Genomic DNA, 57,671 nt, shown 5'->3' on the forward strand with positions numbered 1-57,671 from the left:
ACAATGTACAATGGAACAAGATCAATTGCAGAGAGTATAGTTAAAGGGATAAATTCAGAAGATCAGGTGGTTGATATTAAGTTATACAATATTGCAACAAATGACCTCAATGATATTATTACAGAGATATTTAAATCAAAAGCTGTGTTTATTGGATCACCAACTGTCAATAATGGGATTATGTCTCATACTGCTGGGTTGATGGAAATGGTTAAAGGTCTTAAATTCAAAGGTAAAAAAGGGGCGGCTTTTGGTTGTTTCGGATGGAGCGATGCTTCAACAAAAATTATTATGAATCTTTTGAAAGAATCTGGATTTGAAATTGTTGGAGAATCAATTAGTTGTAACTGGGGTCCGGACGAGGATGCAATGCAGAGAGCTTTTGATTTCGGGAGGTCCGTAGTATCAAAAAGTGAATAAAGGATGCAAAAGGCGACGAAGCTATCCAGACTTGAAAAAATCAAGCCCCAAATCCTGGAGGGAAAGGGGCTTAATGATAAATATAAAAAGTGAGATCTTTTGATTAACTCTTCAGGTCAAACCGGTCCAGATTCATCACCTTGTTCCAGGCTTTGACAAAGTCTTTAACGAATTTCTCTTTGCCGTCATTGCTTCCATAAACTTCAGAAATGGCTCTTAACTCTGAATGGGAGCCAAAGATAAGGTCAACACGGGTAGCTGTCCATTTAAGTTTTCCTGTTTTACGATCACTCCCTTCAAAGAGCTCTCTATCCTCTGTGAGAGATTTCCAGGAAGTGGACATATCCAGCAGGTTTACAAAGAAGTCGTTTGTGAGAACTTCCGGTCTGTTTGTGAATACTCCATGGTTTGATTTATCTGCATTTGTTTTGAGAACTCTCATTCCTCCAATAAGGGCTGTCATCTCAGGGGCTGTAAGGGTTAGAAGCTGAGCCTTGTCAACAAGAAGCTCTTCCGGAGAGACTCTGAATTTTGCTTTTATAAAGTTCCTGAATCCATCAGCAAGCGGCTCAAGAAATGCGAATGACTCAACATCTGTCTGCTCCTGAGATGCATCCGCTCTTCCCGGTGTGAATGGTACCGTAATATCAAAACCGGCATCTTTTGCCGCCTTCTCTACAGCTGCACATCCTCCCAGAACTATAAGGTCTGCAAGTGAAATCTTCTTGCCATCTTTCTGAGTCTTATCAAATTCCTCTTTAATTGTCTCAAGCTTTGCAAGTACTGATGCCAGTTCCTTTGGATTGTTGACGGCCCAGTCTTTCTGTGGAGCCAGTCTTATTCTGGCGCCGTTTGCGCCTCCGCGTTTATCGGAACCCCTGAATGTAGAGGCCGATGCCCAGGCTGTAGAGACAAGCTCGGAGATAGTCAGCCCGGAGCTGAGAATTTTGCTTTTTAAACTTTTGATATCCTTCTCGTCAACAAGTGGATGATTTACCTCAGGAATAGGATCCTGCCATACAAACACCTCTTTAGGGACCTCGGGTCCCAGATAGCGGTTGCGCGGCCCCATGTCCCTGTGAGTGAGTTTGAACCAGGCTTTTGCAAAGGCCTCTGCAAACTCAAGTGGGTACTCATAAAATCTTCTTGATATCTTTTCGTATGCAGGATCCACTTTAAGGGAGAGGTCTGTTGTAAGCATAGTAGGGTAGTGCCTTTTGCTCTTATCGTGCGCATCAGGCATTATCTTTCCGGCCCCCTTTGCCTCCCACTGATATGCTCCCGCAGGGCTCTTTGTGAGCTCCCACTCAAAGTTGAAAAGATTGTCAAAAAAGTAGTAACTCCATTTGGTAGGAGTCTGGGTCCATATAACCTCCAGTCCGCTGGTTATTGTGTCTCCACCCTTTCCTGTGCCGAATGAGTTTTTCCACCCAAGCCCCATCTGCTCCAGTCCGGCTGCCTCAGGCTCGGCCCCTACATGGTCTGCGCTTGCAGCTCCGTGGGTTTTGCCGAATGTGTGGCCCCCTGCTATAAGAGCAACGGTCTCCTCATCATTCATAGCCATCCTTGCAAATGTGTTGCGGATATCTTTTGCTGCCGCAAGAGGGTCGGGAACTCCATCAGGCCCCTCCGGATTGACATAAATAAGACCCATCTGAATTGCTGCCAGAGGGTTTGTAACCTCCTCCTTATCAAGTTTCCTCTCATCGTTTTCAAGCCACTTGCTCTCTGAACCCCAGTAAACATCCTCGTCTGCCTGCCAGACATCCTCTCTTCCTCCTGCAAAGCCGATGGTTTTAAATCCCATAGATTCAAGTGCCACGTTACCGGCAAGAATCATAAGATCTGCCCAGGAGATGCTCTTTCCATATTTCTGTTTTACCGGCCAGAGAAGTCTTCGTGCCTTGTCCAGGCTAACATTATCCGGCCAGCTGTTAAGCGGGGCGAACCTCTGCTGTCCACGGCCTCCGCCCCCTCTTCCGTCAATTGTTCTGTATGTTCCGGCGCTGTGCCAGGCCATTCGGATAAACAGAGGCCCATAGTGACCGTAATCTGCGGGCCACCAATCCTGTGACTCTGTCATAATTTTATACAAATCGGCCTTAAGGGCCTTAAGATCAAGCTTTTTAAACTCCTCTGCGTAGTTGAACTCAGCCCCCATAGGGTCTGTAAGTTCCGAGTGCTGACGAAGTATATTAAGACTCAGTTTGTTTGGCCACCAATCTTTATTCTGTGTGCCCACAGCCCCAATACTATGTTTGCCGGTAGCTCCGGTTACGGGGCATTTGCTCTCTTTTTTAGGGTTGTTTTCCATATCTAGAATTGTTAATGTTAGTTTTCTATAATTCTCAGAAAATCTCTCACTGCTTTTATGTACTCCTTCTGCTTTTCCAAGTGGTGGGAGTGTGAGGCATTTTCGAATACTATAACCTTTGAACCCTCAATTTTGTTTGAAAAATATGTCAAGGACTCAGGCGTGGCCTCGTCAAACTCTCCGGCTGTAAATAATACTGGAACTTTTATGGCACTTATTCTCTCTGATGCATCGTAATCTTTACAGGTTCCGTTTACTGTGAATTCGCTAGGGCCCCACATATAGGCATACATCTCAGTATTCATTTTTTCAAATGTTTTTTGCATTGGTTCAGGCAGAGGTTGTATCCTGCACAGGTGTCTGTTATAGAACTCTGCCAATGCTTTCTGATATTCCGGGTTATTAAAATCCCCCCCGGCTTCACACCTGAGAATTGTACTTTTCATCATGTCAGGCATCTGATCTATGTACTCTCTTTGATCTTCAGCCCAACGGCTGGAGCTTATCAAAGGGGCAGACAGAATAAGACTTTTTATTCTGTCAGATAACCCGGAAAGAGCATATTCAACTGCCAGGGTTCCGCCCCAGGATTGTCCAAGGATATGGTAATTTTTAAAATTAAGGCTCTTACATAATAAATCCAACTCCTCTACATATCGTTCTATTGTCCAAAGAGATACATCCGCGGGATTGTCTGATTTTCCGCAACCAAGTTGATCGTAGAATATTACAGGTCGTTTGTCTGCCAGCTCTTCAAGAGGCAGAAGATAGTCGTGCGTGGCACCAGGGCCGCCATGTATGAGAATTAACGGGGTTCCCCCTTTTTCTGTCCCTGCTATTTTATACCAGATCTTTCCTCCGGTTACTGAAAGGTAATTTTCTTTAACCATAAGACTACTCTATTTTTACACTTAATTCTTTGAATATAATAAAAATAATTAGTACTACCTTTAATAAGTTTAAAAATAGCGAAATGAAAAGGTTTGCACTAATGATTGCTATTATTTCAGGATTTTACTCTGCTCTTACAGCTCAAAACATTGACCTCAATTTTTTTGACAGGCTTACTACCGATACGGCTTTCTGCAGAAAGTCAGCAGAGCAGGGACTCCCAATTGCTCAGATTATAATGGGTGACAGGTATGAGAGTGTAAATGATTATGAAAAGGCAATGGAGTGGTATTCACAGGCTGCGATGCAGGGTGATGGGATGGCTTACTACAATATAGCAATGTTGTACTTTCACGGGAAAGGTGTGGAGAGGAGCTATGAAACCGCAGGCGGGCTAATGCTGGAGGCTATTAACAAAGGCTATGAAAACAGCACGCTTCACAGATATTTGGCATATAGTTACTTAAATGAGGGTAAGGAGCAACACAGAGTTCAGGCTGTTAAATGGTTCCGTATTGCAGCCGGAGAGGGAGACGGCGAGTCAATGTATATGCTCGGTATGATGCTTAGAATGGGGTTGGGAACAGATGTCAATAAGCAAGAGGCCTTCTCCTGGTTTATGAGAGCTTCTGACAAATTTGCTTATGCAGATCTTGCCATTGCATCCTGTTATGGTAATGGAGAGGGGGTAGCCCAAAACTATCCGGAAGCAATCAGATGGTTTGAGAAATGTCTCAAATCTGATGCTCCGGAAGTAGTTCTTGAGGCCTCATATTCTCTGGGTATTTGCTACCTGAAAGGTAACGGAGTCACTAAGGATGAGGAAAGAGCAGAGGAGTATCTGAGGTACGCCGCTGAAAGAGGACACAAAGGGGCTCAGCAATTCTTTGAGTAATAAGAGCTATCTTTGTGTAAATTCATCAAAAAATTAAACCTCATGAAATTTTTCATTGACACTGCAAATCTTGATCAGATAAAAGAGGCCAATGACCTTGGAGTCCTTGACGGCGTAACAACAAATCCATCGCTTATGGCGAAAGAGGGCATAAAGGGTGACTCAAACATCAAACAGCATTATATAGATATATGCAACATCGTTAAGGGTGATGTAAGTGCAGAGGTTATTGCGACAGACTTTGAAGGGATGATAAAAGAGGGGGAGGAGCTTGCTGCTCTTCATGAACAGATTGTTGTTAAAGTACCTTGTACAAAAGAGGGTATTAAGGCAATAAAATTCTTTAGCGAAAATGGCATCAGGACCAATTGTACGCTTGTCTTTACTGCAGGCCAGGCACTGCTTGCCGCAAAGGCCGGAGCAACATATGTCTCTCCATTTGTAGGGAGGCTGGATGATGTCTCCACCGATGGAGTTGCCCTGATAAAGCAGATAGTGGAAATTTACAACTACTACGGCTACCAGACCGAAGTGCTTGCCGCCTCCATCCGCCACACAATGCACATTATCCAGTGCCTTGAGGCGGGCGCCGATGTAGCCACCTGCCCGCTCGACGCTATACTCGGCCTATTGAAGCATCCGCTGACTGATATCGGCCTTGAAAAGTTCTTGTCTGATTATAAAAAGGTGAATGGCTGAATTAATTCCCATAAATGACCCTTCTGCCAAGATACTGGTTGATCTTCGCAAGGATTTTCTGGAGTTATATACAAAGCATAAATATATGGTTGAGAATGATTTGCTTATTCTCAACTCAATTTATCTTGAAAAAATAGGGCATCTGCAGTTGAAGCTTCTTCAGAAACAGGCTGAGGCAGCCAGGTGTAAATTTAAGATGATGCTACTACAGACAGCTGTAAACAGGAGCGAAAGGCCGGATTTAGGACAGATTGAACAGCAGGTGGAGGCAAAGATGCAGAGCCATTACGCAAGAATTAGTGAACAGGCAATGGCTATGGAGGCAGCAAAGCATGTGCTTTCAAATCTGATGAGTGAGGAGGATAGCGGGAAACTAAAGGAGCTTTTCAGACTATTGTGTAAAAGATTGCATCCGGATTTGAACCCTGACCTTACCGAGGAGGAGCGGGACCTGTTTGTTAAGGTCAAGGCGGCATATGAACTAAAAGATATTACAGAGTTGCAGGGTATTTTGCTCTATCTGGATGGAACAGGAGGCGATAATCCTTTAAATCTCACACCTCAGGAGAGGGCAGAGCGAATTAAAAATCTTGAGAAAAGTATTAATGGGCTTATTGTCAAGGTAGAGGAACTCAGAATGAGTTTTCCTTTTAACATTGAGAAGCAGATTATGGACGACAACTACATTGCCGGCAGACAGGAGGAGTTAAATGCTCAATGTTTCGCTGCCGATAATGACATTGCACAGTACAAAGAGATAATCAGCCTGATACTTGATGAATAATTCAATTATACCTGTCACGCCGGGATTAATGGCTTTGCTGAACGCAAGCCAAACCGGAGTATCGCCTTTCAGAAACGAGATATTTCTCCTGGAGGTTGTTGTTGCCGGCACCTCTTTCTGCCATGACATTAAAAGTGTTGAGGAGCAGATTGCTCCGGAAAAGGTTCTTACGCTTAAGAGGGAGCCATCCAACGAGCACGATGAACAGGCAATTGCAATCTACTGCGAAAATGTGAAGGTGGGTTATGTTCCTGCTGAGATGAATCTGGTATGTGCCAGGCTAATGGATGCCGGTAAGATGTTTTTCTGCCGTGTTGTTTCAAAAGAGTGGCGAAAAGACTGGCTAAAGATTAAGGTTAATATTTATATGCTGGATTAGCGTTAGATGGCCTTTTTTTATTGATATATTTGTAAACGAATATTTTTAAAACTCTCCAAAATGTCAGAATTGAATGAATTAATTTCTAAAATCGTAAAATTTCGCGATGACAGAGATTGGGCGCAATTTCATAATCCTAAAGACTTAGCGATTGCTTTAAATATTGAGGCTTCTGAACTACTCGAGTTGTTTTTATGGAAGAATGAAGATGGAGCAAACATCGGCAGAGTTAAAGAGGAGTTAGCTGATATATTAATCTACTCTCTTCTTTTAGCTAACAAATATAACCTGGATGTTCAGACTATTATTGAAAGTAAACTGAAACAAAATTCAGAAAAGTATCCAGTAGACAAGGCAAGAGGTTCTGCCAAGAAATATAACGAGTTATGATTGTTTATCAATCATTAAAGGATGGCTTTCTTAACGATGTTGTTAACAATGAAATTGAGATAAAGATTGAGAGAGCTTACAGATCTTTTTTAGGAAGGAGACCATCACCTAATGAGGTTTTCTCCTGGGCTAATTCGATGCAAAGAATGAAGAATGTTTTGGAGGATCCGGAAATTGCTTCTGATGCAGGTATTTCAATTGAATTTCAAATCCCACTGACTTCAAAAAGGATTGATTTCATAATTACTGGTTTGGATGTGGAGAAGAGAGAGAAGGTGGTAATTGTAGAACTAAAACAATGGAGCTCTGCAGAACTGACTGATTTGCCTGATCTTGTAAGGACAAGATTTCAGCACGGATTCACAAATACTGTCCATCCTTCATATCAGGCATGGTCTTATGCTTCAACCCTAACGGATTATAATCAAACAATTCAGGATGATAAAATTGATATTATTCCTTGTGCATATCTTCATAATTATAATCCAGATGGTGTTATAACAAATGATCTCTATAAGTACTATATAGATAAAGCGCCTGTTTTTTTAAGGAATGATGCACTTAAACTAAGAGAGTTCATTAAAAGATTTGTGAAATTCGGGGACAGCAGAGAGATAATGTACCGAATAGAGAATGGGAAATTAAGACCATCTAAACAACTTGCTGACGCCGTCGGCTCAATGCTAAAGGGGGTTAGTGAGTTTATAATGATAGACGATCAGAAGCTGGTTTATGAAACGGCTATAAAAATGGCAAGGATATCAAAGCATGGTAAAAAGCAGGTTTTGATAGTAGAGGGTGGTCCTGGTACAGGTAAAAGTGTAATTGCAATTAATCTTCTGGCTAATTTGACAAAAGAGGGAATGGTTGCAAAATATATTTCAAAGAATGCAGCCCCAAGAGCAGTCTACGCAACTAAATTGAAAGGAAGAATTCGTAATAGTAACATTAACAATCTTTTTGGAGGTTCTGGTAGTTTTATTGAATGTGAGAACAATATTTTTGATGCTCTTATTGTTGACGAAGCTCACAGACTGAACCTTAAGAGTGGTCTGTTCCAGAATTTGGGAGACAATCAGATTACTGAAATTATTCAGGCGTCAAAATTTTCAGTTTTCTTTATTGATAATGACCAGAGAGTTCATATTAAGGATATAGGTACAAGTAAGGAGATCTCTGATATTGCTCTTGGACAGGGTGCGCATGTAGCAAAACTTAAGCTTGAATCACAATTTAGATGTAATGGTTCTGATGGGTATTTATCTTGGCTTGATAATACTTTACAAATAACGAACACTGCAAATATCAAGCTCTCAAACAAAACATTTGACTTTAGAATATTTGACGATCCAAACGAACTCAGAAGAGTAATTGAAGAGAAGAATCTCATAAATAACAAATCAAGGATAGTTGCTGGATATTGCTGGGATTGGAAAAGCCAAAGGAATCCAGAAGATATGGATGTTGTTATTCCGGAGTTTAATTTTGCAATGAAGTGGAACTTAAGGAATGATGGAAGCAACTGGATAATTGCACCTAATTCTGTAAATGAAGCCGGTTGTATACATACTTGTCAGGGTCTGGAGCTGGATTATGTGGGAGTAATTGTGGGAGGTGATATGAGATTTGAAAACGATGAGGTTGTGACTGATTTCAACGGGCGTTCTGCGATGGATCAATCTCTGAAGGGAATAAAAACTAAGTTCAAAGAGAATCCGGAAGAGGCTCTTCAGATTGCTGACAGAATAATCAAGAACACATACAGAACATTAATGACTCGCGGGATGAAGGGCTGCTATGTTTATTTCTGTGATAAGAATCTTGCAGATCATTTTAGAATGCAAATGGAAGTTCTTGATAATGTGATAGTCCATGAATTCCAAGATGCTATCCCTGTTGTTGAACGACTTAGGATTGAGCCAGATGTGATGGAGAGTGCAAAGTTTGTTGACTTTCTACCTTTTTATACAATAAAAGCAGCATGTGGTAAATTTGCAGATGGTGAAGATATCGATAAATCTGGTTGGGTAAGGGCAGAGGGAGTCGGCAAATTAAACGCAAATATGTTTGTTGTTAAAGCTTCCGGAAAATCAATGGAACCCCGGATTCCTGACGGGTCACTTTGTGTATTTAACAGGAATGTAGCAGGATCCAGAAATAATAAAATAGTTCTTGTTCAGCATCACTCCTTTTACGATCCGGATCATAGCGGCAATTTTACAATCAAGATTTACACAAGTGAGAAGAGCTATGATTCCAAAACCGGAGAGTGGCGTCATGAAAGGATTATTCTTAAGCCGGTAAATAAAGATTTTGAACCAATCATCTTATCAGAAGATGATAACTATAATGTAGTGGGTGAACTTGTTGCTGTTTTGTGAACAATACCTCCCCACCCTCACACCTCAGAGGAAAAGTGTCAAACATCAGTATATCTGTACGTTAGTAAATTATTAAATATTCACTAATCATAACATTATCAAGCGTTTGACACTTTTCCTCTGAGGCAAGAGCGCACGCGCAACCCCACGCTAAATTTTGTTTTTCTAGATTTTATTTTTTACCTTTGCATCGTAAACGATATAATCTAGCACGATAAAATGACAAATAAAAGTTTTTATGATTTCGAAGTGGTTACGCTTCAGGAGAAAAGGGTCTCAATGGCAGACTATAAGGGTAAAACGGTGATTGTGGTTAATACTGCAAGCAAGTGTGGGCTTACACCGCAGTTTGAGGGGCTGGAGAGCCTCTATCAGAAGTATAAGGATAGGGGACTGGTGATTCTCGGCTTTCCTTGTAACCAGTTTGCAAACCAGGAGCCGGGCAGTGCAAGTGATATTCAGGAGTTCTGCCAGATTAATTATGGGGTTACCTTCCCTATGTTTGCAAAGGTGGATGTGAACGGCCCCACTGCCGATCCGCTGTTTGTCTATCTGAAATCTAAGCTGGGCAGCATATTTGGAAGCAAAATAAAATGGAATTTTAATAAGTTTGTGGTTGACAAAAACGGCAAGCCGGTTAAGAGGTTCTCTCCATTTACAAAACCTGAGAAGATGGAGTCATTTCTGGAGAAAATTCTCGAAAAACTCTGAAATATAAAGAATTATGAAAGATAAAAGTGAGATGTTATATCTGGAGAATCAGCTATGTTTTCCTTTATATGCAGCCTCAAGATTGACCACTCAAATCTACACTCCGCTCCTTGATGAGCTGGGTCTTACCTATCCGCAATATCTTGTACTGCTGGTTCTCTGGCAGCACGGAGAGATGCCGGTAACTGAGATTTGCAATAAACTTCTGCTTGAATCAAACACTGTTACACCGCTGCTCAAACGCCTCGAGCAAAAGGGTATCGTAAACAGACGCCGCTCTGAATCGGACGAACGGAGCGTTATAGTCTCCCTCACCCGGGAGGGTACTGACTTGAAAGCGAGAGCCATATCCATCCCCGAGAAGATAGTCGCCTCCTTCAGCGGCAGCAACATCACAGAGGCCGAGGTCATCGCCTTCCGCAGTACTTTGCTGAAGCTGCTACCTCAGAGGAAAAGTGTCAAACAGCACAATATCAAATAATTAAGACTATTTATCAGTTTTCATAACGCTCAGATTATTAGGTGTTTGACACTTTTCCTCTGAGGTAGCAGCTGTTACCCTGAGGTAGCTGGCCGTGGCGGCTGGGGTGGTTGTGCTTTGTGTTTTTTACTAACTTCGTTCTTCAAATTATTCTGATATGAAAACACGCGACCACTACCTAAAACTTTTAAAAACACATATATCCAATCCTAAAATGATTGCACATTGTCTTGCATCTGAGGCGGTGATGAGGGCGCTGGCTGTGAGGCTGGGGGAGGATGCGGATAAGTGGGGGCTGGCGGGGCTGATGCATGACCTGGATGTGGAGATTACGAATGGGGACTCATATAAGCATGGAAATATTGCTGCCGATATGTTGAGGGATGAGGGTTTTCCGGAGGATGCGGTTGAGGCGATTATGTTGCACAATGAAAAGGCAACGGGCAGGGTGAGGAGTGAGAGATTCCATCATGCTTTGGCTGCGGGTGAGACTATTACCGGGCTTATATTTGCAGTTGCACTAGTCTATCCGGACAAGAAAATCTCCAGTGTTAAGACAAAATCGGTGGTGAAGAGAATGAAGGAGAAGCTCTTTGCCGCGTCCGTGCATCGGGAAAATATTCTTGAGTGCGAAAAGCTGGGGATTCCGCTTGATGAATTTGCAGAGCTGGCAATTGAGGCACTTGCGCCCATAGAGACTGAGCTGGGCTTCTGATTTAAACGCTTTAATTAATCTCAAAATGAGAATAGAATATGATATAAAACTGGGTTTCAAGGATGTGATGTTCCGTCCTAAAAGATCGACACTTAAGAGTCGCTCTCAGGTTAAATTAGAGAGAACTTTCAGGCTCCTGCACAATAAGACCGAATGGACAGGGGTGCCTGTGATGGCTGCAAATATGGATACTGTGGGCACTTTTGAGATGGCACTTGCCCTATTTAAACATAAAATGTTCACTGCTATCCATAAACACTACTCTCTGCAGGAGTGGCGGGAGTTTATGACTAAAGCTCCGGCAGGAATTGAGAATTTTATCGCTGTAAGTACAGGAACTTCAAGTGTTGACTTTGATAAGCTTGTAAATGTGGTTAATGAAAACCCTCAGTTAAGGTTTATCTGCATTGATGTTGCAAATGGTTACTCAGAGCACTTTGTTGCCTTTTTGAAGAAGGTGAGAAAGCAGTTTGTTGATAAGGTTATTATTGCCGGAAACGTTGTTACCGGTGAGATGGTTGAGGAGCTGCTCCTTTCCGGTGCCGATATTATAAAAGTGGGCATTGGCCCGGGGTCGGTTTGTACAACCAGAGTAAAGACAGGAGTGGGTTATCCCCAGCTCTCTGCCATTATTGAGTGCGCCGATGCTGCTCATGGCCTTGGAGGTCTTATCATCAGCGATGGTGGTTGCTCAACTCCGGGAGATGTTGCGAAGGCATTTGGTGCCGGAGCCGATTTCGTGATGCTTGGCGGAATGTTTGCCGGTCACGATGAGAGTGGCGGAGAGATTATGGAGAAGAACGGGGAGAAGGTGAAGATATTCTATGGAATGAGTTCGGCAACGGCAATGAAAAAGCATTCAGGGGGTGTGGCCGAATATCGGGCCAGCGAAGGGAAGACAGTTACTGTCCCTTACAGAGGAAAAGTTGATGAAACTGTCCTTGATATACTTGGAGGGGTCAGAAGTACATGTACATATGTGGGTGCATCTCAGCTTAAAGAGCTTTCAAAACGCACTACATTCATAAGGGTTGAGGAGCAGGAGAATCAGGTCTACTCAAAGGCCTAGCAATTAATCCTTCTCAAAAGCGTAGCTGATTGCTTTGTTTAGCAGGTCGTGGAACTCTTTAGTGGTCCTGTACTCTTGAACAGATCTTTCAATAAGGTCAGGTGAGGTCATCCAGCTGTCGTCAACGTACCTGGTGAGGAAGTAGTTTTTTAGCTTAAGATAATCTGCATATTTGAATTCTGAGGGGTATCCGCCGGGTACCCTTTTTAGTGCCTCGCCTGTCTCAATCTTAAAGTTATTTGCTTTAAAAATGGTCTCCTGAAATTCGTCTCCGTTCAGGAATATCTCTTCGCGTATGCTTTTAAGCGCAGCCGGTTCCGGTCTGTAAACACCAGTGCTCAGGATGTTGCCTCCTATATAATTAGCACCCTCGGCCTCAACATGGAAATAGTATCCGGAGTACCCGCTCCCTCTTCCGTAGGGTGATATAAATGCACCCATATGGGTCTTATAGGGGTTCTTGTCTTTTGAAAACCGAACATCTCTGTATATCCTGAAAGTACAATCTTTTGCTGAAAGTTTAGCAATTGACGGGTCGAATGAAGAGATACCGGCAATAAGCTTATTTACTGTATCGTTAAAAATCGCCTGTGCCTCTTTGTACACAGGTTTGTTATCTTCAAACCACTCTCTGTAGTTGTTTTGCTGAAGATTATTAAGAAATTCCAATACTTTTTTCATGCAGACAAATATACAATTTTTGCTTATAGGGGGTAACTAGTTACACAGATGAAATAAGCCTCTCCACCTCTCCAAGGTAGCCGGTCCCAAACAAATTAAGATGGTTCATCAGGTGGTACAGCTGATACACCCTCTCTCTCTCTTGCCATCCATCCAAGAGAGGGTACTCACTGTTGTAGGCGTTATAAAAATCTGGGGGAAAGTATCCAAAAAGTCTCGTCATTGCAAGGTCTGCCTCTCTGTGCCCGTAGTAAACAGCAGGGTCAATAAGAACAGCTTCGTCACGGGTATTACAGATATAATTCCCTGACCACAGATCCCCGTGAAGAAGTGATGCCCCTTCACTATCAACTCCGGATAGCAATATTCCTGCTCTTCTCTCCAGATTTGCAAATCCTGTTTTTACTCGCTTAGTTAACAGACCATTCTCCTCCAGTAAAAGATACTGGGGCAACAGCCTTTTATTAAAGAAAAACTGACTCCAGTCAAACCTCTCATTTTCTGAAGGGATATTAAATTGAGGTGTGGCTCCTATGAAGTTGTTCTCATAAAATCCATATTCAGAGTGTTTGAATTTATGAAGCCTGGCCAGCCCTCTTCCAAAATTAATAAAGAAATCAGGGGTTGGTTTTGTGGTTGATATAAATTCAGTTGTAATAAAATTTGGCCCATACGAGATAACCTTGGCAACAGGCAACGCATCCGCCTTAGCAAGCTCTCTGAGTCCGTTTGCTTCGCATTTGAATGAATCTCCTGCAGGTCCTGTCTTTGTATGCGCCATCATATAAATCAAACGCCTGACAGGTTTTTTTGTTCAGCAATTAGTCTCTGATACAGTTTTGCTATTTTTACGATATCGTTATAATAAAATATACTTTGAAGATTTCCTTTATTTACTGAAGCTTGAATCATTGCCCTCGCAAGGATATCTGTATCCATTCCTCTGTATTTTGAGAGAGACCCAATCATAATTGGAGAGATAATTCTCATTATCCAGGCTGAAACACTTTCCGCAATCCTAAAATCTGAAGAGTCCCTTTTTCCCATTAAGAGAGATGGTCTGAAGTGCAAAACACTCCCTCCCATTGCCTCAGATGTTCCATCCTCCATCTCCGCCTTTGTTTTCAGATAGAAGCCTCCTTGATGGGATGCTCCTATACTTGAGATATTTATCATCAGCTTAACACCGTTTGCAGATGCGACTTTTGCGAAGGCAACAGGTATGTCTCTGTCAATCCGTTGCTGCTCCTTTTTACTGCCTGCCTTTTTTAAAGTGGTTCCCATAGCATTAAAGAGTAGATCTCCTTTAATCTCTTTCCTGATTTCAAAAGGATTCATATTATTTAATACGAAGATTTTAAGCTTAGGGTGTCTCATTTCGCTCTCTCTTCTTTGAAAAACGATAACCTCTTCAAATCTATTGTCTTCGAGGAGCTCTCTGACTAATTTCCCGCCGGTAAGTCCGGTTGCTCCTATAACTATTGCTTTCATATATTTCCTTTTACTCTTGTAAAAATAGGTAACTTTATGGTCTAATTATAATTCAATGTTTAAATATCTTACTCTATTTGCAGCCTTTTCGATTTTAATATCTTCAGGGATTTATTCACAGGAGAGGGTTAAAGAGATAGTAAAAGAGGCGGGAATACCATTAATACAAATAGCCTTTTTGGAAGGCAGACAGGTCAGGAACTTTGAAATTTCTACTGTAGACAGTATAGTACCACGGGTGGATAATTCATCTGTTTTTCAGGCAGCCTCTCTTAGTAAGCCGATATTTGCATATATAGTCATTAAAATGGCAAGCAGAGGAGAGATAAATCTTGATGAACCGCTGGTAAATTATACAGATCCCGGAAGGTTTGAGAATATTGAATTAGCATCTAAACTTACAGCCAGGATAGTCCTCAGCCATAAAAGCGGGCTGCCAAACTGGTCATCCTCACCAAGCTCTGCCGAGTGGCCGGCATCAAAGATCTTTTTTAAATTTAAACCGGATTCTGCATTTACATATTCCGGAGAGGCTTATGCATTTCTTCAGAGAGCTGTGGAGAACATCAAAGGAAAGGGGCTGGAGGAGATAGCCCGGGAGGAGGTTTTTAAACCTCTTGGTATGACCTCCTCGTCCTATTTGTGGATGGATAAATTTGATTCGCTTGCAGTACCAGGGTTTACCAGGGAGGGTGTTAACCGGGGTGTAGGGAATTTCCCCAGAGCAAATTCTGCTTATACCTTAAGAACTAATGCAACTGATTATATGAAGTTTCTGATGGCCCTGACTGATGGAAAAGAAATTGGTAAAAGGTGGAGAGATATTATTTTGACACCTGTTGTAAATGCAGTTAGATATCCAGAAAGGCCAAGAGATTGTGATAATAAAATATTCTGGGGACTTGGTGTGGGCATTGAGAGAAATCCTGAACTGGGAGATCTTCTCTTCCATTGGGGGGACAATGGTAACTTCAAGGCACTCTTCTTGATTTCCTCCAAAAATAGAGTGCAGCATAAGAGAATTCTAGTCTATTTTACAAATAGCGCTGCCGGCCATGATATAATAGACAAGATATCAAAGCACTTTTTTGGAAACAGGGAGAGCGTTGCAATACACGACTGGGTACTTAAATAATTCCGGGGTACAAACCATTTTACTATATTTGACGGCTATTTTCAAATTTTTTAAGCCATGATTATAGGCATAGACATAGGAAGTACTACCACTAAAGCGGTAGCTGTTGAGGGTGGAAAAATTCTCACAACAGTAAAAACCAGAGCATTTGATTCGGTAACTTCAGCCACCGGCGCACTTGGAAAAATGATTTTGGAGAACAATTTTAATATCTCGTCAATTGAGAAGATTATAATTACCGGTGCGGGGTCAATTAATATCAACAAAGAGATTTTTGGAATAACAACTCACAAGATTGATGAGATTCATGCTATTGGCCTTGGGGGTATGTTTCTTGCCAAGAGAGACCCTGTTGTTATAGCTAATATCGGAACGGGAACCTCAGTTATAGAAGCTTCAAAAGAGAGAATTCTCCATCTTGGTGGAACCGGAGTTGGAGGGGGTACTATAACCGGTCTCTCAAAGGAGCTGATAAAAACTTCAGACTTTGACAATATTATAAGGCTTGCTGAGAAGGGTAACCTGGATCAGGTTGATTTGCTTATTGGAGACATATCGGAGAAGGAGATCAGTTTTCTGGATAAAACGGCAACAGCTGCTAATTTTGGAAAGATGCTGGACACTGCACAGAAGGAGGATATTGCCATAGGTATAATGAATATGGTTTTTCAGGTTATTGGAGTAATTTCTGTTTTTGCTGCAAGAAGCAGACATGCGAATTGTGTGCTTGTGACCGGAAACGGGAGCAGAAATCAGATTGGTCAGCGAGTTTTAGAGGGTATTTCCAGGATGTACAAAATTAAATTTGAGTTTCCTCCGGATGCTGAGTATGCAACAGCAATAGGAGCAGCTTTAAGTGAGAATTGAAATAGGGGAATAATCGGGTATTCACCAATATTTGCTTAAGTTTTAGAATTAAGGGAGTAATTTTATCATATAAGATGAATCTCCTTTTTATGAAAAGGCAAATTACGGTATTTATTGTGTTATTTCTGTTTTGTCTGCCTCTGAGAGCAAATCCTCCCGGGAGGGGTGATTTAAATGTTAGTGCAGGTGTGGTTTCCTCCGAACTGACAGAGACAAAGCGAAAAAATGCCGGTGGACCGGATTGGACCTATTATGTTTGGATTTCAGCTGCTTTTGTTCTGGTTGCTATTGTCGGCTTAACTGAAAATCTCATCAATGCTGAGAGAGAGAAGGTGAAGAGGATGAAGTCAAACAACTCAAAGCAGATGATTGATGAACATTATGAATAGGTTACAAGGTTTTTCGGCATTAATTTTTTTATCAACATTTTTAGTTTTTTCTTGTTCGGATAGTGTTCTGAACAACGATTTTAAAGCAAAGAGGTTGCTGGTTAAAGACCGGGACCTCTTTTCTGTTGTAGATACAATTGAAAACAGGGAGCTGAGAGAGGCGGTTAAATTTCTCTACGCATATATGCCTCTTGGAGATATTTGTGACTATGACGGCTCTCTTTATATTGAGGCTGCAAAGGTTGCACTCTCTACTAAAACATCTACAGAGTGGGGCCCTTCTACTCCGGATTATCTTTTCCGCCACTTTGTTCTTCCACTCAGAGTTAATAATGAATCTTTGGATAGCTCAAGGAGATTAATTAACAGAGAACTAATGCCCAGACTCAAAGGGCTTACTGCGGAGCAGGCGATACTGGAGGTAAATCACTGGTGTCACGAATATGTAATTTATTCTCCTAGCGACGAGAGGACATCCTCACCTCTTGCCACCATGAGGAATGGGGAGGGCAGATGCGGAGAGGAGTCAGTTTTTACTGTGTCGGCATTAAGGGCAGTTGGAATTCCTGCCAGGCAGGTCTATACTCCAAGGTGGGCCCACACAGACGACAATCATGCGTGGGTTGAGGCTTGGGCAAATGGAAAGTGGCATTATATCGGGGCGTGTGAACCCGAGCCTCTACTTGATATGGCTTGGTTCTCCACATCAGCAACAAGAGCTCTTTTAATGCACTCAAGAGTTTTTGGGAAATACAATGGTCCTGAGGAGATAATTGAACAAACCGAGACCTATGCTGAGATAAATGTTACAGAAAACTATGCTCCTGTCTCAAGAATTTCTTTAACCGTTACTGATAGTCTGGGTAATTCTGCTGATGGGGCAGTTGTGGAATTTTGCATATACAATTATTCAGAATTTTGGCCTGCGCTCAGAACCATCAGTGATTCACAAGGTACTGCCAAAGCCATTATGGGAAGGGGTGATATTCTTGTCCGAGCTTACAAAGGAGATATGTTTGGAATTGTTAAAATATCTCCGAATAATGATTTGCTTTTGGACACAGTTATATTGGACAAGAAATTTGGTGATGAGTTCATTTTTGAGTCGGATATTGTTCCTCCCTCTGAGGGTAGTGTAAAGAGAGAGGTTACGCCTGAGCAAATTCTACATAATAAAATCCGATTAGCTGAAGAGGATTCAATAAGGATTAAGAGATTAAGAAATTATCCGGGGAACAGCCCTGAGATAGAGAGATTCAGAAACGAAATACCGGAAAATAAAAAGCATATTGGGGAGATTATTCTAGCCTCTCTCTCTGTTAAGGATTTCAAGGATACGCCTTTTAATGTTCTTAAAGATCATTTAGTTAACATAGAAGAGGCTACAACGGACAGCTATATAATATCTCCACGGATTGGAAGGGAGCTGCTTACTCCCTGGAGGGGTTATCTCCTCAATATTCCGGGAGCGGATAAATTAAAAATGAATCCAAAGGGAATTGAGAGGCTTGTATCATCAATTAAAGTTGAAAACAGATATAATCCTCAGAGTATACCAATTTCTCCGGACGGGGTTTGGAGGCTTGGCGTTGCTGACTCTTATTCTAGGGATCTCTTTTTTGTTGCTCTGTGCAGAACATTTGGAGTGGCTGCGAGGCTTAATCCTGTAACATCAATACCTGAGTACAAATCTGAAGAGAGATGGATAAAAGCAAGATTCAGTACTTCAGACAACGCAGATATGATTAATTCACACAGAGAGGGAACGTTGTCACTTACTTATGAAGGGGGGGTGGTAGAAGATCCAAAATTTGAGACTCACTTTACTGTCTCAAAGGTTGAACAAAACAGGTTTAAAGTGCTTTCATTCAGAAACAGAGAGGGCTTTGAGGGGACTAGCTCTCTGATAAGTGTTTTTGGAGAGGATGGGAAACTCTCCTTAGATGCCGGATACTATCTTCTTACCAGTGGAACGAGGATGGCTGATGGCAAGATACTGACCAGGATGCAGTTCTTTAACATAAAAACAGGAAAGAGCTCTGAGGTCCCGCTAATCTTAAGGGAGGACAAAGAGGATTTAAGAGTATTGGCAAATATAGGTGTTGACGAATCAATAGTTGAGAGGTGCGGCAGGGGCTATTTTATTCTTGTCTTTTTAAAATTTGGCGATGAACCCGGAAACCATATCTTTTCAGATATTGTAAAGTATAGTAAAGAGTTTAATGATTGGGGCAGAGGTGTTCTCTTTATTTATCCTGATAGCAATTCTCTTAATTCAGCTGTTAGAAAGAGCAGGGACCTTGACATACCTTCAAACTTCATGTTTATTGATGATCCTTCAGGCGAGCTTTTAAACTCAACGGCGGCATCTTTAGGTTTTTCAGAAGAGGTACCATCACCTCTTGTAGTAGTTGCTGATACATTTGGAAGAGTTGTTCACTTTGCCGGGGGGTACTCTATAGGTACAGGTGAAAGACTTATCAAAATTACCAGAAGATTATGAGAAACTCAATATTGTATATCGCCCTTATTGCTCTTTTGACTCTGTTAAGTTGTACAAAAGGAGAGAGGGGTAAGGAGTTTGCCAGGGTTCAGGATGGTAAGATTATTCTCAATGGCAAACCATACTATTTTATGGGAACCAATATGTGGTATGCTGCTATACTAGCTTCTGAAGGCGAGGGTGGAGATACATTACGCCTCTTCAGAGAACTGGATTTTTTAAAAGAGCTGGGGCTGGAAAATATCAGGGTACTTGTTGGAGCTGAGGGTGAGAGGGGGGTGCACTCAAAAATTGAGCCTATACTTCAGCCATCTCCGGGAGTATACAACGATACTCTACTTAAAGGTCTTGACAGGCTTATGGTGGAGTTGGCAAAGAGAGATATGACTGCAGTGCTTTACCTGGGAAACTCATGGGAGTGGTCAGGCGGATATTCTCAATATCTAATGTGGTCAGGCGAGGAGAAGGCACCCATTCCCGCTATTGCCGGATGGATTCCTTTCAGAGATTATGTTGCAAAATTTGTATATTGCGACTCTTGCAAAGATATGTTTGCAAAACATGTCAGATTCATCGTATCCAGAGAGAATAGCATTACAGGAAAACCATATACTGAGGACCCCGCCATATTCTCGTGGCAGGTTGCAAACGAGCCCAGAGCATTTTCCAAAGAGGGGAAAGAGAAATTTTATGATTGGGTTACAAGTGTTGCCTCTCTTATTAAATCCATTGATTCAAACCATATGGTCTCAACCGGAAGCGAAGGCTTGTACGGCTGTGAGGTTGATATGGAGCTCTTTGAAAAGATTCATTCATATCCGGATATTGATTATCTTAATATGCACATCTGGCCATATAACTGGGGATGGGCTTCAAAAGATAGTATTCTGGAGAAACTGCCATACTCTATTGATGAAACTGAGAAATATATTGAGAGTCACATTCAGATTGCTGAAAAGCTCAATAAACCACTGGTTCTTGAGGAGTTTGGCTATCCAAGGGATGGTTTCCTGTTTGACAGGAGAGGCACAGTGGAGGCGAGGGATAGATATTTCGGCTTTATAGCTGAGAGAGTTAAAAAGAGCTCCGCTGTAGGGGGAGCTCTTGCCGGGGCTAACTTCTGGGGATGGGGAGGTTTTGCCGATACTCTTTCAGGCCGGTTTGACTGGCGAAGTGGTGACCCTTACTCCGGTGATCCGGCTCAGGAGCCTCAGGGACTTTACTCTGTCTTTGCCTCAGATACCACTACTCTTGAGGTAATAAAGCGATTCGGCCGTACATCCTTCTGAATGCCTCCCATGGTGTCTGATTTCCCTGAGTATTATCTGTAGTTTTTCCGTAGAAACCATCCAGAAATGTTCCAACATTTGACCAAACTGTGTGCATGACACCCCTGAATCTTGGTTGCATAACTTTGGCTGTATTCTTGCGGAATCTTACCATATCCTCCACCTGGAGTACTGCAGCCTGAGGGTTTCTCCACGGACAAGTCATAACATCTATTCCTTTCATTGCAAATAGGGCTGCTGTTACATCTGCCCTCTCATAATGCCAGTCGCAAACTGTAACATCCTTGGGTATCATATCAATAGCCCTGTGGGTATTGTTGTAGCTTCCCTCCCATCTTCCAAGGCCGATGGTTCTTCCGTCCAGGAGCCTGTCTCCCCACAGCCACATTTTTCGTCCCTTTGAGGCAAGGTGGTTTCTAATTGTCCAAACCTCCTGAGCAAACAATTCGGCTTTGTCTTTGCCTGCACAGCGAGGGCATCTGTCGTTTCCAATGTCAAAAACCTCATCCATTCCGGCGTGGAATGTATCGGAATCAAAAACATCACATATTTCGTCAACAACATCAAATACTACATTGTGAACCTCCGGATGGTTGGGACAGTAGCTTCTCATATTAAATCCATTCATTGGAAGCCTTGATGGGTCATTGCTTAACTCTGAAGGAGTCTCCTCAAATTGAGGATATGTTGAGAGCAGCTTGTTGAGACCACCCCTCCCGGACTGGTGGCCGAGAAGATCAATTAGGGGAATCATCTTTATGTTGTGTTTTTCGCAAACTTTCAGGAGTCTCTTAATTTCCCGCTTTGAGAGAGCGAGAGTGTCAATGAGCTCAGGTCTGCTCTTCCATTTGTATTTGTATTCAACTCTGAGAACTAGGGTGTTTACCGCTCTTGGGGCTAGTTCAGTCTCTATAAAATTTATAAATTCGTCCATTCTGTCGGGTGTAGGCAGAGCAATACAAAAGCCTCTTACCGGTAGCAGAGAGTCAAGCTTAGCTCTTACAGGTGAAGCTTCTGACGATAAATTTGTCGCGAAAATACTCTTTGCGGAGAAAATTAAAGCAATTGTAAAAAGAATTGCTGTCAGATAATTTTTCATGGGAACTCATATTTAGGGATTATGAGTGCAATTTACAAAAAAAAGATGCCGGCCAGAAACATATCTGGCCGGCATCCGGGGGGTTAATTTGATCAACTGCTTATTTTTGTTTTTTAACCTCAATCTTTACTGGGGTTGGATGCTGTAAGTTGTCGCTTACAGGGCATCTGTCTTCAATTTTCTCAGCCCACTTTGCAAGAGTTGCCTCATCAGCATCTGTGTCAGGTTTTAGAGTGACAACAATTTGCTTGTAGCCCGCTCTTTCATCAAAACTCATCCCAAATAGTCTTGCAGGATTTAGGTCTCCGTAAAGATCTATCTCTACACCTCTGAGCTCAAAATTCAACTCTTTAGCTATTACATGGGCCATAACATTGAGACATCCTGCAAATGCTGCAAGTACATACTCCACCGGATTAGCTCCAAGATCTGTCCCTCCCAGCTCTGCCGGTTCATCTACTATTATCTCGAATTGTCTTGCTTTTACTATTGTCTTTGTAGGGCTTTCACTGTGTGCTTTTACCCTGAATCTTGAATCTGCCATAATGTTTATTTATTTGTTCTTTTGCAAATTTACGGAAGTAAAAACTCTCTCTTGCTAAACAGGGAGTGTAGTTTTTAATAAAAAAATATGTAATATTACATGTTTTGATAAATAAAGAGAGGGAAGCATTAATGATAACACAAGAGATCTATTCCTGGGCCGGAAAACTTAATAAGAGTGAAATTGAGCAGCTCCTTAAGACATCTGTCCTTCTGGACTACAATAAAGGTGAAGCTATTATTAAACAGGGGACCCTGGCTTCTCACATTATGTTTCTTGAAGAGGGAATGGCAAAACTTAATCTTGAGGCAGCCGGGAGAGATACCACCTTTAACTTTGCCGTTAAAGGAGATTTTATAGGCCTAATGTGCTCATTTGTCCAGAAGCGGCTGGAGTTTTCTGCTGTCGCAATTACGCCTTCAAAAGTGAGAATTTTTGACAGGGATGTTTTTGAGAAATTAATTAGTGAGAACGGGGAGTTTGCGGTATACATAGTTACTATGATGTCTGAACTGACTAATGGTGTAGTTCATACTCTTATATCTCTGAGCCATAAAAATGCAAACGGAGCACTGGCCATGTTAATTCTTAGTGTAGAGAGAGTCTTTAGAAGTAACAAGATACATCTGCCATTTACCAGAGAGGAGATGGCAGCCACTCTTGGGTATTCCAAGGAGAGTATTATCAATACTATCTCAGATTTTCAGAGGGATGGAATAATATCAATTTCCGGAAGGAACCTGGAGATCCTTAATAAAAGAGCCCTTCAGATAATTGCAGAAAAGGGATGATGCACTATTTATGACAAACGCTCCTTTAGTTGAAAAACAATTTCAACAGGGGGCATTTTGTCGTAATTATAATAGTCAGTAAGATCTTCAATACCCGAATCGAGCAATTCATTAGGAATTAGAAAATCTATCTCAGCATAACCGATTTTGAATGAGCAGCGATTCTCTCCCTGAGTGAAAATAATTTCATTGAAATATCTGACATCAATCTTATTCTCTTCTGTAAGGATAAAGTATTTGTGCAGTTCTGATGGCTTTACATTTGAAACAAAGGCCTTTTGCACACCGGCAGATATATTCTCATATATCTCCGGTTCTACTTTGAATTCAAGTTTTTCCATGATTTCCAAGTCTCCTTAATGTTTCTTAACGCAATTTAAGGAAAACCAGCGACAAAACCTATGATTCTTTGTCAAATATCTCCTGTACAATTTTTGAAACGCTCCTGAAATCGATCTTACCGGTCCCCATCATTGGCAGTTCTCTAATGACAACAAAGTGTTTTGGCAAGGCAATATTAGGAAGCTCTTCTCCCATTTTCTTCAGAATCTCTGATTTGTTTACTTCAATTGTTACTGTTGCAATTATTGATGATCCACGCACCTCATCCTGAACATCAACTACACAACAAGAGACTCCGGCCGGGAGATATTTCTCTAGCGTATTTTCAACTTTAACAAGTGAGACCATCTCTCCACCAATTTTTACAAATCGCTTAAACCGGCCTGAGTGCCACAGATAACCATCACTGTCAAGATATCCCATATCTCCTGTATTGTACCACCCGTCTTTTATAGCCTCTTTAGTCTGCTCGGGATCCTCATAGTATCCATTCATGACAGAAGGCCCTTTAACAAGGATTTTTCCAATCTCTCCCACATTACACTCCTCACCACTTTCTAGGTGTTCAATCCTTAACTGAACACCCGGGATAGGCTTGCCCGTGCTGCCCGGTCTGTTATAATCGTGAGAGTTAACTGAAATTACCGGAGATGTCTCTGTAGCTCCATAACCCTCCAGCAGAGTAACGCCGTGTTTTTGGATATAACCATCTCTCAAAGCATCAGGGCATTTATCAGCTCCCGATACCATAATCCTCACAGACTTAAAATCTCCCGGTTCTGATTTATGAAGATAGCCCCAGAAGAAACTAGGTGTTCCTACCATCATAGTAGGCCTCTCCTCTCTGGCAATTCTGCTGACAGTCTGAAAATCCAGAGGGTTGGCATATGTTACCATAGTAATGCCGTAATATAATGGAGTCCAAAGATTTACAGTAAGACCAAAAATATGGAAAAAGACCAGGTTTGAGAGAATTGTATCTTTTTCTGTAATCCCTACATAACTGCCAAAGCTCTCAATATTTGATGATATATTTTTATTAGTCAGGGGAACTGCTTTTGGGTCTTTTTCACTGCCACTTGTGAAGAGTACAGCTATTGTATCATCTTCTCCCCCTTTATAAGTCATATTTATGATAGCTGAGGCCGGAAGCTTACTTAAAAGAGCCGCTTTGATTTTATCGCCGGTTCCTATTCCTGCCATAATTTCCTCCATAAATACCATTCCTTCGCTCTTTGGGCACCCAACCTTTTCCAGTAAGGCTTTTGATGTTATAATGGTTTTGAATCCGCACTTCTGCTGAGCATATTTTGCATTGGATTCTGCTCCGGTTGAATAATTAATCATGACAGGGATTCTGCCACTCATCAAAACACCTAATGTTGCCAGTGCGCATCCGGCAGATGTAGGAACCATTACTCCAACGAATCCCGGATCGTATTTTCTGAATTTCTTGCTAAGGATTATAGCTCCAATAAGAGCCTTTGAATATGTTACTCTTTTGTCAAGAGTTCTGTCAATTATGGCCATCCTTTCTGGATTTCTCTTGGCCATTCTAATGAACTGCTCGTGTAGTATCATTAATTATCAGTAATTATTGTTGGATGTACATTTTTTCCGGTGCGCAAGATAATCATTTTTTTTAATCAGCAAAAATCAAGTGTAAAAAAGAAGTATGGCTATAAATAAGTAAAATAGTATACTATATAAGATTTTTGGGTACAATGCGACCATAAAGTGTAATTAAAAACTCTGTTCAAATTTAGTTGAATAAAATTCTTTCATAAATTTTCTTGAATTAATATTTGTATATTTAAATCAATTAAATGGAAGAAATTATGATTGACAAGGATAACAGAATGTATGTGGCTCACTCAAAGTCACCAATTTTTATGAATCCAAAGATGGTTAACAGGCATGGATTGATTGCAGGTGCAACAGGAACCGGAAAGACTGTTTCGCTTCAGGTACTGGCCGAAACATTCAGCAATGCCGGGGTTCCCTGTTTTCTTGCTGATATGAAGGGAGACCTTTCAGGGGTAAGTCAGGCAGGAGGAACCAATAAATTTATTGATGCAAGAATCAGTGAGTTTGGAATTGATCCCTCTTCTCTTCTGTTTAGTGGTGCTCCGGTAAGATTTTTTGATGTTTTTGGGGAGCAGGGGCATCCAATGAGAACAACCATTTCTGAGATGGGGCCTCTGCTTTTAGCCAGGTTGATGGGACTTAACGAAACACAGGAGGGGGTGCTGAATATAGTCTTCAGAATAGCTGACGAGAAACAGCTTCTGCTTATTGATATCAAAGATCTGAGAGCAATGCTTGACTGGGCTTCAAGAAATGCTAAAGAGTACACATCTCTCTACGGGAATATCTCAACAACAAGTATTGGTGCTATTCAGAGAGCTCTTCTGGCGCTGGAGAGCCAGGGGGCTGATAAGTTTTTTGGTGAGCCGGCCTTCAATATTTTTGATCTTATGCAGATGGAAGGAGGAAAAGGGGTTCTTAATATTTTGGCTGCAGATAAACTTATGATGTCCCCAAAACTCTACTCTACATTTTTGTTATGGCTTCTTTCAGAGTTATATGACCAGTTGCCTGAAGTTGGAGATCTTCCTGTTCCAAAGTTTGTGTTCTTTTTTGATGAGGCGCATATGCTGTTTGAAGATGCTCCAAAAGCTCTCAGAGAGAAGGTGGAGCTGGTTGTCAGACTGATTAGATCTAAGGGTGTGGGAGTTTATTTTATTACGCAATCTCCGGCAGATATTCCTGTGGAGGTGCTTGGGCAACTAGGCAACAGGATACAGCATGCACTAAGGGCCTTTACTCCTCAGGATCAGAAGGTGGTAAGGGCTGCTGCTCAAACCTTCAGAGCAAATCCGGCGTTTGATACAGAGAGAGCTATTCTGGAACTTGGAACAGGAGAAGCTCTTGTCTCCTTCCTTGATGAAAAGGGAGCACCCTCTGTAGTTGAGAGGGCAAAGATGTTATTTCCTATGAGTCAGATAGGTGCCATTACACCTCAGCAGAGAGATACTCTTATAAGGCAGAGCAGGCTTTTTGGAATGTACGAGAGGCAATTTGACAGAGAGTCTGCATATGAAAGGATTTCGGGCGAGAGGCTGATAGAGCAGAGGCAGGAAGAGGATGCAAAAATGGCTCAGGAGAGGGAAAAAGAGCAGATCCGACTGGAAAAAGAGCAGGTTAGACTGGAAAAGGAGAGGGAACGGGAGTATAGAAGGATTGCATCTTCATCAGGCAGAAGAGGTAGTTCAAAATCCACTCTGGACAAAGCATTGGGCTCTGCAGCGACAAGTATTGGAAGGAGCGTCGGAACTCAGATTGTCAGAGGGATTCTGGGTGCAATTTTTAAAAGGTAGTTAAAAAAGGCTATTATTCAGATACTCTTGCAAGAACAACTCCTGTGCCTTTTGTATTCTTAAGGTAAACTGAGAGAGGTTCTCTGTTGACCAGTACTTTTTTATGAGAAAGTGATGCGTGGATAAATGTTAGCCTGCCTCCTTCGTTGAAAATTATTCCCATGTGGCTTACATCCATCCCTTTTATTTTTGTTGTAAAACCTACAATATCTCCGCTGCGAAAGTGAGTTTTGTTTTTCTCTATTTTCTCCGCAGGCAGATAGTGGTGCTCTCTGGAGCTAATCTCCTTCTCTTTATCCTTAATGAAGGGAATAAGGGTTTCATTGCTTGCAAGCTGCTTGTATTTATCAGGGTTGGAAGACATAACAGAGAGGTCTACTTTAAGGGGCTCCCATTCAGGAGTATGGATAACTCTCTGTAGTAACCCTTTTCTCTCGTTTTCATACATCCAGTCTGTAGTATAGTGAAGTCTGTCATGAAATCCGGTTATCTCTCCCTCTCTGTATCTTATAAATTTCAGGTTGTCGCAGAATTTTTCAAAAGTGGGGTCACTGCTCTTGATGGTTTTGGACAAGGCCAGAACAGTCTCTACAAAAGTTGTACAATCAAGTCCTCTGAGGTTAATAACAAGCCCCTCGGGCTCAATCTCCAGGGTGTGTGCAACATATGGAACAGAGAGGAAAAACTTAGCGCTCTCTACCACCACTTTATCAATGGGAAGCCTCTCCTTGCCCTTCATAAATTTTATGTAGCTCTCAAATATCTCCCTGTCTCGGGGTTCGCTGTAGGTCTTGTAGCTCTGGGCGCTGGCACTTGAGATGATAAAAAGAGTAATTATGAAAAGTATAGATTTTATTGTTTTCATTTTGCAAGAATTTTAAAAAGTAGTTCAGGTTCGTTAGTTGTTATATAATCTACGCCCAGATTCATCATAGATCTCAAATCATCTTCTGAATTAACTGTCCATACGTTAACTGTCAGACCTCTCTCTTTTGCTTTTTTGACAAGCAGAGGGTCTTTTTTGAACAGACTAATGTTGAAATCGACACCCCACATTCCGCTTTCACTTATCTCTTCAATGGTTTTATTACTGCCAAGGTATGCTGTTTTTGCCAAAGGGTCAATTTTTAATACCTGCTCAAGTGATTCGTAACTAAAGCTAATGTAAGAAACCCAGGCCTGTGCTTTAAGGTTGTGAATCAATTTCACAACTTTTTCAGTAAGCTCAAGTGTCCTCTCAAGACTCTTACCTGATGGTTTTATTTCAACAACCAACCCTGTTTTATTTTGATCCATTGCTCTCCTTATGTACTGCTCAACAGTAGGGAGATACTCTCCAGCAGAGAGTTCTATTGATGTAAGTACACTTGCCGGGGTATCCTCCACCATATGACCCTTAATTGATGGGTCATGATTGCAGACAGGCACTCCGTCAGAAGACATCCAAAGGTCAAATTCACTCCACGAGCATCCAAGAGCTATTGCATTTTCAAGAGCTTTAAGTGAGTTTTGCGGGGCAGCTGACTCTTTCCAGGCGCCTCTGTGTGCTACAACAATATTGTTAATAAACTCATCTTTTACCAGTTCAAATTCCATTTTCAGAGAGTTCTCTTTATTGCCTCTTTCATTGGCAGTAATTGTAACGGAGTATCTGAATGGTCCTCCCTCATATAAAATTTCCCCATTTCTGAGGTAAATTTCACCCTCTCTGTTTATCCTAAAAAGTTTAGCAGTGTCACTTGATATTTTATAAACAATATCGTGACCTGATTTTGTAAACTCTTCAGGGAGATATGTTTTGCCAATAAATGCAGACTTTTTGTTTATTGGAATTCTGTAATTATTTAGCGTTGCTAAATTTTGTGACCCTCCTTTGACTGACATAAGAAGTGATAAAATGATAAAAATGGTAGCTGCTAATATGAAAAAAGGGGTCTTCATTCTTGATGGGGTTAGTAATAACAACTCCAAATATAGCGATTAGAGATCAAATTTAAACCTGAATCTGACACCCCATTTTGTAATATTTGGATTAGTTGTATATGTAAGTCTTCTTATAAGATCAACTCTGAGCACTTTAAAAATATTGCCTATTCCAATACTCATCTCCATATAGGGGCCTCTGTCAAGTGTAAATGTGGATGGGTTGCCATCTTTGTCTTTCGGGAGAGGCATAAGCCCCCACTGAGTCATAATAGCCGGAGTGTTTAAATTTGGATTGTTATTATCTCCAAGACCACCGTAGAGGATTTTTAGCGTGACAATCTCTCTTAATCCAAGATGTTTTATAAGTGGAATTTTGTTGAGTATAAAACCATTGAAGTTGTGATCAACGAATAGAGATGCATATTTGTCGCTTACAAATTCCAGAAAGTTCATAAGGTTATACCTTGTTGCCTGGTATATATAGGATTGGTTTGCGTTGTGCATCTCCAGCAGAGGAAAAGGTACCGTCCCCAGTACCAAACCTGTCTCAAGCTGTGCATCGGTGTAACCAATTACCGATGGATAGAATCGTTTACTTGCATTAAAGCGGAGAAGGTGGTAATTATAGTCCCCTCCAAGTAATTTATTTCCTAATGTGTAGTTAAACTGTAGTATTGGGTGTCTGTTTGGAATGGGAACACGGACAGTTTTTTTCTGATAATATTGTTCATTGGGGGCGTATCTGAGATCCACACTGAGCTCTCCAATATCAAGCGATGGAATTGTTCCAAAATCAAGGCCTCCTCCAGGCTTCTGTCTTGTAAAGTTGTAACCCAGTCTGTATGAGAAATGGTTTTCAAATTCGTGAAAATACTCAGCTCTGATTGTTTTGTTATAGAATAGTTTATCATCAATCCCTCTGCTTATTGAGAGATATGCGCTCCCTTCGTGAACAAAATAGAGCTCTACGCCGGGGACTTTTGTCTCTTTCTGAATGCTGAATCTTAGGCTTCTAACGGGAAATTCATAGATGGTTCTGTCAGTAAGGGAGATCGTTGTGCCTAGTTTATATTTGAACTGTTTATCTCCAAATCCATATGAGATATGACCATCAAGATTGACCCTTTTGCTGAATTTGGGTGTGGTCACACCTCCAATTCTTGCCCTGGATCCCTCTGTAGGGTTGTAACTGTAAAATGTACTTACAGGACCCAGTTCAAACTTGCCAAAGTCGTGGTAACTTGCTACAACAATCCTCATTAGGTTCACAAACCTGCGGAATGTCGGCATATTGTTGAGAGAGTCAGATGTTTCGTAAATGCCTCTCTCTGATTTTGAGAGCTCCTGATGTCTGTTTCTCTCCCAGAAGTCGTCCCCTCTGGAGAATACAGAATCTGCTCTGGCATTTTGCTTTACAAAATTTAGCGGGGGTATTGGTTCGTTAAAAATATGATCTCTGTATGAAACGGATCGCTGCCCAAAAAATCCCAGACCTTTTTTGCTATATCCAAGGTCTATTGCTGTCTCGTTTTTTTCAAGAATCCATCCCCCCCGGTCTGATCGGCGAAACTCCTGAACAATTCGGCTCTCTTTTATCCAGTTGAGATTGATGTTTTTGTTAACCTCAATCTCGGCTCTCTTTACTGCATATGTCCCGTCCATTGTGATATAAAGATAGCCCTGAAAGAGAAGATCGGCCTTGTTCCTTGGGGTGAAATATAGTCTTGTACACCTCTCTCCTCCGCTGATAAGCGTATCGGTTATATAGTATCTGTAGAAAGTTGGTGCAACAGATGAAATGGGGCTTATAAACTTATTGGTTAGGAACTGGATATTGTTCTGATATATATCAACCTCTTCATACAGATAGTTTAACCACTCTCCAATCCCCTGATCGTCCATATGCTCCTCAAATGTTACCATCCTCTCACCCCGGATGGTTTCATTTGCATTCCCTGTCTCTCCGTCATATGCATAGTCAGAGAGCCTCTCCCTTATATACATAGGCAGAACGGCTCTCCCGGGACTTCTTGTTGTATCGAGATTGTCAAATACAAATTTGAACTTATTCAGGAGCTTCATTGACTGCAATCTCTCACCCAGATTTGTGAAAGAGAATACAATCTTTTCGTACTTCTGGTATCTTAATGAACTGAAGTTTGTGCTTCTGTTTTTATCCCTGTAGGCTAGTACACTGTCAATAAGTTCTACTGCAGGGTTCCCCCTGTTTCTGTACCTGATTTTTCCTCCTCTGACAACCAGTTCGTCTATCTCAATTGTCCTTATATTCTCCTTTTCCGCTGATGATTTTCTCTGCTGACCATCTGTTCTGAAGGGCAAGAGCATTGATGCAACGGTAAGAATAGCTACAAGGATAGTTATGTTGCCCTTTATTTCCATCAAAACAAAGATAATCAAATCATATCAAAATGGAATCACACTTTTTTTAAATCATTTATATATGCTGATGCTGAGAGTGCAGCCACTGTCCCGTCACCTACTGCTGTTGTTACCTGTCTGAATCTTTTTGTTATGCTGTCTCCTGCTCCAAATACCCCCTCAACACTTGTTGACATATCCGGTTTAACAACAATCTCTCCCCACTGGTTAAGATCAACCTTTCCTTTGAGAGACTCTGTGTTTGGAACATATCCGATAAACACAAAAGTGCCATCTGTTTTAAAATTGTATATCTCTTCTGTTTTCAGGTTCCTGATGTCTACGCTTTCAAGTTTTTCATCACCGTGAAAAGCGGCAATTGTTGACTCCATAATAAAGTGAATCTTAGGGTTCTTTTTTGCTTCGTCAACATAGTGCTGTAGTGCCTGAAAATGGTCAAACTGGTGTACGATAGTTACTTTAGAAGCGTATTTAGTTAGAGAAACTGCCTCTTCAAGTGCTGAGTTTCCTCCTCCTACTACTACAATCTCTTTGTCTGTAAAGAAATCACCATCACAGGTTGCGCAGTAGGATATCCCTCTTCCTTTAAGTTGTTCCTCTCCCGGAACACCTATTGTTCTTGATCTTCCACCGGTTGTAACTATCAATGCATCTGAAGTGTATTTTGTTCCATCAGATAACATTACAGATTTTTCTCTCCCATGTGGATTTATATCTTTTACTATAATGTTTGATTTTATATCACAGCCAAAGCTTTGAGCCTGTTTTTTCATTATCATAGCCAGCTGATATCCGCTTATGCTTTCCACACCTGGATAGTTGGCTATTTCGTGGGTAAGAACCATCTGCCCTCCAACGGTCCCCTCGTTCAAAATCAGAGTTTTTACCCGGGCTCGTGAAAGGTAGATCCCTGCAGTAAGTCCTGCAGGGCCTGCCCCAATTATAATTGCGTCGTAATGATTGCTCATGGTATGGTGCCAATTATTTTTTTGGTGATCCAAACTCTTTGTCAAGAATTGTAGTCACCTGTTCTCTTGTTTGTATACTTGAGGTTGCTTTAACCACCCTGCCGTTTTTGTAATAGATAGTAAATGGAATTCCCATAAATCCTCTTACCTCAGGGAGATTGCGTATTACATGTGACTCAGGGTTGTCAAACTCCATATCAAAGAATTTTACATGGGTATACTCAGACTCAAGCTCCTCTGCTATTCCATAAACAGGTATACACATAGGTCCCATTCTGCCGCAAATTACCATTACATTTTCATTTTCGCTGAGAATCTTCGCATGCTGTGACGCTGATTCAATGTGTTTAAGATTTGTATAAAGCATAATTTTTATCGTTTTTTTGTTGTTTGTAAATCTTTTGCAAAGATACTCCGGTGTGAAATGCGGGGCAAGAATCTTGAATTGGTGTTGAACAAGCTCTGAGTTGATTGTGGACAACTTTTTAACTGAAATGGATTACTTTTGTATTATGAAAACTATAAAAGAGAGTGATAAGGAGTATATCTGTAATATACAGGCTCCTTGTTTTCAATCGCTTGATCACATGGAGCTTGAAATGGTGAAATCAAGCAGAACACAAGTGCTATTCAAGCGGGGAGATACTGTTGCAAAACAGGGTGCCTTTGCCTCTTATATTCTATTTATTGTAAATGGTTTATGCCGACAATACATAGAGGGTCCCGGGGATAAAAGCCATAACCTCAGGATTGTGCAACCCGGAGAGTTCATTGGGCTCTCAGCAATTTTTAATAAAAATATCTATGGTTATTCGGTCGCAGCAATTACTGACTGCCACGCTTTTTTAGTTGAAAAAGAGACAATTGCTTCTGTCATTGAGAAAAACGGGAGATTTGGCATGAGCTTGATTAAGAGATATTGTGAGCAAAACTCAGACCTCTTCTCTTCCATGTCCAGCCTGTTATATAAGCAGATGAACGGCAGAATGGCTGAAACCATCCTTTATCTTGATTCTTTAAGGGGGTCTCATCCGGATATTTTTCAGCTTCTTTCAAGAAGGGATTTAGCCGAGTTTGCCGCAGTCTCTGTTGAGAGTGCTGTTAAGCTGTTAAAGAGTTTTGAGAGAGATGGCATAATAGAACTCAGCGAGAAGGAGATAATAATAAAAGAGAAAAACTCTTTGGCTCAGCTTAGTCTGAAAGGCTAAGGGAATAATCTTGTGATTTTCCAGTTGTCACCATCTTTAGTGTAGCTGAATCTGTCGTGTGTTCTGCTTGTTGCTCCTTGCCAGAATTCATAGTAGAGAGGATTCAGGATATATCCTCCCCAATATGGAGGTCTCTCTGTACTCCCCTCTGCAGCAAGAGTCTGCACTCTTTGATCAAAAGCCTCCTTATCATCAAGAGGTCTGCTCTGTTTTGAAAGGATGGCAGATGCCCGGCTCTCTGCTGGTCTGCTGCTGAAATACTCATCGGACTCAGCAGAGAGTATTCGGCTTACCTGACCCTCAATTCTTATCTGTCTCATACTGCCCGGCCAGTAAAAGAGTAATGCTGCTTTTGGATTTCTCTCCATATCATCTCCCTTTTTGCTTTCATAATTTGTGAAAAATACATAGCCTTCAGGTGAGTATTTTTTCAGAAGTACTACCCGGGAGGATGGAGCCCCATCATCTCCGCAAGTTGATAAAATCATAGCGTTGACTTCGTATTTCTCACTCTCCCTTGCCTCATCAAACCACTTTTCAAATTGACTCAATGGATGAGGAGAGAGTAAACTCTCTTTCAGAGGCGAGGGTGAGTAATCTTTCCTCATATGGTATAATCTCTTTTCTTTCATAGCACTTTTTATTGTCTATATTATTAACAAATAATTGGTACTTTTGATGAATATAAAGTATTAATTATGTCTAATTGTAAAACAATAGTCTGGAGCGAGGAGCTTACTGTGAATGAAGGAAGGATTGATAACCAGCATAAGGAAATTTTTGAAATAATAAATAGCTTTGTATTTGAAAATGAGATAAATTCCGGGGTTGCAAAACTGGCAGAGCTTCTTTCTAAACTTACAGATTATAGTTTAGTGCATTTCAAAGAAGAGGAGCACTATATGAAGGTTAACAAATTTCCTCATATTGCTGAACACCGGGCGTTGCACAAGTATTACATCAAGAAAGTCGCCCTCTTTAATCTTAATTACTCAAACATTATCCCAACAAATTCGGATGAAGTATGCAAATTCTTGATTAAATGGTGGACTAAACACATTCTTGAACAGGACTTTAAGTACAAACTTCATATTGATCAAATACGATGAAAACAGAAAAGCCAATTCATATTGTCTATTTTTCTGACCCGGTTTGCTCATATTGCTGGGGTAGTGAGCCGATTATAAGCCGATTAAAAAGGGAGAGAGGAGATATGTTTGATATTGAATATCGAATGGGTGGCCTGATGCCGGATTGGAGTATGTTTTCCGGACATCCGGATGGTCCTGCTGTTGTTGGTAAGCACTGGCCGGAGGCCTCAGAGAGAATTGGTTTCAGAATTGATGGAAGTGTATGGGAGACTGATCCGCCCGCATCATCATATCCTCCCTCTATTGCCTTTAAAGCGGCATCGCTTCAGGGAGAGGCTAAAGGGCTGGGATTCTACTTTATAATGAGGGAACTTTTGTTCCATAAAAGAGTTAATATTGCAAAAAGAGAGAATCTGCTCAGGGCCGCAGAGGAATCGGGATTAAATATCCAGGTATTTCTAAGGGATCTTGATGGTCAGGGAAGGGAGCTTTTTGAGGCAGATCTTAAGTTTGCAGCTGACCTTAATGTGGATCTTTTTCCAACATACATAATGAGCTCTCTGTCCGGTAAGAGGGCGAGACTTGCCGGATTTATTTCTTACGACAAACTATCCGCTACAATTGATGAAATTCTTTAGATATCTGTTTTTTATTTAATTAAAAACAGGTATATTAGCACACAAATCAGATGTTATGATTAAGTTCCGATTCGAATACGGAATGATTCTGATCTATTTGCTGCTTGGAAGTGGATGGATTCTTTTTTCTGATGAGCTTACCGAGTTACTCGCTCCTAATCCTGAAGTAGCAGCACATTTCCAAACATACAAAGGTCTTTTTTATGTTTTTGTAACAGCGCTGCTCTTTTATGGATTCCTTAGGAAGCACCTGCAAAAACTAAGAAAAGCAGAAGAAAAAGCACTTGAGAGTGATAGATTAAAATCCGGGTTTCTGGCAAATGTAAGCCACGAGATCAGAACTCCTATGAATGGAGTTATGGGATTTGCTGAACTACTTAAAGATGAGTCGCTTACTAATGAGCAAAGATTGGAATACATATCTGTCATTGAGAGGAGTGGAGAGCGGATGCTTGACCTTATAAACGATATTGTCAATATTTCTATGATTGATACAGGGCAGGTTAGACTACATTTAAGCAATGTTGATACTTCTGAACTTGTCACCTCTCTTGCCGCTCTCTTTGAGCCGGCTGCTATTGAAAAGGGGGTAAGTCTCAAATTTTCACCATGCAGTGGAGATGGAATGGTTGGTAATTTGCTGTTAGACAGAGAAAAGGTAATTTGTGTATTATCAATACTTATTAAAAATGCTTTAAAGTATACAAGCAAGGGAAGTATTGAGGTTAGTTGCAGAAGAGAGGCAGATATTGTCAGGTTTACTGTTAAAGATACCGGAATTGGCATTCCGGAAGGTCAGCTGGAGGCAATTTTTAAAAGATTTGTTCAGGTAAACATGTCTTATACCAAAACTTATGATGGGGCAGGTCTGGGACTTGCAATTGCGAAGTCTTTCGTCGAAATTATGGGTGGTAAAATATGGGCAGAATCTTATCAGGGTAGCGGATCAATTTTTAACTTTACGATTCCGTACAAAACCTCTAAAGATTTAATTAAATAATGCTTTCAAATTTTTTACCCATTGTATAATAACCCTTTACTATGAGAACAATTACAAAATTTTTGATTATCCTAATCATTTCACTCTCTATTGCTAATGTTGTCTGCGGAGAGGGAAAAGATTTCATAGACAGTATTACTGTTAGGTCTATGAAGAGTTTTAATGTGCCGGGAATTGCAGTTGCGGTTGTGAAAGATGGAAAAATTGTTCATATGAAGGGATATGGTGTTGCTTCAATTGAGACAAAGGCCCCTGTAAATGAAAACACTCTATTTGCAATTGCATCAAACAGTAAAGCATTCACCTCTGCTGCTCTCTCAATTTTGGTAAAAGAGGGGAAATTAAAATGGGATACTCCTGTGTGTGATATAATTCCTGAATTCAGGCTTAGTGATCCATACACAACCCGGGCATTTACAATTAGTGACCTGCTGTCTCACAGGGGGGGGCTCGGTCTTGGTGCCGGAGATCTTATGATATGGCCGGATGGCTCAGACTTTACTACGTCTGATGTTATTTATAATTTAAGATTTCTGAAACCTGCAGCTCCCTTCAGGACAAGATACCTGTACAATAACTTAATGTATATTGTTGCAGGGGAGGTAATCGCAAGAGTTTCCGGTTCAAGCTGGGAGTCCTTTATTGAGGAGAGGATAATGTCTCCTCTTGGAATGACAAGGAGCGCGGGATCGTATAAAAGATTAAGAGATAAAAGTAATACAGCCACTCCTCACGCACCGGTCAATGGAGTAGTCAAGGTTATTGAGATGGAATTAAACTCAATGGCTAATGCTGCGGGCGGGATATACAGCAGCGTGGCTGATATGGCAAAATGGGTATCGGCACAAATGGGCAAAAGGGAGTATGAAGATACATGGACTCCACATACAATAATTCCGGTAAGGGGAGCCACAACATACAGAACTCACTTTTCTGCATACTCTCTTGGATGGAGAGTAAGTGACGCAGAGGGGTACAAGATAGTTACCCATACAGGCGGGTTATCTGGTTTTCTTACACAGGTGACAATGGTGCCGGAACTGAATCTGGGAATTATTGTATTTACAAATCAGCAATCATCTGAGGCTTTTGTCTCTGTTACAAATACAATACTGGATAAGTATTTCAAGGTTGAAGGTAAAGACAGGATAGCTGAGAACCTTGAAAGATTGAACATCTCCTTGTCTGAGGCAGAGAAGGTGATATCAGATGTTAATAGTGTTGTGGGTAGTGCTAGGGTGAAAATTGACAAAGATTATCTCAAGAGTTTCTGTGGCAGCTACAGAGACAATTGGCTGGGGATTGTTAAAATTGAGCAAGACGGAGATAACTTAAAGTTTGTATCTGCAAGATCTCCAAAGCTGTCAGGTGAAATGAGGTATTATAAGGGCAACACATTTATAGTTAAATGGTATGACCGCTCTTTTGATGCTGATGCTTTTGTTATGTTTACTCTAAATAATCAGGGCTTACCCAATGGCTTTACAATGAAGGCTATATCTCCACTTACAGACTTCAGTTATGACTTCCACGATCTGCTATTTATCAGATAGATTTTTTATTGCTAAATTTGGTTAAATAATAAAAACTTAGATTATGTTTGATTTCCTTGATACATACCCATACTTGCTTCCAATTATTATATTTTTCGGCAGGATTATAGATGTTACACTGGGCACACTAAGAATTATTTTTGTCTCTAAGGGGGAAAAGTACAAAGCTCCTTTGATTGGTTTCTTTGAGGTGCTCATCTGGATTGTTGTGATATCAGAAATTTTTTCAAGAGCTAATGATATGGTTGCCTACATCTCTTATGCTGCGGGTTATGCCTCCGGGAATTTTGTAGGAATTATAATTGAACAGAGAATTGCTTTTGGTATAATTCTTTGCAGGATTTACACAAGAAAAAATGGAGGAGAGCTGGTTTCAATTTTCAATGCCAACAATTTTGGGGCAACTTTACTTGAGGCTACAGGTTCTGTCGAAAAAATTCAAATAATTGAGACTGTTATTGAGAGAAAGGAGATGAAAAAAGTAGAAAAACTGGTGATAGAATTTGATCCGGATGTTTTCTATGTTGTTGAGGATGTAAGGGTGAAGCAAAGAGGAATCTTTCCAAAGACAAGATCACTTATGTCCCGGTGGAGAATAGGAAAATGAATTTTATATTAATCATTATGAAAACAAAATATAGATATTTCTCAGTTTTGTTAACTGCGCTAATTCTTATAACCTCTTGCTCCCAGGTTAATAACAGAGGAGACAGGGACACCTCATACCTGGAGGAGATTGGTATAAGAGAGTTGGCAGATAAATTCAGATCAGGGGAATTGTCAATAAAACAAGTTACAGAAGATTATCTTCTGAGGATAGAGAAATTTGACAAGAGCGGACCAATGCTCAATTCAATAATTTCTGTCAACCCTGATGCAATTAAGATTGCTGAGGAGCTGGAGCGTGAACTTGCCGAAGGGAGAGACAGAGGTCCTTTGCATGGAATTCCTGTAATTCTCAAGGATAACATTGACACCAGAGATTCAATGCCTACTACCGCAGGAGCAATAGTTCTGAAGGACTCTTATGCAAAAAAAGACAGTAAGATTGCAGAATTATTGAGAGAGGCCGGAGCGATAATCCTGGCGAAGTCAAATTTAAGCGAATGGGCAAACTTCAGAGGGAATATCTCGTCAAGTGGATGGAGTGGAGTTGGGGGTCAAACCAGAAATCCATATATAACTGACAGGAATCCTTGTGGATCCAGCTCAGGATCTGGCGTTGCTGTCTCTGCAAATCTCTGCGCTTTTGCAATTGGTACCGAGACAAACGGATCAATAGTTTGTCCATCCAATAATAATGGAATTGTTGGATTTAAACCTACTGTAGGGCTGTTAAGCCGATCTGGTATTATTCCAATCTCTTTTACTCAGGATACCCCCGGCCCAATGACAAGGAGTGTTGAGGATGCAGCAATAGTGTTAGGAGTTCTTGCTGCTTCCGACTCTGCGGACGCTTTGACTCTGGTTAAAGAGGCAAGGTTTATTCAGGATTATACTCAATTCCTTAACAAAGACGGATTAAAAGGGAAGAGAATAGGATTGCTGACAAATATTGGAGGATTCCACTTTAAGGTAGATTCGCTTATGAGAGGGGTTGTATCTTATCTAAAGAGTGCCGGAGCGGATATTGTGGAGATAAATTATCCTTTGGGAGGGGGTGTTAGTGCAGCCTCTTTCCAGGTCATGCTTTACGAATTCAAGGATGGACTTGAAAAATATTTTGCATCACTTGGGGAGGGTGCTCCTGTTAAAACGCTGGACGAGTTGATTAGGTTTAACAAAAGCGATTCAACAGAACTTAGGTTTTTTGATCAGCAACTTCTGGAAATGGCTGCTCAAAAGGGGACTTTGGATGATGAGGAGTATAAGCAATCATTGGCCTTTATGCAAAAAATGACCAGGGAGCAGGGAATTGATAAAGTAATGAATGAGAACAAACTGGATGCATTAATTGCACCAACAGGGGGGCCGGCCTGGAAGACAGACCTTATAAACGGAGATAATTTTCTGGGGAGTAGCTCCTCATATGCAGCAATATCGGGCTATCCTAACATCACTGTCCCAATGGGTTTTATTGGGGAACTGCCTGTGGGTGTCTCGTTTTTTGGAAGAGCCTGGAGCGAGGCAGAGCTTCTTGCAATCGCTTATGCATACGAACAGGGAACTAAACACAGAAAAGCTCCTCAGTTTCTTAACTCATTCCGATTCAAAAAAAGATGAGATTGAGACTGAAAATTATTGGATTATTATTGGCGGGGAGTTTGCTGTTTCTTGAAACTCCCATTTATGCGTCTGATTACGAAAACTCAAAGATCTCTCTTATTACTTGTTCCGGAGGTAGTGAGTTGTATTCTACTTTTGGTCACAGTGCACTAAGGGTTCAGGATGACTCACTGGCAATTGATGTTATTTTCAATTTTGGGCTCTTTGATTTTAATACTCCAAATTTCTACATGAAATTTCTTCGTGGGAGGCTAAATTATATGCTGGGGATACAGACTACCTCTGATTTTTTATGGCAGTATAACTATGAAGGGAGAGGAGTTGTTGAACAAGAGCTGTTTCTGACTCCATCTCAGAAGAGAGAGATAATGGATCGGCTAAACTTTCTGTATATGCCGGAAAACAGAAACTATCTCTACTCATTTCTGCATAAAAACTGCACAACAGAGCTAAGGGATCTTCTTAAGCCTTATATATCATTCCCTGAAGGAAAAGAGGCCTCCACCTTTAGAGAACTTATAAATTCCAATGTGGTTGATTCAAAGTGGACAAGAACAGGGATTAATTTAATTCTGGGATCAAATTTAGATAAGGAAATATCAATATGGGAGGGGATGTTTCTCCCTGAAAAATTGTATAACGGATTAAAATCACTTTCCAAAGAGAGGGAACTATTGCCAAGAACGGATAAATCACTGATTAAGAAAACTCATTTCTTACTATCACCTCTGTTTATCTCATTGATATTTTTTCTGGGATTGGTACTCTCCAGATTTTTCAGAGTGTTTAAGAATCTACAACTTATTTCACTTATCTTTTCTGCCCTTTTAGGCTTAGTGTTGCTCTTGATAATTGTATTGACTGATCATGTGGAACTACATGCTAATTATAATCTTCTTTGGTGTAATCCGCTCTATATTATATTGCTGGGAATGTATCCATATGCTGCTAGATTTAAAAAGAGCTTTCGAATTATGACTGTAGTAATGATGTTTTTTTCTCTTACAGCAGTGATAATATGGTTGAATAAAGTACAGGGATTTCTGCCGGAATATGTTTTTATTCTTGCGTCGCAGGTTATAATGTTAGGAGGTATCAGAACCAAAGTTGATGAAGAGAGCAATTAAAACACTTTCAGTTGCTGTACTACTGGCTTTGATTGTGATAGTTATTGCAATTAGTTGGCTTATTCCGAATTACGCCGTCAAAATTAACTCAGAGATTACCAATTTTTTTTTAACAGACCACTCCTCTGATAAACTTTTAGATCCGGAAGACTTTGGAATTCAAAAGAATGGTATTGAGTATTTCTCGTTGCTCACTCCTGGCGGGCTGACAATCTCTGCATTTAGGATATTACCTGTAGATTCTGTTGTTAGAAAGGGGACAATTATTTTTCTTCATGGAATAAGAAGATCTAAGGAGTGCTCTTTTCCAATGGCATCTTTTTTTTCCAAAAAAGGGTATGATTGTTTTGCGATGGATCTAAGGTCGCATGGAGATAGTAGTGGAGACTATATTACTTTTGGAAACTCAGAACATAGAGATGTCTCTTCATTTATTGACTATATTTCAGAAAATTTTGGATTAGAAAACAGGGTTGTGCTATGGGGGCAATCACTAGGCGCTGCAGTTGCTTTTCTGACTGCTGAATCTGATGCCAGGGTTGATGCTCTTATTTCAGAAAGCACATATTCAGATTTTGAAAGTTCGGTAGGTGATTTTTTCTCCTCTTATACGGGCTTTAACAGCCCATTCATTGAGAGAGTCATTATAAAAAGAGTTTCTCGCATGGCTAATTTCAGGCCGGATGATATATCTCCGTTGAAGGCTGCTAAAAATATTCATATACCTGTTTTGATAGTTCATGGAAATAATGATAATAAGATTAATCCGGTTTATGCCAATGAGCTTTTCCTTGGATTAGCTTCCAATAATAAAAGGATTCTGATTATCCCGGGTGCTTCACACCTGGATGTTTGGAATAAAGGTGGAGTAGGGTATTTTGCGGAGGTTGATAAATTTCTTAATACAGCTGTTTTAAATTTTTCTTCTGATGAATGACATTATTAAATGGTTTTTATTGTTTGTATTAACAATGACTCTACCTTTTGCTGCACTTGCAAACAGGGATGATAACAGGAAATTCAATATTGAAGGAAGAGTTATTTCTAAAATAAAGAGAGAGCCACTTTCAAATGTTCAGCTATTAATAAGAGAACTATATATGGACTTTTTCTGATAGTGACGGAGTGTTTAAATTTGAATCTATATCGCAAGGAGAGTATACAATTGATATTATTACATTGGGCTACTCATCTGAAACAATATCCTTAAACATAATAAAGAATATCACAGATATTGTAGTTGAGATGAATGAGGAGAATCTGACTATTGATGAGGTTGTAGTGACAGCTGAGACAGGAAAGTCGATAAACACATCATCAGTAATTGGGACAACTGCAATAAGGCATCTTCAACCATCAAGCCTCACAGATATTATGCAACTTCTTCCGGGATCTGTTACTGCAAATCCTACACTGACATCAAAAAATGATATAACTCTCAGATCTGTAATTGATCCGGGGAATAATAATGCCAGAGGGGTAGCACTTTTAGTAAATGGGGTGAGGGTTTCAAACGAGGCCTCAATTTTCCTGGAGACTCCTGCTGCTCTGTTTAACACAATGGATTTCAGGAAATATTCAACTGATAATATTGAAACTGTTGAGGTTTTAAAAGGGATTTTATCTGCTGAATATGGTGATGTTTCTGCCGGGGCGGTTTTAGTAAAAACAAAGGCTGGCAGGACTCCGTTTGAAGTTAGAATAAAGGCAGACCCAAGAACAAAAGCAATTTCATTTAGCAAGGGTTTTTATATGGGCAACAGAAACGGAAGTCTTAATATTGACGCCGATTATGCTATGGCTTTTAAAGATCCTCGTTCTCCTGTTGATGTTTACAGCAGGAGTACAATTGGTATAACCTATTCAAATACATTCAACAGAGGATTGTATCCTTTGAGATTTAACGCCAGACTTAGTGGCTATTTGATTGGGAACAACTCTATGGTTGACCCTGATGTTTCAAAAAGGGATTTTAAAAAGAGAAGAGAGGGAGATATTTCTCTCGCTATATATGGTAACTGGCTTTTAAAAAAGAGTTGGATTACCTCTGTCAATTATAATTTTTCAGGGAGAGTTTCTGTTGAGAAATTCCAGGATTATTCTATTAATAACGGATTGCCTCTTCCAACGACAAATACAATGACAGAGGGTATTTCTGTGGGGAGATATACAGGAGAGCTGGAAGAATTTGACAGACGCAATGAAGATATACCTGTATATATAAACGGAAAAATTAACGGATCCCAGAATGCATATATTGGGAGCCTTCTCTTTAAAAGTATGCTGGGAATTGAGTTTAATTCAAAAGGAAACAGAGGCAGAGGAACATATTATACAGGGAGCACCCCACAGTATTTCAGGGAAAGAAACTACAGTGAAGTTCCTTTTATGAGTGATATCAGTGCTTTTGCCGAGGAGAGGATAACAGGTAAATTGTTTAACAGGAGCTTTGAGGTTAGCGCAGGGATAAGAGTCTCCAAGGTACTGTTAACAGGTTACGATTTCTCTCTTGTAACAGATCCCAGAACAAATTTCAGATACTCAATACTATCACCCGATGGCTCAAAAGTATTCAGATCTGCAACATTAAGGGGAGGATGGGGCAAGCTACACAAATTACCATCTCTAGGTATGCTCTACTCTGCACCTGTATATATTGACAACCCTCTTTTTCAATACAGGAATTCTTTGACAGGAGAGTCACTTGTTGTAATCCAGTCAGAAATTGTTGATCAAAAACTTAATTATAATATCAGGCCTGCAAAATCAAGAAATATTGAACTTGGTCTTGATATGGATATCTCCGGAGTATTTGTAAGACTGACCTGGTTTAACGAAAAACTATCTGATGGGATTACTGCCAATTACTCATATTTAACCTCCTCTTATGACTACTATGATGCTTTATCTTCAGGACAATCATCACCAAAATTCCAGGATGGAAGGGTATGGGTAAAGAATCCTGAGGGTAATTATGAGCAATTAAAATATACAACTTATACTGAATTCAAGCAATTTACCACACCTGATAACAGAGGATTGACCAGAAAATGGGGAGTTGAATATGAGGTTGATTTTGGCAGAATAAGATCTTTAAATACATCTGTTGTATTATCAGGAGCCTATATTAATCACCTCGAAGAGTCGCCCGGGCTCAGAAGAGAATATATCTCTGTTTCTGACCCAATTAATCCTCGGGAAAAATTGCCGTATGTAGGTATTTATCAGTCAAGGCCCAACTATCTTACTGTAGGGGACGGCAGCAGAAGATTAAGTTCGGCACTACATATTGTTACAAATATCCCTTCAGTAAGAATGGTTGTCTCTTTGATAGGACAGTGTATATGGATGAACGACAGATGGAATCTGTACGATAAAGAGAGGGTTTATAAGTTAGATTCTGTCGGAAACAGAGTATTCGGTGACTGGGGAGGAATCAGGAATGAGGAGACAATGTACAGAGATCCGGACTATTATCTGGACAAGAACGGAACTGTAAGACCTTTCAGTGACTACTACTCATCTGCAGACCCTGATCTTAAGAGAAGACTCAAGACTCTAATCCTCTCAACTAATCAGCCTTACTACTTTCAGAAGTCCGGTTACAGACCCTATTTTATGGCAAACCTCAGAATAACAAAAGAGATAGGGGATATTGCGTCTCTCTCATTTTATGCTAATAATTTTACAAATTCAAGGCCCATAATGAAGCTGAATTCCAGACCTGACGCATCGGGGAGTCGTGTTAATACAGATATTTACTTTGGAGCAGAACTTAAACTTACATTCTAAAGAATCTTATTATGAAAAGAGTTTTATCGGCTTTTATATCATTAATCATAATCCTTTCCGGATGTATGAAAGAGTTGAGGGAAAACGCCTTTTCTGAGGAGTCCCTGAGTTCTGTAATAAATATTGAGGTTGGTATGCCTGCCGGGTATAATTTTGATCTTGACGGAGTATCACTTTTGCTAAATGATCCTGTCTCCGGTCTCAGTTTTTCAGGAAAAACAGATATTGACGGGAAGGCTTCAATTAGAGTGGCTCATGGTTCGTATAGTATTACAGCAGTTGTTAAGTACTCAGAACCAGGTGGGTTAATTTATATATTTAATGGATCTGCAAATAAAGTCAGAGTTACCCCTGCAGATGCAAATGTTATAAATGTGAAAATGGATCTTAATGCATCAGTATCCGGCCAAATAGTTATAAAAGAGGCCTATTACGGAGGTGCTGTAAATCCTCTGACAGGGAAGACATACTCAAATGACAAATATGTTATTTTATATAATAATTCTGATGAGATTGCATATCTCGATTCTCTCTGTTTTGGTATGACAGATCCATATAATGCACCCACTGCCGGGAAATTGTCACCCTGGATAAAACCAGGTACTACTGAACTCAGAGACTCTGTTCCGGCAGTCTCAATGGCATGGATCTTTCCCGGAGATGGAGATGATAATATTCTCAGACCTGGTGAAGAGGTGGTAATTTCCATGAATGCAATTGATCACACAACAATCTCTCCAAATTCTGTAAATCTTGGAAGAGCGGGATATTGGGCTGTATATGACCCAATCCTTACAAAGGGTCAGGCTGCTCCGGAATCAGGTGTAAAACTGCTTAAATGTTTCTGGAAGGTTGGGACATCAAATCAATACTCTTTTTCTTTGGCGAGTCCTGCATTTTTCATATTTACACTTGGCGGTAAAAGCCCGGAGAGATTTGCACAGGATACCTATACATGGCACCCAAATCAACCTGAAAGGAGAACATTTGATTGTCTTATGATAGATAAGAGGCTCATTATAGATGGAGTTGAGTGTTTCAGGGAGGCTACTGATTCTAAAAGATTGAGGCCGGAAATTGACAACGGATATGCAATGACATCAGGAACCGGAAGTGGTCAGAGTGTGCACAGGAGAATGGAAAAGGTAGTTACTGATGAGCTGGGTACAAGAACTCTCTATATGGATACAAATAATTCAACCCTGGACTTTGAAATTAGAAACTGGCCATCTCTTAAAATTAACTGATTATGAAAATTTCATTGTACAGAATAATATTTTTCACCTTGGCCATTTTGATTGGACAAAAGATGCAGGCTATAGACTCCGGTGGTAAAGCAGATTACTCATTCAGGAGGATTGCTGAGTTATACCCATGGCTCTGCTCAGCAAACCCGGCGGGTCTGGTGACTAAAGATTTTAATGATTTTTCTCAAGTAAGACTAAGTATTGAGAATATTGACGGGTCGTACAAGAATTACGACGATCCTGCAAATTTTTTTAGCTCCTCGGTTAATACCAGATCATTTGTCAGGAGAGGAAATTTTTATTTAATGGGTAATTTTGATTTTACCCATTTTGACAAAACTGCTCAGGCGTGGTCCGGGACAATCCATTCCAGAGATGTTATTAATATGCTTACTGATTCAATCCCCGGAAGAGTTCTTGGAGAGTCATACAGAATGTCAGGTGCTGCCGGTTACAGAATAAACAAAATATTTTCTGCAGGTATTGGGTTTAATTATGAAACTTCAACAGCTGCAAAAAGGGTGGATGGGAGAAATAAAAATATATTATCATCTTTTGAGATAAGACCAGCTATTAAGATAACAGGTGATAAATTTACAGGCGGATTAAACCTTCTATACCAATATAAAGCGGAATTCTCCGATTATATTTTTCTGGGAGACAATTCCGGCAAGCACATTTATAATTTCCAGGGTGGCTGGATGTATATAAAAGAGAGTATCACTAACTCTTCAGTCCTTGACAGAGGGTATTTCTCTGATTATTATGGTGGTGCTCTTCAGTTATCATACGGCTCCGGGAATTTTAGGATTTTTACTGAATTTGACATAAAGTACAAAGCAGAAGATAATTATGATGATTTTAACCTTTTGAGGAGATATGCATCAACGGAGGGATTATTTTACTCCCTGATCCTAAAGGCGGTATATAATACAAACATTAGCAGACACTCTTTACAATTAAATTTTAACTGCGAAGAGAGGTTGTCATATAAAATTGAGAATCAATATGAGCCGGTGCCAAATGAAGTAAATACCTGGAACTGGTTCGAATACGGAAAGACACTTCGGTATTACGATGCCGGCAGAAGATACAGAGCTGTATATACATTGGAATTAGGCGAAAACAAATGGAATCCAAGATGGAGCTTCTCTCTTTCAGGGAATCTCATAGATTTTAACAGTGAGTTTATTGTTTACCCTGCATTGTATTCACAAAAGTATTGTTTTGGCGGAGCTGACTTAGCTATATCCAGGCATTTTAGAGCTGGGAAATTTAATTTGATTGACATCTCTTTAGTTGCAGGAAATTATAAAGGCAAAGGAGATATGCTTACTGTTCAGAATCCAGTAATGACAGGTGTCCTTACTATAGCTAGTAGTTTAATGGAGGAGGACTTTTTTTACAATACATCCGGAAGAGTTCTGCTGGGCGGTGGATTAAGATACAGAAGAACTGTTAATGAAGACAAAGGAACAACCCTTTTCATTGATGCCGGAATAAGACAGTTTCAACGAAAAGGGTTGTCAAGAACCTATTTGAATATAAATTTAGGGCTAAACTTCTAGTTTTTCCCTGTCATGCCCAGTTTTTTAAGAAGAGCGTCCGGCTCAGGATCTCTGCCTCTGAAACTCCTGTATAAATTGGCAGGATCTTCTATGTTACCCTTGGATAGTATATTATCTCTGAATGATGCGGCAACATCTTTGGAAAATACACCTCTCTCTTCAAAAAGTGAAAAGGCATCGGCCTCTAAGACTTCAGCCCATTTGTAACTGTAGTATCCTGCGGAATATCCTCCGGCAAAAATATGACTAAAAGATGGAGAGAAGCAGGTTGACTCAATATTAGGCAATAGTTGAGTTTTCTTAACTGCATCTTTTTCAAAACTCTCAACATCTGTATCGGGCAAAGTTTTAAGTGAGTGCCAAGCCATGTCATTAATGCCATAAGTGAGCTGTCTGATATTGGAATAACCACTTAAATAGTTCTTTGCAGATACTATTTTGTCAATGAGCTCTGATGGTATAGACTCGCCGGTTTGGTAATGCTTTGCAAATGATGAAAGAAACTCTTTATTAATTGCCCAGTTCTCCATGATCTGAGATGGAAGTTCAACAAAATCTCTTGCAACATTGGTCCCTGTAAGTGATGGATATTTACCTTCAGCCAACATTCCATGCAGTGCATGACCAAATTCATGGAGGAGAGTAGTGAGCTCGTAATGAGTGAGTAGTGAGGGTGTCTCTTTTGTTGGTTTTGTGAAATTGCACACTAGCGAAACAAAAGGTCTTTTCTCAATGCCATTCTCAAAGTACATATCTCTGAATGTTGTCATCCACGCACCACCTCTTTTACTAGCTCTGGGGAAGAAGTCCATATATAAAAGCGAAAGGAACCTGTCGTTTGAATCATAAACTTCGAATGCCTTAACATCAGGGTGATATACAGGTATAGTTGTGTTCTCTTTAAATTTCAACCCATATAAGGAGTCTGCTAATGCAAAGATTGCTTGCTGGACATTTTCAAGCTTGAAATAGGGTTTAAGAAGCTCATCGTTAATTGCATACTTCTCGTTTTTATACTTCTCCGAGTACAGACTAAAGTCCCAAGGCATTAGAGTACCTTCAAATCCAAGAGAATTTGCGTAGTTCTGAATCTCTGCAACCTCTCTCTTTGCATACGGAAGAGATTTATCAAGCAGATTTTCAAGAAAAGAGTTAACTGTCCCGGCATTTTTGGCCATATTGACATCAAGCACATAATCTGCGTGTGTGGCATATCCTAAAAGATTAGCTCTCTCTATTCTTAAAGCAGCAATTTTCAGTACTATACCTGAATTGTCAAATTCATCTTTGTACGCTTTTGAGCTGGACGCCCTCCATAATTTTTCCTTTAGCTCTCTGTTCTCACTGTACTGCATAAACGGTCCGTAGCTGGGTGATTGCAAAGTATATACCCATCCCTCAAGCCCTCTCTCAGATGCATCAGCTGCACCGGATTCAATGGCGAAAGATGGTAGACCTGCAAGTTGAGCAGAATCTGTAATATGTATGAAAAATTTGTTGGTTGCACCAAGTACATTTTGGCCAAATTGTAATGAAAGCTGAGAGAGTTCTTTGTTTATCTCTTTGAATCTAATCTTTGCTTCCTGAGGAAGATTTGCACCATTCCTTTCAAATCCTTTATATGTCTCTTCAAGTAGTCTTGAATCCTCCTGACTGAGACTTATTGATGCTTTATTTTCATAAACTCTTTTAATTCTGGCAAAAAGAGCTTCATTAAGCATAATGTCGTTAGAATAATCAGTTAGCATTGGAGAGATCTCCAGTGCAAGATTCTGCATAACAGAGTCAGTTGCAGCTTCGTTAAGATTAAAGAAGATTGATGCTATTCCATTGAGTTTCCTTCCAGCATATTCCATTGCAACAATTGTGTTTTCAAAAGTGGGCTCCTCGGTGTTTGCCACAATTGAATCAATTTGAGCACGACCCTCTTTAATAGCCTCTTCAAAAGCGGGTTTATAGTGTTCGTTTTTAATTTTATCAAATGCCGGAGCTTCAAATGGATTATCTGAAGCAGCGAGTAAAGGATTCATATCTGTCATCTTTGTTTTACAGGAGTTAATTAGTAAAAGCGCAGAGATGGCAGCAATAATTGTTCCGATTCTTTTCATAAATGGTTTATAAAGTTTGAATGACCAGGTATTTTGTTTGTTCCCAGAAGCTTGCAGGCTGAGAAATTTTAAGAACCTGCATTCCGTTAGCATCCGGCTCAAATGTGTATGTACCTGTTGGGTGAACAGAAAGAACTTTTGCTTTCTCTGCATTTGTGTTAATCTCAGCAACCTCTCTGATATCTATTTTAATAAAGGCAGACTGTTCGGCCTGGTATGATATTTTGGCTGACTTAAAAAGTCCGCCCTTTGACATCACATTTGCACCAATAAGTTCAGACTTCGACCCAATTATGTAGAAACCTGAGTATATCTGGGCGTCTTGAGTGGCAATTGTCTCCTTCTGAGAGGCGGATGTCTGGCTAAGTGATGTTACTTCAGTCTTAAGAGTTGTTACAGTTTTGTCAAGAGATTCAATCTCCTGTGACTTAACAATCAGTTGTCTGTCTTTCTCTTCAAGCTGCCTTCCAAGATCAGCTATCATTACAGACTTTGAATCAAGTTCAGCTGTAAGAGCTGCCAGGCGTTTCTTAAATTGACTTGATTGAATTCTACTGTCATTTTTAAGTTTGTCAATCTGACTCTTGTAGCTTTTTATTGCATCTCCAATTGCTGCAACATCAGATTTAAGCTGGTCCCTGGAGTTTTCCTGTACTTCAGCACCACCTTTCTGAGATTGTAGTACCAAAATATTTTCAGCCTCTCTGATAGAACGAAGGCCCGATTCTACCTCATTAAGAGTTGCAAACACCTCTTCAAATTCTGCGCTCTTAACCGCGTGAACAGAGCCAAGCGAATCCAGCTGTGCCTGAAGCGCTTTGTATTTTGCAGATTTTTCCACACATGAGGTTAGAAAAAGTGATGCAACTGCAAGAATTGTAAAAATGAAAATCTTTTTCATTGTATTGATATTTAATTAATTAGATCCGATATTAAGTATATTATTCAATTCCAAATGTATGCAATATTTTAATTCGCTCTCAATTATTTTTCTTTGTTATGTAAACGCTTCCATTAGAGCTGTTTATATATGAGTAATTGTAGCAATGCATCACTACTCTTCCATCTCCTCTTTTTTTAAATGATGTTACATATCTGAAATCAAAACCAAGGGAGGAGAGCTCCTCTCCGGATACTCTTCGTTTTCCGCAATTACTTAAATCCTTTAAAATTTTTAAATTCTTCCGCAGTTTTTTGTTTACTGAATCTATTTCAACTTTTGCCAATTTACTTGCTGTATTATTAAAAGCATTTCTGCACGCATCACTGCAAAATATCTTGTCGCTTCTTCCCGCTATTGATATACCGCACTCTTTGCAAACTCGTTCCATTTTTTTATTTCAAATTTAACACTTGACTTTATTCAAGTATTACTCATTTATTATTCCAGATGAAAAATGTATGTTTCTAAAAAGGTTATCTTTGTATTAATATTGTAAAAGATGACAGAAATAATATTTACTAGACATGGTCAGACAGAATGGAATGTTGCCAGAAAGATGCAGGGTCAGCTTGACTCTCCTTTGACAGAAATGGGTCTTTTACAGGCAAGGATGCTGGGTGCCTATTTAAAAGACAAAAGTATTTCAGCTGTCTATTCAAGTCCTCTTCTAAGGGCAGAAAGGACTGCCACTATAATCAGAAAAGAGATCGGTCTGGAAAAATTAGAATTATCCCCGGCACTAAAAGAAATAAATTTATCTGACCTTGAAGGGAAATCATTTTCAAAAGCATTAGAGGAGGAGCCGGAAAGGATGCAGGCATTCTCATCTCATCCATCTGCTTTTAAACCTGGTCCGGGAGGAGAGACTTTTGAGGAGGTTCAAAAAAGGGCTCTCGGTTTTGTGTTACCCCTTTTTGAAAAGCATGCTGGGCAGAAAATCATTGTCGTATGCCATGCAGTAGTTCTGAGATTGATGATGGCATATTTTGAAAATTTCACAATAGACGAATATTGGAAGGTACAAGGGTTCTTCTTCCCTTGCAGTATTACAAGTGTATCTCTGAAAAATGGTAATTTTGTTTTGCTTCAGAGAAACAGTATTGAACATTCAAAATAGATAAACATTTTTAGTCGATTTTAAATGGTTAAACACAGAATTATTTAATTCCTGTGTTTTTATTTTGTATTGAACTTTAAAATCTTCAATATGGAAAAATCAATTAATCGCGTAGAATTAAGAGGGCATGTGGGGTTTGATCCGCGAATCAGTTCTCTTGAGGATGGGTTGCAGGTAATGAGACTCTCTCTGGCAACAAATGAAGCATACAAAAACAGAAAAGGGGAGTGGCAGGAGGAGACTGTATGGCACAATATTGTTGCTTGGGCCGGAAAAAGCATGCCGGATTTTGGGTCAATAAGGAAAGGAAGTACAATTTCTGTTACAGGGAGAATTAAGCCTGTTAATTACCAAACAAAGGCCGGTGTTGAGAGACAGACATATGAAATTGTAGCCTCTTCAATTAAACATCATTTACCGGGGAGTTCGGAATAAAATTTTGTTGTACTTTTGTTGTTTAACAAGCGGTGCCCATTGCGGGCCCGCTTGAAAATAACATTCCGTCATATGAGAGAGTTTCACATTTACAACACAATTAAAAGAAAGAAAGAGGTTTTTGAATCTATACATCCGGGAATGGCGGGTATTTATGTATGTGGTCCTACTGTATATGGAGATGCACATCTTGGACATGCGAGACCGGGAGTAACATATGATGTTCTTGTTCGTCTCTTAAGAAAGATAGGCTATAAAGTGAGATATGTGAGGAATATCACCGATGTAGGACATTTGGAGAATGACTCAGATGCGGGGGAGGATAAGATTGCAAAAAAAGCTAGACTTGAGCAGCTGGAGCCAATGGAGATAGTTCAGCATTACACATTAAGATATCATGAAGCAATGAGATTAATGAACACATTGCCACCTGATATTGAACCAAGAGCATCCGGCCACATTATTGAACAGATATCTCTGGTAGAGAAAATCTTAAAAAATGGATTTGCTTATGAGAGTAACGGGTCTGTCTATTTTGATGTTGATAAGTATAGCAAGCGTTACAACTATGGAGCACTCTCAGGCAGAAGTATTGATGATATGATTTCGAACACAAGAAATCTGGATGGTCAGAGTGATAAAAAATCCTCATATGACTTTGCATTATGGAAGAAAGCTGCACCTGAACATATAATGAGATGGCCATCTCCGTGGAGCGAAGGATTTCCCGGATGGCATTTGGAGTGCTCGGCAATGTCATCAAAATATCTTGGAGATACATTTGATATTCACGGAGGCGGAATGGATCTTCTTTTTCCTCACCACGAATGTGAACTTGCTCAAAATACTGCATCCAGAGGGGACTCCGGGGTAAAATACTGGATGCACAATAATATGATTACCATTAATGGGCAAAAGATGGGTAAATCACTGGGGAATTTTATAACACTGGAGGAGTTATTCACTGGATCTCATAAAATACTTGAGCAACCCTACTCTCCTATGACAATAAGATTTTTCATACTTCAGGCTCACTACAGAAGCACACTTGATTTCAGCAACGAAGCTCTTCAGGCTGCTGAAAAAGGTCTCAAAAGGCTGCTCCTTGCTGCATTAGAGCTGACAAAGATTAAAACATCTTCTGTAGCTGAGAGAATACCAGGACTGGAAGTCGTGAAGGATAGTGTTTATGAAGCGTTGTGTGATGATTTGAATACTCCCGTTGCCATTGCCCAGCTATTTGAAGCCGTAAGAATAGTGAATTCAGTAAAAGATAAAGGGGCATTGCTCAATACAGAAGATTTAGCCATACTATCGGAGTTGCTTAACGATCTCTCCCGGGATGTGCTGGGTCTGAAGGATGATAAAGCTGACTCTGCAAATGTTGATATTCTTGCAGGAGTTGTAGAGATGGTGCTGGAGATGCGGAGAGATGCAAAGATGAACAGAGACTTTGCTACAAGTGATTTAATTCGTCAGAAACTCACAGACCTTGGTATTCAGATTAAAGATACCAAGGAGGGGACGGATTGGAATTTGAACTAACCAATTAATACCTCATACAATGAAAAGAAGAGACTTCTTCAGGTATCTCTCAATAGGGGGTGCTGGTATTGCTATTTCTCCTATGGTAAAGGCTGCTGAGAGAATTCCGCTGTTTTTGTCCGATGATAAGCCTGCAACAAATATTGCAGATGCAATGGCTATTCCAAGAACAAAAAACTCAATGCCCGGATTGTACCCCGGAAGGGTTGTAAAGGTCACTGATCCTCTCTCTGTAGTTGATGGTGTCCCGTCAGATCAGAGGGCATACGATATGCTAAAGGCGAGTATGCTCCAGCTTACAGGTGAAAAGAACCTTAAGAGAGCCTGGAGGAAGTTTGTAAATCCAAAAGATATAATAGGATTAAAAGTAAATCCTGTTGCGGGCAGACTTCTGACAACATCTCATTCAGTTACCGGGGCAGTAATCAAGCAGCTGGAGGAGTCCGGAATTCCAAGAAAGAATATAATTATATGGGACAGAAGAGAGATGCAACTTCATGAAACAGGATACAACTCAGATAACTATCCCGGAATTGAGATTGCCGGGACTGAGTGTATGGATGAAAAAGGGGGATTCTATGATAATGAAGGGAAATTGTATTCTGAGAGTCGTATTGAAAAAAGAGAGAAGTTCTTTGCAGATGTTGAAGGGAGTTATGATTCATATACCATCCCTTATATGGTTAATGAAGGGAAGGACTCCTATTTTACAAAAATTGTCACAGAGAAAGTCACAAAAATCATTAATCTTCCAATTCTAAAAAACGCAGGACCTACTACCACTCTTTGCTTGAAAAACCTGGCCTTTGGTTCAATTACAAACACAAGCAGGCTTCATTCAAAACTATGGCACGAGACCTGTGCCTATGTTTGTGCCTTCCCCCCTTTAAGAGATAAAGTGGTTTTAAATATTGCCGATGGGCTAATTGGGTGTTTTGATGGAGGTCCATCTGCAAAGCCTCAGTTTATTTGCAATTACAACATGCTTCTGGTAGGTTCTGACCCTGTTGCAGTAGACAGAATTGGACACGATGTGATTATATCTAAAAGAGTTTCTGAAGGCATCCAAAAGATTGATCGTCCAGAAGCCTCAAGATTCATCGATATTGCTGAGGAACTGGGATTGGGGAGAGGGAGGAGAGAAAATATTGAGTTATTAGAGGTAAATTTGTTATGAAATTGATAATACTCTCTTTATTAGTTTTCATTCAGGCTGTTTTTTTGAAAAATCCTGATGAAACCAATTTTAATATTTTAAAAGAGAGAGTTTTTAAAGGAGAGGCTTTATATGGATTCATGAATGGAGGGAGCGATTTATATCTTGAGTATGGATTCCGGGAGTTAAGGGTTATGGAACTTATCTATAAAGGGAATGTATATTCTGTAGAATTGTATGATATGGGTAATCCGGAGTCCGCGTTTGGAATATATTCTCAGAATGCATTCAAATGTAATCCGTACGATAAGTTTTTCAGATGCGATTGTACCTCTCCTAAACAATATCAGGCTATCAAAGGTAATTTCTATATGTCTGTTGTTTATGAGAATAATACAGATGAAAACAGAGTGGGGGCATATTATCTTGCAGAGTATTTCTTCAATAAGTATGAAGCTCATGGAGATTTTTTACTACCGGAGAGCATATCAAAATATTTAATTCCGGGATATAAACTATCGGAGATGCTTAAGTATTCTTGTGGTCCAATCTCTTTGTCAAATTCCATATCAAGCCGGATGTACCTCTTTGAAGAGTTAGAATCATATAAAGTTTGGCTTCTTCAGAAGGAGGATGATTCTAAAATCGCAGACATAAGATTTAAATCCATAAAGGATGCTCAGAATTTCCTTGAGAGAGTTAAAGAGAATGAAGAGGGTCTTAAAAGGGAGATTATTGACAGTTTAAATATTACACTTACAATTCTTCCTGGTTTTTAGGTAGAGTGATAATAAACCGGCTTCCTGACTTTGCTTCAGATTCTACATTGATCTCTCCAGAATGTTTGGTAACCAGATAGTGACAGATCATGAGCCCAAGCCCTGTTCCGGGTTCTCCCTCTGTTCCGTACCTGCCATTCTCCAAATTTAGTGTAAACAATTTATTTCTCATCTCTTCAGACATCCCTATACCTGTATCTTCAACAGATATCTCAATCTTATCAGGCTTACGGCCGGACCCTTTTATAGTTATATCACCTCTGCGTGGAGTAAATTTTATCGCATTAGTGATTAGATTCCTGATAACAATTCTAAGCAATTTTGGATCTGCATCAACTTCAAGCTTGATGGGAATCTTATTGTATAGATGAATCTCTTTTGCTTTAGATATTTGGCTTAATGTATCAAGTTCCTCTTTAAGAGCTTCTTGAATCTTAATTCTCTCAGGATTAAATTGTATATTGTTCTGCTCAATTCTGCTCCATTGAAGAACATTATCAATCAATGTGTTAACAGTATTGACCGGGCCCTCTGTTTTATCAGAATTGACAGCACTTCTCAGATCATGAGTAATTATTGAAAAGAGTTTGTCCCTTTCATTTATGGCTATGTTCTTTGCCAGCTCCTCTCTTCTTAATTCACTTTTAAAATCATCAACCTCTTGTTTTAACAACTGTGCTTTAGCTTTAATGTTCTTTGTTTTCCACTCACAATATTTAAATAGTAAGGCTATAATAGTAAATATTAAAATCAGCTGAAAGAAGAGAGTGCCCCACCAGGCTGGTTTAATTGTAAAAGTATATGTGCTTTCGTCACTTTCAATCCCATCTCCGGTTATCGCTTTGACCCTGAATGTATATTTCCCCTTCTTAAGGTTCGCATAAGTTGCCTCAGTCTTGTCAGTGAGCGAACTCCAGTTATTATCAAATCCCTCAAGGATATACCGGTATCTGATACTCTTCATCTGAGTGTGCGTGGTGGCAATAAAATGAATGGTGAGATAATTGTTCTTGTGCTTAAGCACAAGATTTTGAGGTAATGAATACCATTTTGATATATTACTCATTTTAGCCCCGCTGACTTTCTCTCCGTTGGCAAGCGTTAATGTTGTATCAGGGCTTTTAAATATTTTTTCCCATGGTACATCCTCGTTGAAAACCTTCAATTTTGTTATTTGCATTGATGGGATATACTCCCCAGAATATGTATTTCCACCGTGATATGCAGTAAGCCTGTCCTCTGTTCCTATCCATATAGTTCCATTGCTGCTCTCTGTTATTGCCTCCTTTCTGCACTCCATCCCGGCAAAACCATCTTCAATTCCAAAACTATTAATAGATATTCCTCTGTTAGTACTGTCAATGTTTTCATGGACCCTTTTCTTTATTTCATAAAGTCCAAATCTAGTTCCTATCCAGATGTTCCCTTTTGAATCCTGAAAAATGCTCATAGCAAATTTGCTCTTAAGCCCACTCTCTTCAGAATATCTGATAAAGCTCTCTCCATCATGTCTGATAATACCCTCTCCGCTACTGGCCATCCATATAATTCCTCTGTTATCCTCAATTATACTGTTTATTGTATCTGTAAAAAACCCATTTTTCTTATTGAAATGTATGAAGTTTTTACCATCATATTTTGTAATACCGCCTCCGGCTGTTCCTATCCAGTAATTGTTTCTGCTATCCTGAATGAAACTTCTTATATGGTTGCTGCTTAAACCGTTTTTTTTCGAATAATTTACAACTGTATTACCTTTCATCATAAAAAGGCCCTCTCTGATAGTGGAAAACCAAATATTATTTCTATTGTCATTATATACATTGAGAATCATGTTATCTACCAGACCTGTATTCTTGTCGTATTTAAATGCCTCCTTCCCGTCATATTTTGTTAGACCTCCATTATCAGTAGCAATCCATATATTCCCGGAATTGTCAATTAATGTTTTATAAACAAACTTATCTTTATTACCCTCTCCCAGTAAAAATGGAGTTATGTATTGTCGTTTAATGCCATTTTCAGTTTTCTCAGAAAGGATATTAACTCCTCCTCCATATGTGCCTAACCAGATTTTTTCGTCTAAATCTACACTGATATATGATATTCTTGAACTTGACAGCCCTTCCTGAGATGTGTAATGGGTAAAAAGTCTTCCCTCAAATCTTACCAGGCCAGCCCCTCTTGTTCCAAACCATAAATTT

At 40.1% G+C, this 57,671-nt stretch carries 55 protein-coding genes (2 of these 55 cut by a window edge); 36 read left to right on the plus strand and 19 right to left on the minus strand.

All coding sequences use genetic code 11. The features are described 5' to 3' along the window. Positions 1–420, plus strand: partial view of an anaerobic nitric oxide reductase flavorubredoxin gene (locus U5907_08130; protein ID WRQ32541.1) — the 3' end only. It extends 774 nt beyond the left edge of the window; 420 of the gene's 1,194 nt are visible here — the last part of the coding sequence; its start codon lies off the left edge, out of view; it ends in the stop codon at positions 418–420. Positions 421–523: 103 nt separating this feature from the next. Here the strand turns inward: U5907_08130 and katG are convergent, their stop codons facing one another. Then, positions 524–2,734: a catalase/peroxidase HPI gene (katG, locus tag U5907_08135; protein ID WRQ32542.1), complete on the minus strand. Its 2,211-nt coding sequence runs from the start codon at positions 2,732–2,734 to the stop codon at positions 524–526. Between the two features lie 17 nt (positions 2,735–2,751). After that, on the minus strand, positions 2,752–3,624 hold the full coding sequence (locus tag U5907_08140) for a proline iminopeptidase-family hydrolase (GenBank protein WRQ32543.1): 873 nt from the start codon (positions 3,622–3,624) through the stop codon (positions 2,752–2,754). 83 nt (positions 3,625–3,707) lie between these two features. On the opposite strand from U5907_08140, the gene U5907_08145 reads away from it, so the two are divergent. The 10 genes from U5907_08145 to guaC all read left to right on the plus strand — a co-directional run bounded on the left by U5907_08145 (position 3,708) and on the right by guaC (position 12,129). Next, complete coding sequence (locus U5907_08145) at positions 3,708–4,520, plus strand: tetratricopeptide repeat protein (GenBank protein ID WRQ32544.1); 813 nt, start codon at positions 3,708–3,710, stop codon at positions 4,518–4,520. 42 nt (positions 4,521–4,562) lie between these two features. Further along, a complete protein-coding gene (fsa, locus tag U5907_08150; protein WRQ32545.1) occupies positions 4,563–5,219 on the plus strand; it encodes a fructose-6-phosphate aldolase in 657 nt (218 codons plus the stop codon). Beyond that, positions 5,212–6,003, plus strand: a complete 792-nt coding sequence (locus tag U5907_08155; protein ID WRQ32546.1) for a J domain-containing protein — start codon at positions 5,212–5,214, stop codon at positions 6,001–6,003. Before fsa ends, U5907_08155 begins: the two co-directional genes overlap by 8 nt. Continuing rightward, positions 5,996–6,382 carry an HIRAN domain-containing protein gene (locus tag U5907_08160; protein ID WRQ32547.1) on the plus strand — a complete coding sequence of 129 codons (387 nt, stop codon included), beginning with the start codon at positions 5,996–5,998 and terminating at the stop codon, positions 6,380–6,382. Before U5907_08155 ends, U5907_08160 begins: the two co-directional genes overlap by 8 nt. A gap of 60 nt (positions 6,383–6,442) precedes the next feature. Further along, on the plus strand, positions 6,443–6,772 hold the full coding sequence (locus tag U5907_08165; protein ID WRQ32548.1) for a nucleotide pyrophosphohydrolase: 330 nt from the start codon (positions 6,443–6,445) through the stop codon (positions 6,770–6,772). Further along, positions 6,769–9,153 carry a DNA/RNA helicase domain-containing protein gene (locus U5907_08170; protein ID WRQ32549.1) on the plus strand — a complete coding sequence of 795 codons (2,385 nt, stop codon included), beginning with the start codon at positions 6,769–6,771 and terminating at the stop codon, positions 9,151–9,153. Before U5907_08165 ends, U5907_08170 begins: the two co-directional genes overlap by 4 nt. Before the next feature lie 219 nt (positions 9,154–9,372). Beyond that, entirely contained in the window at positions 9,373–9,864 is a 492-nt protein-coding gene (locus tag U5907_08175; protein WRQ32550.1) for a glutathione peroxidase, read from the plus strand. 13 nt (positions 9,865–9,877) lie between these two features. Beyond that, positions 9,878–10,345, plus strand: coding sequence for a MarR family transcriptional regulator (locus U5907_08180; GenBank protein WRQ32551.1), 468 nt, complete (start codon positions 9,878–9,880; stop codon positions 10,343–10,345). A gap of 157 nt (positions 10,346–10,502) precedes the next feature. Next, on the plus strand, positions 10,503–11,060 hold the full coding sequence (locus tag U5907_08185) for an HDIG domain-containing metalloprotein (protein ID WRQ32552.1): 558 nt from the start codon (positions 10,503–10,505) through the stop codon (positions 11,058–11,060). Positions 11,061–11,085: 25 nt separating this feature from the next. After that, positions 11,086–12,129, plus strand: a complete 1,044-nt coding sequence (guaC, locus tag U5907_08190) for a GMP reductase (protein WRQ32553.1) — start codon at positions 11,086–11,088, stop codon at positions 12,127–12,129. Between the two features lie 3 nt (positions 12,130–12,132). Here the strand turns inward: guaC and U5907_08195 are convergent, their stop codons facing one another. From U5907_08195 to U5907_08205, 3 genes are read right to left on the minus strand one after another with little or no spacing between them, the layout of a single operon-like run. After that, complete coding sequence (locus tag U5907_08195; protein ID WRQ32554.1) at positions 12,133–12,810, minus strand: DUF2461 domain-containing protein; 678 nt, start codon at positions 12,808–12,810, stop codon at positions 12,133–12,135. Between the two features lie 40 nt (positions 12,811–12,850). Beyond that, positions 12,851–13,591 carry a fructosamine kinase family protein gene (locus tag U5907_08200; protein WRQ32555.1) on the minus strand — a complete coding sequence of 247 codons (741 nt, stop codon included), beginning with the start codon at positions 13,589–13,591 and terminating at the stop codon, positions 12,851–12,853. 8 nt (positions 13,592–13,599) lie between these two features. Continuing rightward, a complete protein-coding gene (locus tag U5907_08205) occupies positions 13,600–14,301 on the minus strand; it encodes an NAD(P)H-binding protein (GenBank protein WRQ32556.1) in 702 nt (233 codons plus the stop codon). A gap of 55 nt (positions 14,302–14,356) precedes the next feature. Here U5907_08205 and U5907_08210 point away from each other — a divergent pair, with 55 nt between their 5' ends. From U5907_08210 to U5907_08230, 5 genes are all read left to right on the plus strand, one after another. Then, positions 14,357–15,436, plus strand: a complete 1,080-nt coding sequence (locus tag U5907_08210; protein WRQ32557.1) for a serine hydrolase domain-containing protein — start codon at positions 14,357–14,359, stop codon at positions 15,434–15,436. A gap of 57 nt (positions 15,437–15,493) precedes the next feature. Continuing rightward, positions 15,494–16,303 carry a pantothenate kinase gene (locus U5907_08215; protein WRQ32558.1) on the plus strand — a complete coding sequence of 270 codons (810 nt, stop codon included), beginning with the start codon at positions 15,494–15,496 and terminating at the stop codon, positions 16,301–16,303. Between the two features lie 89 nt (positions 16,304–16,392). Continuing rightward, positions 16,393–16,692 carry a hypothetical protein gene (locus U5907_08220; GenBank protein ID WRQ32559.1) on the plus strand — a complete coding sequence of 100 codons (300 nt, stop codon included), beginning with the start codon at positions 16,393–16,395 and terminating at the stop codon, positions 16,690–16,692. After that, a complete protein-coding gene (locus U5907_08225; GenBank protein WRQ32560.1) occupies positions 16,685–19,195 on the plus strand; it encodes a transglutaminase domain-containing protein in 2,511 nt (836 codons plus the stop codon). Before U5907_08220 ends, U5907_08225 begins: the two co-directional genes overlap by 8 nt. Further along, positions 19,192–20,484 (plus strand): beta-mannosidase, encoded by a 1,293-nt coding sequence (locus U5907_08230; GenBank protein ID WRQ32561.1) that lies wholly within the window; start codon positions 19,192–19,194, stop codon positions 20,482–20,484. Before U5907_08225 ends, U5907_08230 begins: the two co-directional genes overlap by 4 nt. Here the strand turns inward: U5907_08230 and U5907_08235 are convergent. Continuing rightward, a complete protein-coding gene (locus U5907_08235; protein ID WRQ32562.1) occupies positions 20,441–21,583 on the minus strand; it encodes a family 20 glycosylhydrolase in 1,143 nt (380 codons plus the stop codon). The two genes, U5907_08230 and U5907_08235, sit on opposite strands and share 44 nt — an antisense overlap. Before the next feature lie 100 nt (positions 21,584–21,683). Further along, positions 21,684–22,127 (minus strand): OsmC family protein, encoded by a 444-nt coding sequence (locus tag U5907_08240; protein WRQ32563.1) that lies wholly within the window; start codon positions 22,125–22,127, stop codon positions 21,684–21,686. 104 nt (positions 22,128–22,231) lie between these two features. On the opposite strand from U5907_08240, the gene U5907_08245 reads away from it, so the two are divergent. After that, the gene (locus tag U5907_08245) at positions 22,232–22,918 is read left to right on the plus strand and encodes a Crp/Fnr family transcriptional regulator (protein ID WRQ32564.1); all 687 of its coding nucleotides are present in this window, start codon (positions 22,232–22,234) and stop codon (positions 22,916–22,918) included. Positions 22,919–22,926: 8 nt separating this feature from the next. Here the strand turns inward: U5907_08245 and U5907_08250 are convergent, their stop codons facing one another. Then, positions 22,927–23,259 (minus strand): hypothetical protein, encoded by a 333-nt coding sequence (locus U5907_08250; GenBank protein ID WRQ32565.1) that lies wholly within the window; start codon positions 23,257–23,259, stop codon positions 22,927–22,929. 58 nt (positions 23,260–23,317) lie between these two features. Then, entirely contained in the window at positions 23,318–24,841 is a 1,524-nt protein-coding gene (locus U5907_08255) for an AMP-binding protein (protein WRQ32566.1), read from the minus strand. A 245-nt stretch (positions 24,842–25,086) separates the two neighbouring features. On the opposite strand from U5907_08255, the gene U5907_08260 reads away from it, so the two are divergent. Continuing rightward, a complete protein-coding gene (locus U5907_08260) occupies positions 25,087–26,640 on the plus strand; it encodes a helicase HerA-like domain-containing protein (protein WRQ32567.1) in 1,554 nt (517 codons plus the stop codon). Between the two features lie 13 nt (positions 26,641–26,653). Here the strand turns inward: U5907_08260 and U5907_08265 are convergent, their stop codons facing one another. Genes U5907_08265 through U5907_08285 form a run of 5 tightly spaced genes read right to left on the minus strand, consistent with a single transcriptional unit; the run spans position 26,654 to position 32,301 of the window. After that, positions 26,654–27,505 (minus strand): N-acetylmuramoyl-L-alanine amidase-like domain-containing protein, encoded by an 852-nt coding sequence (locus tag U5907_08265; GenBank protein ID WRQ32568.1) that lies wholly within the window; start codon positions 27,503–27,505, stop codon positions 26,654–26,656. Continuing rightward, positions 27,502–28,581 carry a glycerophosphodiester phosphodiesterase family protein gene (locus U5907_08270; protein ID WRQ32569.1) on the minus strand — a complete coding sequence of 360 codons (1,080 nt, stop codon included), beginning with the start codon at positions 28,579–28,581 and terminating at the stop codon, positions 27,502–27,504. Before U5907_08270 ends, U5907_08265 begins: the two co-directional genes overlap by 4 nt. Before the next feature lie 39 nt (positions 28,582–28,620). After that, positions 28,621–30,966: a DUF5686 family protein gene (locus U5907_08275; GenBank protein ID WRQ32570.1), complete on the minus strand. Its 2,346-nt coding sequence runs from the start codon at positions 30,964–30,966 to the stop codon at positions 28,621–28,623. Between the two features lie 35 nt (positions 30,967–31,001). Continuing rightward, positions 31,002–31,934, minus strand: coding sequence for a thioredoxin-disulfide reductase (gene trxB / locus U5907_08280; protein ID WRQ32571.1), 933 nt, complete (start codon positions 31,932–31,934; stop codon positions 31,002–31,004). A 13-nt stretch (positions 31,935–31,947) separates the two neighbouring features. Beyond that, complete coding sequence (locus tag U5907_08285; protein ID WRQ32572.1) at positions 31,948–32,301, minus strand: thioredoxin; 354 nt, start codon at positions 32,299–32,301, stop codon at positions 31,948–31,950. 145 nt (positions 32,302–32,446) lie between these two features. Here U5907_08285 and U5907_08290 point away from each other — a divergent pair, with 145 nt between their 5' ends. Beyond that, on the plus strand, positions 32,447–33,142 hold the full coding sequence (locus U5907_08290) for a Crp/Fnr family transcriptional regulator (GenBank protein ID WRQ32573.1): 696 nt from the start codon (positions 32,447–32,449) through the stop codon (positions 33,140–33,142). Here U5907_08290 and pdxH read toward each other — a convergent pair. Further along, positions 33,139–33,774 carry a pyridoxamine 5'-phosphate oxidase gene (gene pdxH, locus U5907_08295; GenBank protein ID WRQ32574.1) on the minus strand — a complete coding sequence of 212 codons (636 nt, stop codon included), beginning with the start codon at positions 33,772–33,774 and terminating at the stop codon, positions 33,139–33,141. The two genes, U5907_08290 and pdxH, sit on opposite strands and share 4 nt — an antisense overlap. Positions 33,775–33,840: 66 nt before the next feature. On the opposite strand from pdxH, the gene U5907_08300 reads away from it, so the two are divergent. From U5907_08300 to U5907_08355, 12 genes are read left to right on the plus strand one after another with little or no spacing between them, the layout of a single operon-like run. Then, the gene (locus tag U5907_08300) at positions 33,841–34,251 is read left to right on the plus strand and encodes a hemerythrin family protein (GenBank protein WRQ32575.1); all 411 of its coding nucleotides are present in this window, start codon (positions 33,841–33,843) and stop codon (positions 34,249–34,251) included. Next, positions 34,248–34,871, plus strand: a complete 624-nt coding sequence (locus U5907_08305) for a DsbA family protein (GenBank protein ID WRQ32576.1) — start codon at positions 34,248–34,250, stop codon at positions 34,869–34,871. Before U5907_08300 ends, U5907_08305 begins: the two co-directional genes overlap by 4 nt. A gap of 55 nt (positions 34,872–34,926) precedes the next feature. Next, complete coding sequence (locus U5907_08310; GenBank protein WRQ32577.1) at positions 34,927–35,871, plus strand: ATP-binding protein; 945 nt, start codon at positions 34,927–34,929, stop codon at positions 35,869–35,871. 41 nt (positions 35,872–35,912) lie between these two features. Beyond that, entirely contained in the window at positions 35,913–37,424 is a 1,512-nt protein-coding gene (locus U5907_08315) for a serine hydrolase (protein ID WRQ32578.1), read from the plus strand. Positions 37,425–37,467: 43 nt separating this feature from the next. After that, complete coding sequence (locus U5907_08320) at positions 37,468–38,031, plus strand: DUF5698 domain-containing protein (GenBank protein ID WRQ32579.1); 564 nt, start codon at positions 37,468–37,470, stop codon at positions 38,029–38,031. A gap of 17 nt (positions 38,032–38,048) precedes the next feature. Then, positions 38,049–39,647: an amidase gene (locus tag U5907_08325; protein WRQ32580.1), complete on the plus strand. Its 1,599-nt coding sequence runs from the start codon at positions 38,049–38,051 to the stop codon at positions 39,645–39,647. A 2-nt stretch (positions 39,648–39,649) separates the two neighbouring features. Beyond that, positions 39,650–40,777, plus strand: a complete 1,128-nt coding sequence (locus tag U5907_08330; GenBank protein WRQ32581.1) for a DUF4105 domain-containing protein — start codon at positions 39,650–39,652, stop codon at positions 40,775–40,777. Continuing rightward, on the plus strand, positions 40,761–41,714 hold the full coding sequence (locus tag U5907_08335) for an alpha/beta hydrolase (GenBank protein ID WRQ32582.1): 954 nt from the start codon (positions 40,761–40,763) through the stop codon (positions 41,712–41,714). The genes U5907_08330 and U5907_08335 overlap by 17 nt, the downstream gene beginning before the upstream one ends. After that, entirely contained in the window at positions 41,707–41,892 is a 186-nt protein-coding gene (locus tag U5907_08340; GenBank protein WRQ32583.1) for a hypothetical protein, read from the plus strand. The genes U5907_08335 and U5907_08340 overlap by 8 nt, the downstream gene beginning before the upstream one ends. A 10-nt stretch (positions 41,893–41,902) precedes the next feature. Beyond that, positions 41,903–44,569 (plus strand): TonB-dependent receptor plug domain-containing protein, encoded by a 2,667-nt coding sequence (locus U5907_08345; protein ID WRQ32584.1) that lies wholly within the window; start codon positions 41,903–41,905, stop codon positions 44,567–44,569. 11 nt (positions 44,570–44,580) lie between these two features. Continuing rightward, positions 44,581–45,816 (plus strand): DUF4876 domain-containing protein, encoded by a 1,236-nt coding sequence (locus tag U5907_08350; protein ID WRQ32585.1) that lies wholly within the window; start codon positions 44,581–44,583, stop codon positions 45,814–45,816. Between the two features lie 2 nt (positions 45,817–45,818). Further along, positions 45,819–47,384 (plus strand): hypothetical protein, encoded by a 1,566-nt coding sequence (locus U5907_08355; protein ID WRQ32586.1) that lies wholly within the window; start codon positions 45,819–45,821, stop codon positions 47,382–47,384. Here the strand turns inward: U5907_08355 and U5907_08360 are convergent. From U5907_08360 to U5907_08370, 3 genes are all read right to left on the minus strand, one after another. Continuing rightward, positions 47,381–49,492 (minus strand): M3 family metallopeptidase, encoded by a 2,112-nt coding sequence (locus U5907_08360; GenBank protein ID WRQ32587.1) that lies wholly within the window; start codon positions 49,490–49,492, stop codon positions 47,381–47,383. The genes U5907_08355 and U5907_08360 overlap by 4 nt on opposite strands. A gap of 7 nt (positions 49,493–49,499) precedes the next feature. Beyond that, positions 49,500–50,393, minus strand: a complete 894-nt coding sequence (locus tag U5907_08365; protein ID WRQ32588.1) for a hypothetical protein — start codon at positions 50,391–50,393, stop codon at positions 49,500–49,502. A gap of 79 nt (positions 50,394–50,472) precedes the next feature. Continuing rightward, the gene (locus tag U5907_08370) at positions 50,473–50,823 is read right to left on the minus strand and encodes a hypothetical protein (protein WRQ32589.1); all 351 of its coding nucleotides are present in this window, start codon (positions 50,821–50,823) and stop codon (positions 50,473–50,475) included. A gap of 111 nt (positions 50,824–50,934) precedes the next feature. Here U5907_08370 and U5907_08375 point away from each other — a divergent pair, with 111 nt between their 5' ends. The 5 genes from U5907_08375 to U5907_08395 all read left to right on the plus strand — a co-directional run bounded on the left by U5907_08375 (position 50,935) and on the right by U5907_08395 (position 55,467). Beyond that, positions 50,935–51,552 (plus strand): histidine phosphatase family protein, encoded by a 618-nt coding sequence (locus U5907_08375; protein WRQ32590.1) that lies wholly within the window; start codon positions 50,935–50,937, stop codon positions 51,550–51,552. A 90-nt stretch (positions 51,553–51,642) separates the two neighbouring features. Beyond that, entirely contained in the window at positions 51,643–51,987 is a 345-nt protein-coding gene (gene ssb / locus U5907_08380; GenBank protein ID WRQ32591.1) for a single-stranded DNA-binding protein, read from the plus strand. Between the two features lie 72 nt (positions 51,988–52,059). Next, entirely contained in the window at positions 52,060–53,532 is a 1,473-nt protein-coding gene (gene cysS, locus U5907_08385; protein WRQ32592.1) for a cysteine--tRNA ligase, read from the plus strand. Positions 53,533–53,551: 19 nt separating this feature from the next. Further along, positions 53,552–54,709: a DUF362 domain-containing protein gene (locus U5907_08390; protein ID WRQ32593.1), complete on the plus strand. Its 1,158-nt coding sequence runs from the start codon at positions 53,552–53,554 to the stop codon at positions 54,707–54,709. Next, positions 54,706–55,467 carry a DUF6599 family protein gene (locus tag U5907_08395; protein WRQ32594.1) on the plus strand — a complete coding sequence of 254 codons (762 nt, stop codon included), beginning with the start codon at positions 54,706–54,708 and terminating at the stop codon, positions 55,465–55,467. The genes U5907_08390 and U5907_08395 overlap by 4 nt, the downstream gene beginning before the upstream one ends. Here U5907_08395 and U5907_08400 read toward each other — a convergent pair. After that, positions 55,445–57,671, minus strand: the 3' portion of a protein-coding gene (locus U5907_08400) for a two-component regulator propeller domain-containing protein (GenBank protein WRQ32595.1). 1,226 nt of this gene lie beyond the right edge of the window; only the last 2,227 of its 3,453 coding nucleotides appear in the window; its start codon lies beyond the right edge, outside the window; the stop codon is at positions 55,445–55,447. The two genes, U5907_08395 and U5907_08400, sit on opposite strands and share 23 nt — an antisense overlap.

The organism is Bacteroidales bacterium MB20-C3-3, from assembly GCA_035609245.1.
In the GTDB taxonomy this organism is placed as follows: Bacteria; Bacteroidota; Bacteroidia; order Bacteroidales; family UBA932; genus Bact-08.

Bases quoted from the DNA above. Each gene is read 5' to 3' on its own strand.
- katG (WRQ32542.1), bottom strand. From the start codon at position 2,734: ATGGAAAACAACCCTAAAAAAGAGAGCAAATGCCCCGTAACCGGAGCT.
- U5907_08140 (WRQ32543.1), bottom strand. From the start codon at position 3,624: ATGGTTAAAGAAAATTACCTTTCAGTAACCGGAGGAAAGATCTGGTAT.
- U5907_08145 (WRQ32544.1), top strand. From the start codon at position 3,708: ATGAAAAGGTTTGCACTAATGATTGCTATTATTTCAGGATTTTACTCT.
- fsa (WRQ32545.1), top strand. From the start codon at position 4,563: ATGAAATTTTTCATTGACACTGCAAATCTTGATCAGATAAAAGAGGCC.
- U5907_08155 (WRQ32546.1), top strand. From the start codon at position 5,212: ATGGCTGAATTAATTCCCATAAATGACCCTTCTGCCAAGATACTGGTT.
- U5907_08160 (WRQ32547.1), top strand. From the start codon at position 5,996: ATGAATAATTCAATTATACCTGTCACGCCGGGATTAATGGCTTTGCTG.
- U5907_08165 (WRQ32548.1), top strand. From the start codon at position 6,443: ATGTCAGAATTGAATGAATTAATTTCTAAAATCGTAAAATTTCGCGAT.
- U5907_08170 (WRQ32549.1), top strand. From the start codon at position 6,769: ATGATTGTTTATCAATCATTAAAGGATGGCTTTCTTAACGATGTTGTT.
- U5907_08175 (WRQ32550.1), top strand. From the start codon at position 9,373: ATGACAAATAAAAGTTTTTATGATTTCGAAGTGGTTACGCTTCAGGAG.
- U5907_08180 (WRQ32551.1), top strand. From the start codon at position 9,878: ATGAAAGATAAAAGTGAGATGTTATATCTGGAGAATCAGCTATGTTTT.
- U5907_08185 (WRQ32552.1), top strand. From the start codon at position 10,503: ATGAAAACACGCGACCACTACCTAAAACTTTTAAAAACACATATATCC.
- guaC (WRQ32553.1), top strand. From the start codon at position 11,086: ATGAGAATAGAATATGATATAAAACTGGGTTTCAAGGATGTGATGTTC.
- U5907_08195 (WRQ32554.1), bottom strand. From the start codon at position 12,810: ATGAAAAAAGTATTGGAATTTCTTAATAATCTTCAGCAAAACAACTAC.
- U5907_08200 (WRQ32555.1), bottom strand. From the start codon at position 13,591: ATGGCGCATACAAAGACAGGACCTGCAGGAGATTCATTCAAATGCGAA.
- U5907_08205 (WRQ32556.1), bottom strand. From the start codon at position 14,301: ATGAAAGCAATAGTTATAGGAGCAACCGGACTTACCGGCGGGAAATTA.
- U5907_08210 (WRQ32557.1), top strand. From the start codon at position 14,357: ATGTTTAAATATCTTACTCTATTTGCAGCCTTTTCGATTTTAATATCT.
- U5907_08215 (WRQ32558.1), top strand. From the start codon at position 15,494: ATGATTATAGGCATAGACATAGGAAGTACTACCACTAAAGCGGTAGCT.
- U5907_08220 (WRQ32559.1), top strand. From the start codon at position 16,393: ATGAAAAGGCAAATTACGGTATTTATTGTGTTATTTCTGTTTTGTCTG.
- U5907_08225 (WRQ32560.1), top strand. From the start codon at position 16,685: ATGAATAGGTTACAAGGTTTTTCGGCATTAATTTTTTTATCAACATTT.
- U5907_08230 (WRQ32561.1), top strand. From the start codon at position 19,192: ATGAGAAACTCAATATTGTATATCGCCCTTATTGCTCTTTTGACTCTG.
- U5907_08235 (WRQ32562.1), bottom strand. From the start codon at position 21,583: ATGAAAAATTATCTGACAGCAATTCTTTTTACAATTGCTTTAATTTTC.
- U5907_08240 (WRQ32563.1), bottom strand. From the start codon at position 22,127: ATGGCAGATTCAAGATTCAGGGTAAAAGCACACAGTGAAAGCCCTACA.
- U5907_08250 (WRQ32565.1), bottom strand. From the start codon at position 23,259: ATGGAAAAACTTGAATTCAAAGTAGAACCGGAGATATATGAGAATATA.
- U5907_08255 (WRQ32566.1), bottom strand. From the start codon at position 24,841: ATGATACTACACGAGCAGTTCATTAGAATGGCCAAGAGAAATCCAGAA.
- U5907_08260 (WRQ32567.1), top strand. From the start codon at position 25,087: ATGGAAGAAATTATGATTGACAAGGATAACAGAATGTATGTGGCTCAC.
- U5907_08265 (WRQ32568.1), bottom strand. From the start codon at position 27,505: ATGAAAACAATAAAATCTATACTTTTCATAATTACTCTTTTTATCATC.
- U5907_08270 (WRQ32569.1), bottom strand. From the start codon at position 28,581: ATGAAGACCCCTTTTTTCATATTAGCAGCTACCATTTTTATCATTTTA.
- U5907_08275 (WRQ32570.1), bottom strand. From the start codon at position 30,966: ATGGAAATAAAGGGCAACATAACTATCCTTGTAGCTATTCTTACCGTT.
- trxB (WRQ32571.1), bottom strand. From the start codon at position 31,934: ATGAGCAATCATTACGACGCAATTATAATTGGGGCAGGCCCTGCAGGA.
- U5907_08285 (WRQ32572.1), bottom strand. From the start codon at position 32,301: ATGCTTTATACAAATCTTAAACACATTGAATCAGCGTCACAGCATGCG.
- U5907_08290 (WRQ32573.1), top strand. From the start codon at position 32,447: ATGAAAACTATAAAAGAGAGTGATAAGGAGTATATCTGTAATATACAG.
- pdxH (WRQ32574.1), bottom strand. From the start codon at position 33,774: ATGAAAGAAAAGAGATTATACCATATGAGGAAAGATTACTCACCCTCG.
- U5907_08300 (WRQ32575.1), top strand. From the start codon at position 33,841: ATGTCTAATTGTAAAACAATAGTCTGGAGCGAGGAGCTTACTGTGAAT.
- U5907_08305 (WRQ32576.1), top strand. From the start codon at position 34,248: ATGAAAACAGAAAAGCCAATTCATATTGTCTATTTTTCTGACCCGGTT.
- U5907_08310 (WRQ32577.1), top strand. From the start codon at position 34,927: ATGATTAAGTTCCGATTCGAATACGGAATGATTCTGATCTATTTGCTG.
- U5907_08315 (WRQ32578.1), top strand. From the start codon at position 35,913: ATGAGAACAATTACAAAATTTTTGATTATCCTAATCATTTCACTCTCT.
- U5907_08320 (WRQ32579.1), top strand. From the start codon at position 37,468: ATGTTTGATTTCCTTGATACATACCCATACTTGCTTCCAATTATTATA.
- U5907_08325 (WRQ32580.1), top strand. From the start codon at position 38,049: ATGAAAACAAAATATAGATATTTCTCAGTTTTGTTAACTGCGCTAATT.
- U5907_08335 (WRQ32582.1), top strand. From the start codon at position 40,761: ATGAAGAGAGCAATTAAAACACTTTCAGTTGCTGTACTACTGGCTTTG.
- U5907_08340 (WRQ32583.1), top strand. From the start codon at position 41,707: ATGAATGACATTATTAAATGGTTTTTATTGTTTGTATTAACAATGACT.
- U5907_08350 (WRQ32585.1), top strand. From the start codon at position 44,581: ATGAAAAGAGTTTTATCGGCTTTTATATCATTAATCATAATCCTTTCC.
- U5907_08355 (WRQ32586.1), top strand. From the start codon at position 45,819: ATGAAAATTTCATTGTACAGAATAATATTTTTCACCTTGGCCATTTTG.
- U5907_08360 (WRQ32587.1), bottom strand. From the start codon at position 49,492: ATGAAAAGAATCGGAACAATTATTGCTGCCATCTCTGCGCTTTTACTA.
- U5907_08365 (WRQ32588.1), bottom strand. From the start codon at position 50,393: ATGAAAAAGATTTTCATTTTTACAATTCTTGCAGTTGCATCACTTTTT.
- U5907_08370 (WRQ32589.1), bottom strand. From the start codon at position 50,823: ATGGAACGAGTTTGCAAAGAGTGCGGTATATCAATAGCGGGAAGAAGC.
- U5907_08375 (WRQ32590.1), top strand. From the start codon at position 50,935: ATGACAGAAATAATATTTACTAGACATGGTCAGACAGAATGGAATGTT.
- ssb (WRQ32591.1), top strand. From the start codon at position 51,643: ATGGAAAAATCAATTAATCGCGTAGAATTAAGAGGGCATGTGGGGTTT.
- cysS (WRQ32592.1), top strand. From the start codon at position 52,060: ATGAGAGAGTTTCACATTTACAACACAATTAAAAGAAAGAAAGAGGTT.
- U5907_08390 (WRQ32593.1), top strand. From the start codon at position 53,552: ATGAAAAGAAGAGACTTCTTCAGGTATCTCTCAATAGGGGGTGCTGGT.
- U5907_08395 (WRQ32594.1), top strand. From the start codon at position 54,706: ATGAAATTGATAATACTCTCTTTATTAGTTTTCATTCAGGCTGTTTTT.